This is a genomic window from Ochrobactrum sp. BTU2, assembly GCF_024539785.1.
Taxonomy (GTDB): domain Bacteria; phylum Pseudomonadota; class Alphaproteobacteria; order Rhizobiales; family Rhizobiaceae; genus Brucella; species Brucella anthropi.
Window position 1 is genome coordinate 57,298 of record NZ_JAHWRG010000005.1, and the last position, 56,702, is coordinate 113,999.

A 56,702-nucleotide genomic window follows, 5' to 3' on the forward strand; every position below is an offset into this window, starting at 1 on the left:
CGAGCGCGAAACCTACGACATGTACGGCGTTCTGTTCTCCGGCCATCCGGATTTGCGCCGCATCCTGACCGACTATGGTTTTGAAGGCCATCCGCTGCGCAAGGACTTCCCGCTCACCGGCTTCGTTGAAGTTCGTTATAACGACGAGCTGAAGCGTGTCGTGTACGAGCCTGTCCAGCTGCGTCAGGAATTCCGCAACTTCGACTTCCTCTCGCCTTGGGAAGGAACGGATTACGTTCTGCCGGGCGACGAGAAAGCCAAGGCGAACTGAGGGCATACTCATGGGCGCAGGCGAAAGATTGAACGGTCAATGTCTTTGCGGAGAGGTGAAATTCACTGCTTCTCCGGTGAAGATGGAAATGGATGTCTGCCATTGCAGCATGTGCCGGCGTTGGTCGGGAGGTGCTTTCATGGCCGTCAATTGCGGCACTTCGGTTGAAATCGAAAACGAAGCTGCCCTGGCGACTTATTCTTCTTCGGAATGGGGCGAACGCCGCTTCTGCTCGAAGTGCGGTTCGTCGCTGTTCTGGCGCGGTGTCCATGATGGAATGACGGTTGTTTCGATGCAGGCCTTTGCCGAGCCGGAACGTTTTCATTTCGCCGAAGAAATCTTCATCGATAACAAGCCTGCGAATTACGATTTTGCCAATGACACCCACCGGATGACCGGCGAGGAGTTCTTGGCGGCTCTTGCAGCCAAACAGGAAGCTGAACATGGCTGAGACTCAGGTCCGCAATTTCAATATCAACTTCGGTCCGCAGCACCCTGCCGCGCACGGCGTGCTGCGTCTGGTGCTTGAACTCGACGGTGAAGTCGTCGAGCGCGTCGATCCGCATATCGGTCTGCTGCATCGCGGCACCGAAAAGCTGATGGAAGCCAAGACCTATCTTCAGGCTCTGCCTTATCTCGACCGCCTCGATTACGTGGCGCCGATGAACCAGGAGCACGCCTATGCACTCGCCGTCGAACGCCTTCTGGGCATCGATGTGCCGAAGCGTGGCCAGCTGATCCGCGTTCTCTATTCGGAAATCGGCCGTATTCTGAACCATCTTCTGAACGTGACCACGCAGGCCATGGACGTCGGTGCGTTGACGCCGCCGCTCTGGGGCTTCGAAGAGCGCGAAAAGCTGATGGTGTTCTACGAACGCGCTTGTGGCGCACGTATGCACGCAGCCTATTTCCGTCCGGGTGGCGTCCATCAGGACCTGCCGGATCAGCTCGTTGAAGACATCGGCAAATGGATCGATCCGTTCTTCAATACGCTCAACAATCTTGATGATCTCATCACGCCGAACCGTATTTTCAAGCAGCGTAACGTCGATATCGGCGTCGTGAAGCTGGAAGATGCATGGGCATGGGGCTTCTCGGGCGTCATGGTGCGTGGTTCGGGCGCGGCATGGGATCTGCGCAAGTCGCAGCCTTACGAGTGCTACAACGAGATGGAATTCGACATTCCGATCGGCAAGAACGGCGACTGCTATGATCGCTACCTGATCCGTATGGAAGAAATGCGCCAGTCGGCACGCATCATGCGCCAGTGCGTTGATCTTCTGCTCGGCAAGGAGCGCGTCGGTCCGGTTTCCAATGCCGACAACAAGATCGTGCCGCCTAAGCGCGGCGAGATGAAGCGCTCGATGGAAGCGCTTATCCATCACTTCAAGCTTTACACGGAAGGCTATCACGTGCCTGCCGGTGAAGTTTACGCAGCAGTTGAAGCACCGAAGGGTGAATTTGGCGTCTTCCTCGTGTCGGACGGCTCCAACAAGCCTTATCGCTGCAAGCTGCGCGCTCCGGGCTTTGCCCATCTTCAAGCCATGGATTTCCTGTGCCGCGGCCATATGCTGGCTGACGTGTCGGCAATTCTTGGCTCGCTCGATATCGTGTTTGGTGAGGTTGACCGCTGATGTCCGTTCGCCGTCTCGCAGATGATGCCGTCCAGCCAGCCGCTTTCGCGTTCAACGCGGAAAATCAGGCATGGGCGCACAAGACGATCGCAAAATTCCCCGAAGGCCGTCAGCAGTCGGCTGTTATTCCGTTGCTCATGCGTGCGCAGGAGCAGGACGGCTGGGTCACGAAAGCCGCTATCGAACATGTTGCAGGCATGCTCGAAATGCCGCTGATCCGCGTTCTGGAAGTCGCGACTTTCTATACGCAGTTCCAGCTGAAGCCGGTTGGCACACGCGCTCACATTCAGGTTTGCGGCACCACGCCATGCATGCTGCGTGGTTCGGAAGCGCTGATGGATGTCTGCCGTCACAAGATCAACCACGACCCGTTCGAGCTCAATGCCGACGGAACGCTGTCGTGGGAAGAAGTGGAATGCCAGGGCGCCTGCGCCAACGCACCGATGGTCATGATCTTCAAGGACGCCTATGAAGATCTGACGCCGGAACGTCTTGCCGAAATCATCGATGCTTTTGAAGCTGGCAAGGGCGACACCGTGAAGCCGGGCCCGCAGGACGGACGTGTGACGTCCGAGCCGATCAACGGCCTGACCGCTCTGACCGAAGATCTCGACTACAAGAAGGTCGGTCTTGAGACCCGCAAGGCATCCGATGCCGCCGCAGCCAAGGCGAAGGCCGAAGCTGAAGAGAAGGCCAAGGCGGAAGCCGCTGCAAAAGCTGCCGACGAAGCGAAGAACGTCGCTCCGTCGAATGCTGCAAAGCCGGTAACCAATGCACCTGAAACCGATCCGGCGCTCAAGACGCCTTCGGATGTCAAGGTGTCGAAGGCTGCCGAAAAGGCCGCGTCGGTCGACAGCAAGCAGGCATTCAAGCTTGATGACAAGAACCGTCCGGTTGCCATGGAGCGTCCGGAAGCTGTTGACGATCTGAAGCTGATTTCCGGCGTCGGCCCGAAGATTGAGGAAACCCTGCATGAGCTGGGCATCTTCACCTTCAAGCAGGTCGCTTCCTGGAAGAAGGCCGAGCGCGAGTGGGTCGACGGCTATCTCAGCTTCCACGGTCGCATCGAGCGTGAAGACTGGGTAAAGCAGGCCAAGGCTTTGGCCAAGGGCGGCGTCGAGGAATACATCAAGGTATTCGGAAAGAAGCCGGTATGATGACTTCGATATTGGCAAACACGAACGGAAACAGGTGAGACATGCTGGCTGATAAAGATCGCATCTTCACCAATATTTACGGCTTCAAGGATCAGTCCCTGAAGGGTGCCATGGCGCGCGGCCATTGGGACAACACCAAGGGCTTGATCGAAAAGGGCCGTGACTGGATCATCGACGAGATGAAAGCGTCGGGCCTGCGTGGCCGTGGCGGCGCTGGCTTCCCGACAGGTCTCAAGTGGTCGTTCATGCCGAAGCAGAGCGACGGTCGCCCGCATTATCTGGTCGTCAATGCCGACGAATCCGAACCGGGCACCTGCAAGGACCGCGAAATTCTGCGCCACGATCCGCATACGCTGATCGAAGGCTGCGTAATCGCCGGTTGCGCCATGGGCGCACACACCGCCTATATTTATATTCGCGGCGAGTTCATGCGTGAGCGTGAAGCGCTGCAGGCCGCTATCGACGAGTGCTACGAAGCCGGTCTGCTCGGCAAGGGCAACAAGTGCGGCTGGGATATGGATGTTCTCGTATCCCACGGCGCCGGTGCTTACATCTGTGGCGAAGAAACGGCTCTGCTCGAAAGCCTTGAAGGCAAGAAGGGCCAGCCGCGTCTGAAGCCTCCATTCCCGGCAAATATGGGCCTTTATGGCTGCCCGACGACCGTGAACAACGTGGAATCGATTGCCGTTGCGCCGACGATCCTGCGTCGTGGCGCGGCCTGGTTCTCGTCCATCGGACGCCCGAACAACGTCGGCACCAAGCTGTTCCAGATTTCGGGTCACGTGAACACGCCTTGCGTCATCGAAGAAGGCCTCGGCATTCCGTTCCGTGATCTGATTGAAAAGCACGGCGGCGGCATTCGTGGCGGCTGGGACAATCTGCTGGCGGTTATTCCTGGCGGTGCATCGTGCCCGGTCATCAAGGGCGAAGACATGATGGATGCCATCATGGACTTTGACGGCATGCGCGACAAGAAATCGTCGTTCGGCACCGGCGGCCTGATCGTCATGGACAAGTCCACCGACATCATCAAGGCGATTGCTCGTCTGGCAGCGTTCTTCAAGCACGAGAGCTGTGGCCAGTGCACGCCTTGCCGCGAAGGCACCGGCTGGATGTGGCGCGTGATGGAACGCATGGTCAAGGGTAACGCGCAGAAGCGTGAAATCGACATGCTGTTCGATGTGACCAAGCAGATTGAAGGTCACACGATCTGCGCTCTCGGTGATGCTGCTGCATGGCCTATTCAGGGCCTGATCCGCAATTTCCGTCCGGAAATTGAAAAGCGCATTGACGATTATACCCGCAACGCCGTTCAGAGCCGCAATATCCGTCTGGAAGCAGCGGAATAAGGCTTAACGAGTTGCATGCGGTTTGAAGAAGACCGCTCGAAAGTTTGAGATCTGGAAGATGCGGCATAAGCCGCAGGTTTGGATAAGCGATGGCAAATATTAAGGTTGACGGCACAGAGATCGAAGTACCCGATCACTATACGCTCCTTCAGGCTGCCGAAGCCGCGGGGGCTGAAGTCCCGCGTTTTTGTTTCCACGAACGGCTTTCCATCGCCGGAAACTGCCGCATGTGCCTTGTTGAAGTAAAGGGCGGACCGCCGAAGCCGGCGGCATCCTGCGCCATGGGCGTGCGCGATCTGCGTCCCGGCCCGAATGGCGAAGCCCCAGAAATCTTCACCAACACGCCGATGGTCAAGAAGGCCCGCGAAGGCGTGATGGAATTCCTGCTTATCAACCACCCGCTGGATTGCCCGATCTGCGATCAGGGCGGCGAGTGCGATCTGCAGGATCAGGCAATGGCTTTCGGCACCGACGGTTCGCGCTATCGCGAGAACAAGCGCGCTGTCGAAAACAAATATATCGGTCCGCTCGTCAAGACGGTGATGACGCGCTGCATTCACTGCACGCGCTGCGTCCGCTTCACGACGGAAGTGGCTGGCATTTCGGAACTTGGCCTAATCGGTCGTGGCGAAGATGCCGAGATCACCACCTATCTCGAACGCGCCATGACGTCGGAATTGCAGGGCAATGTCATCGATCTTTGCCCGGTTGGCGCTCTGACCTCGCGTCCTTACGCGTTCCAGGCACGTCCGTGGGAACTGAACAAGACAGAAACCATCGACGTGATGGATGCGGTCGGTTCGAACATCCGCGTCGATACTCGTGGCCGCGAAGTGATGCGCGTCATGCCGCGCGTCAATGAAGCGGTGAACGAAGAGTGGATTTCCGACAAGACCCGCTTCATCTGGGATGGTCTGCGCACCCAGCGCCTCGACCGTCCTTATGTTCGCAGGGATGGCCGTCTGGCCGCCGCAAGCTGGCCGGAAGCTTTTGCCGCTATTGCTGCCAAGGTCTCCGCAACCTCCGCCGACAAGATTGGCGCAGTCGCTGGCGATCTGGCTTCGGTTGAAGAAATCTATGCGCTGAAGGGCCTGATGGCTTCGCTCGGCTCCGCCAATATCGATAGCCGTCAGGATGGCGCTGCTCTCGATCCGGCACTGGGTCGTGCAAGCTATCTCTTTAACGCAACAATCGAAGGCATTGAAAACGCTGATGCTTTGCTCATCATCGGTTCCAATCCCCGCATTGAGGCTGCTGTTCTGAACGCCCGCATCCGCAAGCGTCAGCGCATGGGGCATTTCCCGGTAGCTCTGATCGGCGAACAGGCTGAACTGCGTTACGATTACGAATATCTGGGTGCTGGTGCTGAAACGCTCGCAGCAGTCGCTTCCGGCAAAAACGCATTCCGCGACGTGCTGGCCAAGGCTGAGCGTCCGCTGATCATCATCGGTCAGGGCGCGCTCACCGGCGAAAACGGTTCTGCAGTTTTGTCGACCGCAGCCAAGCTTGCTCAGGACGTCGGCGCCATCAAGGACGAGTGGAACGGCTTCTCCGTTCTGCACACTGCCGCTTCGCGCGTTGGTGCTCTGGATCTCGGCTTCGTGCCGGGTGAGGGCGGCAAGGTGGCTGGCGACATGCTGGGTAATCTTGATGTCGTGTTCCTGCTCGGTGCAGACGAACTCGACATGACCAAAAAGGGTTCGAGCTTCGTCGTTTACATCGGCACGCACGGCGATGCCGGCGCACACGCTGCCGACGTTATCCTGCCGGGCGCAGCCTACACGGAAAAGTCGGGCACCTGGCTCAACACCGAAGGTCGCGTGCAGCTTGGCAGCCGCGCCGGTTTCGCACCGGGCGAGGCAAAGGAAGACTGGGCAATCCTGCGCGCTCTTTCCGACAGCCTTGGCAAGCGCCTGCCGTTCGATTCGATGCAGCAGCTTCGCGCCAAGCTCTATGCGGACTATCCGCATATGCTGGCCATCGACACCATCACGCCTGCTTCCGCCGACGATCTCGTGGCGCTGGCAGCGAAAGCATCCAATCCGGGCGGCGGCGCTGCGTTCGTTTCCCCGGTCAAGGACTTCTACCTGACGAACCCAATTGCGCGCGCTTCCGCCGTCATGGCCGAATGCTCGGCGCTCGCGGCTGGCGGCTTCCAGCAGGCTGCCGAGTAAGCGAGAGAGAGACGGAACAATGGAAGGTATTTTTGCAGCTTACGTCTTGCCCGCGCTTATCATAGCGCTGAAGTCGGTCGTTCTGCTCGTCGTATTGCTGATCGTCGTTGCTTACCTGCTTTATGCAGATCGCAAGATCTGGGCAGCGGTACAGCTTCGCCGCGGTCCGAACGTTGTCGGTCCCTGGGGTCTGTTCCAGGCTTTCGCCGACTTGTTGAAGTTCGTCTTCAAGGAACCAATCATTCCGTCTGGCGCAAACAAGGGTGTCTTCCTCCTTGCGCCTTTCGTTTCTGCTGTTCTTGCAATGGCAACCTGGGCGGTCATTCCGGTCAATGAAGGCTGGGCCATCGCCAATATCAATGTTGGCATTCTCTATATCTTCGCCATTTCTTCGCTCGAAGTTTACGGCGTGATCATGGGTGGCTGGGCATCGAACTCGAAGTATCCGTTCCTCGGTGCGCTTCGTTCTGCCGCGCAGATGGTTTCCTACGAAGTTTCCATCGGCTTCGTGATTGTCACGGTTCTGCTGACGGTTGGCTCGCTCAACCTCACCGATATCGTGCTTTCGCAGAATACGGGCCTTGGCACCATGCTTGGCCTTCCGGCTTCGTTCCTCGACTGGAACTGGCTGGCTCTGTTCCCGATGTTCGTGATCTTCTTCATTTCGGCACTTGCCGAAACGAACCGTCCGCCATTCGACCTTGTCGAAGCTGAATCCGAACTCGTAGCCGGTCACATGATCGAATATTCGTCCACGCCGTTCCTTCTGTTCTTCCTTGGCGAGTATGTGGCGATCACGCTGATGTGCGCCCTGATGACGACGCTCTTCCTTGGCGGCTGGCTGCCTCCGGTTGACGTTTGGTTCCTCAACTGGGTTCCGGGCATCATCTGGTTCATGCTGAAGCTCTGCTTCTGCTTCTTCCTCTTCGCAATGGTGAAGGCTTTCGTTCCGCGTTACCGCTACGACCAGCTGATGCGCCTTGGCTGGAAAGTGTTCCTGCCGATCTCGCTCTTCATGGTTGTCGCAACCGCGACCTTCCTCAAAGTCTTCGGTCTGGCGTAAGGAGTAATAACTATGGCTTCATTCGCTCAAGCAGCCAAATCGCTCCTGCTCAAGGAATTCGTTGGCGCGTTCTTTCTTTCCATGCGCCAGTTCTTCGCGCCCAAGGCGACGTTGAACTACCCGCATGAAAAGGGCCCGGTCTCTCCGCGATTCCGTGGAGAGCACGCGCTGCGCCGTTACCCGAACGGTGAAGAACGCTGCATCGCCTGCAAGCTTTGCGAAGCGATCTGCCCGGCGCAGGCCATCACCATCGAGGCCGGTCCGCGCCGCAACGACGGGACCCGCCGCACGGTGCGTTACGACATCGATATGGTGAAGTGCATCTATTGCGGTTTCTGCCAGGAAGCATGCCCGGTGGATGCCATAGTGGAAGGTCCGAACTTCGAATTCGCGACCGAAACCCGCGAAGAACTCTACTATGACAAGGACAAGCTCCTCGCCAATGGCGACCGTTGGGAACGCGAAATCGCGCGCAATATCGCGATGGATGCGCCATATCGCTGATTGGTTTTGCTGAAACCTCGTTTCGGCATCCGGTTTGAAAAGCGGCAACAGGAAGGGGCGGCCCATCTTGTTGCTGGAATTTAAGTTTCGCGAATATTCGCGGCAAACAAAGACTAAAGCGAGCGAGGCAATAAGGCTTTGCTCACGGAAAGGTGTTGGGGGATCCCCATGCTGACAGGTATTGCGGCAGCGTTTTTCTATCTGTTCGCTTTCATCATGATCGCAAGCGCGTTCATGGTGATTGCGGCACGCAACCCCGTGCATTCGGTGCTGTTTCTGATCCTCACGTTCTTCAATGCGGCAGCTCTGTTTCTGCTGACCGGGGCCGAGTTCCTCGCCATGATCCTGCTCGTCGTTTACGTCGGTGCAGTGGCGGTTCTCTTCCTCTTCGTCGTCATGATGCTGGATGTGGATTTCTCCGAACTGAAGCGCGGCGCATTGCAATATGCACCGGTCGGCGCTCTGGTCGGTCTGATCTTGCTCGGCGAACTGATCTTCGTGTTCGCAAGCAACATGTTTGCGCCGAAGCTGGGGCAGGGTTCCGTGCCGATCCCGAATATCGCCGAGCGGAGCAATACCGCTGCTCTGGGCGACATTCTCTACACCGACTTCGTCTTCTACTTCCAGGTTGCTGGTCTCGTCCTTCTGGTCGCGATGATCGGCGCCATTGTTCTGACGCTGCGGCACAAGCCGAATGTCAAGCGCCAGTCCATCCCGACCCAGGTAGCTCGCACGCCCGAAACGGCGATCGAGATCAAGAAGGTCGAAACGGGCAAAGGCATCTGAGGATAAGCATATGGAAATCGGTATCGCCCACTATCTCACCGTTTCGGCCATCCTGTTTACGCTTGGCGTCTTCGGCATCTTCCTGAACCGCAAGAACGTCATCGTCATCCTGATGTCGATCGAATTGATCCTTTTGTCGGTCAATCTCAATTTTGTGGCGTTCTCCAGCCAGCTCGGCGACATGGTCGGGCAGGTCTTCGCCCTTTTCGTTCTGACTGTTGCGGCTGCCGAAGCAGCCATCGGTCTGGCAATTCTCGTTGTTTTCTTCCGTAATCGCGGCTCCATCGCGGTGGAAGACGTCAATGTTATGAAAGGTTGACGGGCAAATGCTCTATTACGCGATCGTCTTCCTTCCGCTTCTCGGCTTCCTGATTGCCGGTCTTTTCGGCAATCAGATCGGAGCCAAGGCGAGCGAATACATCACTTCCGGTTTCATGGTCATCGTCGCGATCCTGTCCTGGGTCGTCTTTTTCCAGATTCCGCTCGGCCACGATGCAGAAACCGTCCGCATCCCGGTTCTTCACTGGGTGACATCGGGCGCGCTTTCCTTTGACTGGTCACTGCGCGTCGATACGCTCACCGGCGTCATGCTGGTCGTGGTGAACTCGGTGTCGGCTCTCGTGCATATCTATTCCATTGGATATATGCACCACGATCCGCATCGTCCGCGCTTCTTCGCCTATCTGTCGCTCTTCACTTTCGCCATGCTCATGCTGGTCACGTCGGACAATCTGGTCCAGATGTTCTTCGGCTGGGAAGGCGTGGGTCTGGCTTCCTACCTCCTGATCGGTTTCTGGTTCCAGAAGCCTTCGGCCAATGCCGCCGCCATGAAGGCGTTCGTCGTCAACCGCGTCGGCGACTTCGGCTTCCTGCTCGGCATCTTCGGCGTGTTCGCGCTGTTCCAGTCGGTCGACTACAACACGATCTTCGCTGCCGCAGCCAATTATCTGCCGGCTGAAGGCGCTGCCGATGCCAATCAGGTCGTTCTGAACTTCCTCGGCTATCAGCTCGACAAGCAGGGCGCGATCACGATCACCTGTCTGCTGCTCTTCATGGGCGCGATGGGCAAGTCGGCGCAGTTCCTGCTGCACACCTGGCTTCCGGACGCCATGGAAGGCCCGACCCCGGTTTCGGCTCTCATTCACGCCGCTACCATGGTTACCGCGGGCGTGTTCATGGTCGCCCGCATGTCGCCGATCTTTGAACTGTCGCAGACCGCACTTCTGGTCGTGACCATCATCGGCGCCACCACTGCCTTCTTTGCGGCAACGGTCGCTCTCGTGCAGAACGACATCAAGCGCGTGATCGCCTATTCGACCTGTTCGCAGCTCGGCTATATGTTCGCAGCGCTCGGTGTAGGTGCCTATGGCGCCGCCGTGTTCCACCTGTTCACGCACGCTTTCTTCAAGGCGCTTTTGTTCCTTTGCGCCGGTTCGGTTATCCATGCCGTTTCGGAAGAGCAGGACATGCGTCGCATGGGCGGCCTGCGCAAGCTGATCCCCATCACCTACTGGATGATGGTCATCGGTACGGTTGCCATTACGGGCCTCGGTATTCCGGGCACGATCATCGGCACCGCCGGTTTCTTCTCCAAGGATGCGATCATCGAATCCGTCTTCGCTTCGCACAGTGCTGCCAGCGGCTACGCTTCGACGCTTCTCATCGTTGCAGCGCTCTTCACGAGCTTCTATTCATGGCGTCTGATTTTCATGACCTTCCACGGCAAGCCGCGCGCTTCGGCGGAAGTCATGCATCACGTCCATGAATCGCCAGCCGTCATGTTCGTTCCGCTGCTGATCCTCGGCGTCGGTGCACTCTTTGCCGGTGTCGTGTTCAAGGAACTCTTCTTCGGCCACGAATATGCCGAATTCTGGAAGGGCGCGCTGTTCACTTCGGCTGCCAACCAGATCCTTGAGGAATACCACCATGTTCCTCTGTGGGTTAAGCTGTCGCCGTTCATCTCGATGGTTCTCGGCTTCATCGTCGCCTGGATCTTCTACATCCGCTCGCCGGAAACGCCGAAGGCGCTGGCTGCCCGTCATCGTGGCCTCTACCAGTTCCTTCTCAACAAGTGGTACTTCGACGAACTGTACGATTTCCTCTTCGTACGTCCGGCTCGCTGGCTTGGCCGCTTGTTCTGGAAGGGTGGCGATGGCTGGCTTATTGACGGCTTCGGCCCGGATGGCATCTCGGCTCGCGTGCTCGATGTCACCAACCGCGTCGTCAAGATGCAGTCCGGATACCTTTATCACTACGCATTCGCGATGCTGATCGGCGTCGCCGCGCTCGTCACTTGGATGATGCTCGGGAGCTCTTTCTGATGACCGACTGGCCAATTCTCTCAACGGTCACGTTTCTGCCGCTTGTCGGCGCGTTACTGATCCTTCTGATCAAGGACGACAGCGAGGCTTCGCGTCGAAATATCCGCAATGTCGCGCTGCTGACGACGATATTCGTCTTCATCCTGTCGCTCGTCATCTGGGCAGGGTTCGATAATTCGAACCCCGGCTTCCAGATGGTCGAACAGATCGACTGGATGGGTGGCGGCATCAGCTACCACATGGGCGTGGACGGTATCTCCGTCCTGTTCGTGGTGCTGTCGGCTTTCCTCATGCCCTTCTGCATTCTCGCAAGCTGGATATCGGTGGAAAAGCGCGTCAAGGAATACATGATCGCGTTCCTCATTCTGGAAACGCTGATGATCGGCGTGTTCTGCGCGCTCGACCTGTTCCTGTTCTACGTGTTCTTCGAAGCAAGCCTTATCCCGATGTTCATCATCATCGGCGTGTGGGGCGGCAAGCGTCGCGTCTATGCGAGCTTGAAGTTCTTCCTCTACACGCTTCTGGGCTCGGTTCTGATGCTCATCGCCATCATGGCCATGTACTGGCAGGCTGGCACGATGAACATCGTGGAACTGCAGAAGTACAGCTTCCCTGCTGGGATGCAGACATGGTTATGGCTCGCCTTCTTCGCGTCCTTTGCCGTGAAGATGCCGATGTGGCCGGTCCATACCTGGTTGCCGGATGCGCACGTTGAAGCGCCGACGGCAGGCTCGGTCATTCTGGCCGGTATCCTGCTGAAGCTCGGCGGCTACGGCTTCCTGCGCTTCTCGCTGCCGATGTTCCCGCTGGCGTCCGCCGATTTCGCTCCGCTGATCTTCACGCTGTCGGTCATAGCCATCATCTACACGTCCCTGGTCGCTCTGGTTCAGGAAGACATCAAGAAGCTGATCGCCTATTCGTCGGTTGCCCACATGGCCTATGTGACCATGGGTATCTTTGCCGCGAACGAGCAGGGCATTCAGGGCGCCATCTTCCAGATGCTGTCGCACGGTATCGTGTCGGGCGCGCTCTTCCTCTGCGTCGGCGTGATCTATGACCGCATGCATACCCGTGAAATTGCGGCGTTCGGCGGTCTGGTGAACAACATGCCGAAATATGCGGTGGCCTTCCTCATCTTCACGATGGCGAATGTGGGCCTGCCGGGTACTTCGGGCTTCATCGGTGAATTCCTGACGCTGTTCGGTGTGTTCCGGGTCAATACCTGGGTGGCACTGTTCGCAACTACGGGTGTCATCCTCTCGGCGGCTTATGCGCTCTGGCTCTACCGTCAGGTAGTCTTCGGTGCATTGACGAAGGAAAGCCTGAAGGCGCTCCTCGACTTGAGCCCGCGTGAGAAGATCATTCTCTACCCGCTTGTGGCGCTCACCATCTTCTTCGGTGTGTATCCGACCCCGGTCTTCGACGTGACCGCCGGTGCCGTGAACGCCCTGGTCCAACATTACGACGCAGCACTCGCGGGCACCGCGAGCGCCGTGCTGGCACAGTAAGAAATAAAGGCGTAGGTCATGCAGACTGATCTGATAGCTCATCTGACCCTTGCAGCACCGGAGGTTCTCCTTGCTGTAGGCGCCTTGGCACTGCTCATGATTGGCGTGTTCTCCGGCGAACGGGCGACCACGCTCGTCAACGGATTATCTGTCGCGGTGCTTATTGCAGCGCTGGCTCTGGTGGTCCTTTTCCCAACGAACGGCGCCGCATTCGGCGGTGCCATCGTCAATGACAGCTTCAGCCGCTTCATGAAGGTGCTGACGCTGATCGGCTCCATCGTGACACTGATCATGTCGGTCGGCTTCGCCAAGGCGGAGAAGTTCGACAAGTTCGAGTTCCCGGTCCTGATCGTGATTTCCACGCTCGGCATGTTGCTGATGGTTTCAGCATCCAACATGCTGTCGCTCTATCTCGGTCTCGAACTGCAATCGCTGGCGCTCTACGTTCTGGCAGCATTCAACCGCGATAGCGTCCGTTCGACGGAAGCTGGTCTGAAATACTTCGTTCTCGGTTCGCTTTCCTCGGGCATGCTGCTTTACGGCATTTCGCTCGTCTACGGTTACACCGGCCACATCGGCTTTACCGAAATCGCCCAGGCTGTCTCCGGCGGTCAGCGTGAACTCGGTCTGGTGTTCGGTCTCGTCTTCATTCTGGCCGGTCTGGCATTCAAGATTTCTGCCGTTCCGTTCCACATGTGGACGCCGGACGTCTATGAAGGCGCGCCGACCCCGGTAACGGCATTCTTTGCCGCCGCCCCGAAGATGGCTGCCATGGCGCTCATCATCCGCGTCGTCTCGGAAGCCTTTGCTCCGGTCACCCATGACTGGCAGCAGGTCGTGATTTTCATCGCGCTTGCCTCGATGGTCCTTGGTGCGTTTGCCGCCATCGGCCAGCGTAACATCAAGCGCCTGATGGCTTATTCCTCGATCAGCCATATGGGCTATGCGCTCGTTGGTCTGGCCGCCGGAACGGTGATCGGCGTGAAGGGCGTGATGATCTACATGGCAATCTACCTTGCCATGACGCTCGGCACCTTCGCGTTCATTCTCGCAATGCGCACCAAGGACGGCAATGTGGAGAGCATTGAGGATCTGGCCGGTCTGTCCCGCACCAATCCGGTGCTGGCAACGATCATGACCATCTTCCTGTTCTCGCTCGCTGGCATCCCGCCGCTCGCCGGTTTCTTCGGAAAGTGGTACACCTTCCTTGCCGCCGTTGAAGCAGGCCTCTATCCGCTTGCCATCATCGGTATCGTGGCTTCGGTCGTGGGCGCGTTCTATTACCTGCGCATGATCAAGATCATGTGGTTCGATGAGCCGACGGGTGGTTTCGTTCCGGTCGCAGGCGAGCTTCGTCTCGTTCTCGGCGTAACGGGTGCCTTCGTGCTCTTCTACGTCTTCCTTGCTGGTCCGATCGGCGGATTTGCCGAAGCCGCAGCCAAGACGTTTTTCTGATTAATGCAAAAGGCGGAAGCATAAATGAGTTTTGCGCTTTCGCCTGTTGCGGCAAATGAGGGCTACCGTCTCGAAACTTTCGAGACGGTAGGTTCCACCAATGCGGTTGCTCTGGAACGGGCAGCCAGCGGTGATCCGGGCAAGCTCTGGCTTGTTACGAAGAAACAGGAAAGCGGTCGCGGAAGACGGGGCCGTGCCTGGTCTACGCCGGAAGGCAATCTTGCCTCCACGCTGCTTCTTGTTGAATCCTATGAAATGAAGACGGCTGCGACGCTTGGTTTTGTTGCCGGCTTGTCGCTTGCCGATGCACTTGATGCGGTATTCGCTGCGACGGGGCCTGCCGTGCCGCTGACAATCGGCCTGAAATGGCCGAATGACGTGCTGGTCAATGGCGCGAAACTCACCGGTATCCTGCTTGAATCGTCCATTCTGGCGAAGAATTTGTTCGCCGTTGCCATCGGTATCGGGACCAATGTGGTCGCCTTTCCGGATGACCTGCCTTATGCAGCAACGTCGTTGCAGGCTCTCGGCAGCAAATGCGATGCCGAGACTTTGTTTGCAGCCCTGTCGGATGCCTGGTCGGTCAACTATCGCGTCTGGAATGAAGGGCGCGGTCTCGACGATATTCGCAAGCGCTGGCTGCAGCGCGCGCATGGCCTTGGCCAGAATGTAACCATGCAGGTTGAAGGCCGTATCATCGAAGGTCGTTTTGAGACAATCGATGAGGCATGCCGTTTTGTTATTCGCGAGGACGAAGGTTCGCGAGTTGCGGTAACGGCTGGCGATGTCTATTTCGGAACTGCTGCAACAATACGCAAATAATTGCTTTATCGCATCTTACTAGGGTTGCAACGGGACAACTTTAGGTCCAGTTGATGCCGCAAGGCGGGATTAATCACAGAGGAAATTTCATGGCCCGATCCAATACTACTGAACTCGTCTTTCTGCCGCTTGGCGGCGTAGGCGAAATCGGCATGAATTTGGCCATGTATGGCTTCGGTCCTGCGGATAACCGTGAATGGCTTGTCGTGGATATGGGGGTGAGCTTTGCGGGGCCTGAACAGCCGGGCGCTGATCTCATCCTGCCGGATATCCGCTATCTCGAGGCTGAAAAGCACAATCTGCGCGGCATCGTTATCACCCATGCGCATGAAGACCATTTCGGTGCTTTGCTCGATCTGTGGCCGCGCCTGAAGGTTCCGGTTTATGCGACGCCATTCACCGCGGGTCTGCTTGAAGCCAAGCGACAGTCGGAACACGGTGCGCCCGAAATTCCAATCACGATCTACAAGGCAGGCGAGAAATTCGAAGTCGGGCCTTTCAAGCTTGAAGCTGTCGCAGTAACCCACTCCATTCCCGAGCCGGTTTCGCTGGCTATTACGACACCGCTCGGCACGGTCGTGCATACGGGTGACTGGAAGATGGACCCGGAACCATCGCTCGGACCGGTTATCGATGAGGCGCGTTTCCGCGCTATCGGTGATGCAGGCGTTCTGGCGCTGATCTGCGACTCCACCAATGCTTTGCGCGAAGGCGAGTCTCCTTCGGAACGTCAGGTGGGCGAGAGCCTGCGCGAGTTGATTGAAAATGCGCGCGGTCGTGTGGCCATCACCACTTTCTCTTCCAATGTCGGTCGTATCCGGTCGATTACCGAAGCAGCACGCGATGCGGGCCGTCAGGTGCTGGTGGTTGGGCGTTCGATGAAGCGCGCCATCTCCGTCGCCACAGAACTTGGCTATATGGAAGGCTTGCCGGAATATCTCAGCGAAGAGGATTACGGCTATATTCCACGCGAAAACGTGGTGATGATCCTTACCGGCAGTCAGGGCGAACCGCGCGCGGCACTCGCCAAACTGGCGCGTGACGAAATGCGCAGCCTCGCGCTGGCGGCGGGCGATACGGTCATCTATTCATCGCGCGCCATTCCGGGCAATGAAAAATCCATTCTCGACATCAAGAACCGCCTGATTGATCGCGGTATTAAGATCATCGGTGATGAGGATGCATTGGTCCATGTGTCGGGCCATCCACGGCGCAGCGAATTGCGTCGCATGTATTCCTGGGTTCGTCCGCAAATTCTGGTGCCGGTGCATGGCGAAGCCGCTCATCTGGTCGCGCAAGGTTCTCTTGGCGCGATGGAGGGCATCGAGCAGGTCGCGCAGGTGCGTGACGGCGACATGCTGCGTCTGGCACCCGGCAAGGCCGAAATTATCGATGAAGCGCCGGTTGGCCGGATTTACAAGGACGGCAAGCTGATCGGTGACGAGGAAGAAATCGGCATGGTCGAGCGTCGCAAGCTCGCTTATGTCGGTCATGTCGCCGTTTCGGTGCTGCTGGACCGTGAACACAAGATCATCGATGAGCCCGACCTTGTGACTTTCGGGGTGCCGGAGGAAAACGCACAGGGCGATCTGTTGGAAGACATCCTGCTGGATGCAGCCATCGAGGCCATCGACAGCATTCCGCGCGTTCGCCGCAAGGATATCGAGCTTGTCCGGGAGTCCGTGCGCCGTGCCGTTCGCGCTGCGGCAAATGAAGCATGGGGCAAAAAGCCGGTAGTGACCGTATTCGTGAATAGGATACGGTAGTCATACGGATTGCAAAATGACCGGCATGGGAGGTGCTGATGCTCGAACGCTTGAACCACGTGGCGATTGCCGTTCCGGATATCGATGCCGCGGCAGCGCTTTATCGCGGCAAGCTCGGTGCGAAAGTCACCGAGCCGCAGGCACTGCCTGAACATGGCGTAACCGTGGTTTTCATCGACGTCGGCAACACCAAGATCGAATTGCTGGAACCGTTGGGTGAGGGGTCGCCGATTGCGGCGTTTCTGGAAAAGAATCCTTCCGGTGGGATGCACCATCTGTGCTATGAGGTTGCGGACATAATTGCCGCTCGCGACCGCCTCAAGGCGGAGGGTGCGCGTATCCTTGGAGATGGCGAACCGAAGACCGGCGCCCATGGCAAGCCAGTTCTGTTCCTGCATCCCAAGGATTTCAACGGCACACTGATCGAACTGGAAGAGGTGTAATCATGTCTCTGGTTTCAGGAATCGCGATTTACTTCATCATCTGGTGGACGACGCTGTTCGCGCTGCTGCCGGTTGGCTTGCGCACGCAGGCTGAAGAAAACGAAGTGACTTTGGGCACTGTGGCCAGCGCTCCGGCAAAACCACGCATCGGTCGTGCCTTTCTGCGGACGACCATCGTCGCAACGCTCATCTTCCTGCTCTATTATTATGTGACGCAGATCAGCGGTTTCGGCCTCGATGATATCCCACATTTCTTCCCGGATCTGACCTGACCATTCGTTCGCGTTCCACCATGAATTTTTGAGGCTGCCTAAATTATAGGCAGCCTTTCTTTTGTATAAAGAAAAGTGGACGCGCCTACCATGGGTTGCGTCAGATATCGAGCTTATTGGCGTAACGTATTGAATTTACGACACAGCACAACCCGGCGTCATTTGTGACAGCGATAGCGCTCCCTGAGCAATGTTCTTCATATAAATCGATTTATACTTAAGTGAAATTTAATACTTGATTGCACGGAGGGCGCTGCGATAAATCCCACAAAATCAATGTGTTATTGCAAGCTATAAAATAGGGAAACTGCGGAAAGCGTGGAGGTGCTGCAAGTTCAAAAAAAAAGCAAGGCTTTCGCCTTGCTAATCAAATACGCGTTCGATCCGTTTCCATTTGACTGGCGGCTGCGAAAGTCGCGCCTGGATCCATCCTCCCAAGACTTTGACCGCGTGAAACCAACGGTTTTATTCCGTTGTTGCTCTTATGCTGAAAAAAATAGCGAACTGCACAGCTTTTGTCACGAAAAATCTTCTATGGCGTCATATTTCTTTCGCAAATTTTCCCGAATGAGAGTGATATATCTGTAATATATTGAATTTGAATGTGAATCCGGAGGCCGCATTTCGCGTCTCTGGTTCTTTCGACAGGCGATCATGGTTGTGGATGGGGAAATCCGCTATCGCGAAAGCTTTTTCAAGCGGGTTTCCAACCGGTGTATAACCCGGTAAGAAACCGACAAATATGCTTAATTTTTGCCTGATTCTTGAAGCACTCAGGCTGTCCCTCTTGATTGGTGGTTACGATGCGTCTGTCGCGGTATTTTTTGCCTATTCTGAAGGAAAACCCCAAGGAGGCGGAAATCGTCTCCCACAGGCTGATGCTGCGCTCAGGCATGATCCGTCAACAGTCGGCCGGCATCTATTCCTGGCTGCCGATCGGTCTGAAGGTTCTCAACAAGGTCTGCGATATCATTCGTGAAGAGCAGAACCGCGCGGGCGCCAATGAAATCCTGATGCCGACCATCCAGTCCGCAGACCTGTGGCGCGAAAGCGGTCGCTACGATGCCTATGGCAAGGAAATGCTGCGCATTCAGGACCGTCAGGAGCGCGATATGCTCTTCGGTCCGACCAATGAGGAAATGGTCACCGACATTTTCCGCTCCTATGTGCGCTCCTACAAGGATCTGCCGCTCAATCTCTACCACATCCAGTGGAAGTTCCGCGACGAAGTGCGCCCGCGTTTCGGCGTCATGCGTTCGCGCGAATTTCTAATGAAGGACGCCTATTCGTTCGACCTCGATTATGAGGGCGCGAAAATGGCTTACTACCGTATGTTCGTGTCCTATCTGCGCACTTTTGCACGTGTTGGCCTGCAGGCCATCCCGATGCGCGCCGATACGGGGCCGATTGGCGGCGACCTCAGCCACGAATTCATTATTCTGGCCGAAACCGGCGAAAGCCAGGTTTTCTGCGACAAGGCCTATCTCGATCTGGCCGTGCCGGGCGCGGACACCGATTTCCGCAACGATGCGCAGCTGACCGATATCGTCAATCGCTGGACGACGCCTTATGCGGCAACCGACGAAATGCACGACGAGGCCGACTGGTCCAAGGTGAAGCCGGAAGATCAGGTCTCTGCACGTGGCATCGAAGTGGGGCACATCTTCCATTTCGGCACGAAATATTCTGAACCGATGGGCGCGAAAGTGCAGGGCCCGGATGGCAAGGAACATCTGGTTTCCATGGGTTCCTACGGCATCGGTCCGTCGCGCCTCGTCGCGGCTGCCATTGAAGCCTTCCACGACGATGCGGGCATCATCTGGCCGAAAGCCATCGCGCCGTTCGGTGCCGGTATCGTCAATATGAAGCCGGGCGACGAAGGCTGCGACGCTGTAAGCGAGAAGATCTACGAAGCGCTGACCAATGCAGGCGTCGATCCTCTGCTGGACGACACGGATGACCGTCCGGGTGCAAAGTTCGCCACGATGGACCTGATCGGCCTGCCGACGCAGGTGATCGTTGGCCCGCGTGGCGTTGCCGCCGGTGAAGTCGAGATCAAGGATCGCAAGACCGGTGAACGCCAGAGCCTGAGCGTTGAAGCTGCGATCAATCTGTTGACGGCAGAAGCATGAGCAGCGCGGCGGCAGCAAAATCCGGGGATCAGGCAAAGGCAGCTCAAAAGGCTCCAAAGTCAGGTCCATTCTCGGCTTTCGAACGGATGATCGCTTGGCGATATCTGCGCGCGCGCCGCCGCGAGACTTTTATCTCGGTCATTGCCGGTTTTTCGTTCACCGGCATAATGCTGGGCGTGGCGACCCTCATCATCGTCATGGCGGTGATGAACGGTTTCCGTGCCGAGCTTCTTTCGCGAATTCTCGGCATCAATGGCCATCTCATCATGCAGCCAATTGATCGTCCGCTGGATGATTATGCCGATCTCATCAAGCGGATCGACGGTATTTCCGGCATCAGGTTCGCCATTCCCGTGGTGGAAGGGCAGGCGCTCGTCCAGGGGAATATCGGCGCAGGAACGGGTGCACTGGTGCGCGGTCTTCGCGAAGAGGATCTCGACAAGCTCAAGCTCGTCTCCGGCAATATTCGCCAGGGCACGCTTCAGGGCTTCGATCAGGGCGGCGGCGTCGCCATCGGAACCCGCATGGCCGAAAATCTCGGCCTTTCAATCGGCGATACGCTACGGGTGATTTCGCCGGATGGCGATGTGACCCCGTTCGGCGTCAATCCGCGCGTGAAGGCCTATCCGATTGTCGCGATCTTCGAGATCGGCATGTCGGAATACGACTCGTCGATTGTCATGATGCCGCTGTCCGAGGCGCAGCTTTTCTTCAATCAGGAAGGCAAGGTGCAATCGCTGGAAATCTTTGTCGATAATCCCGACAAGGTGGATGCGATGCGCGCGCCCGTAGAAGAGGCAGCGGGACGTCAGCTCTCGCTCGTCGACTGGCGCCAGCGCAACCAGACTTTCTTCTCGGCGCTGGAAGTCGAGCGCAATGTCATGTTCATGATCCTGACGCTGATCGTGCTCGTGGCGGCGCTGAACATCATTTCCGGCCTCATCATGCTGGTGAAGGACAAGGGGCACGATATCGCGATCCTGCGAACCATGGGCGCAACCCGTGGCGCGGTGATGCGCATATTCCTGATGACGGGCGCCGCCATCGGCGTCACCGGCACGATAGCCGGTGTCGTTCTGGGCGTTGTCGTCTGCCTCAATGTCGAGCGCCTGCGGGAGTTCTTCTCGTGGCTCTCGGGAACCACGCTCTTCAACCCGGAACTTTACTTCCTGAGCCAGTTGCCTGCGAAGATGGACCCCGGCGAAACGATTTCCGTTATCGTCATGGCTCTGGTGCTTTCATTCATTGCCACCATTTTCCCGGCCTGGCGCGCTGCCAAGCTCGATCCGGTCGAAGCATTGAGGTACGAATAAATGGCGGCTGAAATCATCATGCGGCTGGAGCGTGTCGGCCGCGCCTATAAGGAAGCCGACCGCGAACTGGTCATTCTGAAGGATGCCGATTTCACACTTCGTCGTGGGGAAATGGTTGCGCTTGTCGCGCCATCGGGAGCGGGCAAGTCGACATTGCTGCACACGGCAGGCCTGCTGGAGCGTCCCGACAACGGAGACGTTTTCTTGGACGGGCGTTCTTGCAGCAAATTGTCCGATGATGAGCGCACGGCTGTGCGCCGCAACGACGTCGGTTTCGTTTATCAGTTCCACCATCTCCTGCCGGAATTTTCCGCGCTGGAGAATGTGATGATGCCGCAGATGATCCGCGGTCTGTCCAGGAAAGCCGCAGCAGAGCGTGCGCAGCAGCTTCTTGAATATATGAAGATCGGCAAGCGCGCTTCGCATCGCCCGTCGGAACTTTCCGGCGGCGAGCAACAGCGCGTCGCTATTGCCCGCGCCGTTGTCAACGCGCCGCTTGTTCTTCTGGCGGATGAACCGACCGGCAACCTCGACCCGACGACATCATCCTACGTCTTCGGAGCTCTTGAGGCCCTCGTGCGTCAGTCGGGGCTTGCGGCCCTGATCGCGACCCATAATCACGAACTTGCCCGCCGCATGGACCGGCGCGTCACGCTGAAGGACGGCAAGGTCGTCGATCTATAAGCCTTCCAGATCATAGTAGCACCTCATCCTGAAGAGCCGTCACAGGTGGCGTCTCGAAGGGCGAGGTGCGTCTCCGCCTGAATATGGCGCTTTCGTTCCCCGCTCACGCAGCCAGCGTCTGCGGTTGTATATTCACTATTCGTAAACCCTAAAATGAATGGCGGGCTAGAACGGGTGTTGACTTCGGAACAAAAATAGAACAAAAAATAAACATACGTGAACACAGAGGAGTTTCCAACATGACCGATCTCGTCCACGACGTTCTGTCTTTCATTTCGGTAAGCCTGTTCATTGCAACTTTCGCCATCTGGGTGAGTGCGATCTGAAGGAAATAGAGCATGTCTCCCAAAAGTGGGAACCGGTTTTGGGATATAGACATGCGTGAAAACGATAGGGCATTTCCGATGACCCCGGAAAAATTGGAGATGCTCTGGCTGGTTCTTGTGAACCCGCTGCAAGGTGGCGATAGTCTTACTGGACATCGCCATATCATTCCCCGAAACTGATGCTATCAGGCGACAGAGTCGCCAGCCGCGATGGGCCATGCGTGTGGCCCATCTTGCAAGCAATGTGCTATCAGGCGGCTACTGCATCGGCCCGAAAATCGGAATCGGTTTTCGGAAAGCGTGATGCTTGGATTTAGAGCGCCGGATGTATGTCCATCCGGGCGGCTCAGCAGATGATCGGGGTCGATGGAATGAGTGACGTAGCAGCAGGCAATGCAGCAAAAGACGGTGCTTTGACGCCACGTTTTGTGCACCTGCGGGTACACTCGGCCTATTCCTTGCTGGAAGGCGCATTGCCGCTCGGCAAGATCATCAAACAGGCGATTGCCGACGAGGCGCCGGCTATCGCAGTCACCGACACCAACAATCTGTTCGGTGCGCTTGAATTTGCGCAGAAGGCATCGAAAGATGGTCTGCAACCCATCATCGGTTGTCAGGTCGATATAGCCTTCGGCGATCACAATGATAATGGCCGCAGCGTCAATCGCCGTGTCGCGCTGGACCTCGCTCCAGTTGTGCTGCTGGCGGCAACGGAAGAGGGCTATGCGAATATCGTGCGGCTCGTCAGTCGCGCGTTTCTGGAAACACCGGCAGGTGATCCGGTGCATGTCGAAGCAAGCTGGCTGCCGTCATTATCGAAAGATGTCATTGTTCTTTCCGGTGGCGCATTGGGACCAATCGGTCGCGCTTTTGCCGCCGACCGTCCCGACAGGGCAGAGGCGCGGCTTGCTTTCCTGCGTGAAGCCTTTGGCGATCGGCTTTATGTCGAGTTGCAGCGCCAGGCAGGTTACGACCGCGCGCTGGAAGCAAAGACCGTCGCGCTTGCCTATGAGATGGATCTGCCTCTGGTGGCCACCAATGAGGCATTCTTTCTCAAGGCAGAAGACTTCGAGGCCCACGATGCGCTTCTTGCCATCGCGGAAGGCCAGATTCTTTCAAACGATGACCGCCGCCGTCTGACGCCGGACCATCACATGAAAAGCCGTGCGGAAATGGCTGCACTTTTTGCCGATCTGCCGGAAGCACTCGACAACACCGTCGAAATTGCAGAGCGTTGCAGCTGGTACACGCAGACCCGTGCACCGATCCTGCCGCGGTTTACCGGCGAATCCGATGACGCGGAGGCCGCCGTTCAGGAGGAAGCCGACGAGCTGGCGCGGCAGGCCCGCGAAGGCCTGAAGATGCGCCTGGAGACCGTCGGTCTCGCAGAAGGCTATACGACAGAGCAATATGCCGAACGTCTCGAATACGAGATCGGCATCATCACCCGCATGAAGTTCCCGGGCTACTTCCTGATCGTTGCGGACTTTATCAAATGGGCGAAAGCCCATGGCATTCCGGTCGGGCCGGGCCGTGGCTCGGGTGCCGGTTCGCTCGTCGCCTATGCGCTGACGATTACCGACGTCGATCCTTTGCGGTTCTCGCTGCTTTTCGAACGCTTCCTCAACCCGGATCGCGTTTCGATGCCCGACTTCGATATCGACTTCTGTCAGGACCGCCGTGAAGAGGTGATCCGCTATGTGCAGGGAAAGTACGGGCGCGATCAGGTAGCCCAGATCATCACATTCGGAACCCTGCAGGCACGCGCTGTGCTGCGCGATGTCGGTCGCGTTCTGGAAATGCCTTACGGTCAGGTCGATCGTCTCTGCAAGCTGGTGCCGCAAAACCCGGCCAATCCAGTGTCACTGGCACAAGCCATCGACACAGAACCGAAGATCAATGAGGAACGTGAGAAAGAGCCGGTGGTCGGACGGCTGCTGGATATGGCGCTCAAGCTTGAAGGGCTTTACCGCCACGCCTCGACCCACGCCGCCGGTATCGTGATCGGTGACCGTCCGCTGTCGGAACTGGTCCCCATGTATCGCGATCCGCGTTCCGACATGCCCGTCACCCAGTTCAACATGAAATGGGTCGAGCAGGCGGGACTGGTCAAGTTCGACTTTCTTGGTCTCAAGACGCTGACCGTCCTTGAAACGGCGGTCAAACTGGTGGCGCGCAAGGGCGTTGAGATTGACCTATCCCATGTGCCGCTCGACGACGAACTGACCTATGAGATGTTGTCGCGCGGCGAAACCGTCGGCGTGTTCCAGGTGGAAAGTGCGGGTATGCGCAAGGCGCTGCTCGGTATGCGCCCGGACCGGATCGAAGATATCATCGCGCTTGTGGCGCTTTATCGTCCTGGTCCGATGGAGAACATCCCGACTTATAATGCGCGCAAGAACGGTGAGGAGGAGATTGCCTCCATTCACCCGAAGATCGATCACCTGATCAAGGAAACGCAGGGCGTTATCGTCTATCAGGAACAGGTGATGCAGATCGCACAGGTGCTTTCCGGCTATTCGCTCGGGGAAGCTGACCTTTTGCGTCGCGCCATGGGCAAGAAAATCCGCGAGGAAATGGACAAGCAGCGCGTCCGTTTCGTGGATGGCGCGATTGAGGGCGGTGTCGACAAGGCGCAGGCCAACATGATCTTCGATCTGCTGGCCAAGTTCGCTGACTACGGCTTCAACAAGTCGCACGCCGCCGCTTATGCCATCGTGTCCTACCAGACGGCCTATATGAAGGCCCACTATCCAGTCGAGTTCATCGCGGCGTCGATGACCTACGATATGTCGAACACCGACAAGCTCAACGATTTCCGCCGCGAGGCGAACCGTTTGGGCATTGAGGTCGTGCCGCCTTCGGTGATGACGTCCTTTCGTCCGTTTGAAGTCGGCGAAAAGCAGATTTTTTATTCGCTTGCCGCCATCAAGGGCGTCGGCGAGGCCGCCGTAGATCATATTGTCGATGTGCGCGCAGAGAAACGTTTTGAAAGCCTTGAGGATTTCTGCGAGCGGGTCGATCCGCGCATCGTCAACCGGCGCGTGCTGGAAAGCCTCATCAATGCCGGTGCGATGGATTGTTTCGGTCGTGAGCGCCCGGCCATGAGTGCGGGCATGGACCGCATCATGGGCTTTGCCCAGCGCACGCAGGAAAATGCCGCAAGCGGTCAGTCCGATATTTTTGGTCTGTCAGGCGCTCCGAAGGAAACGCTTATCCTGCCGCAGGCGGCTCCCTGGCTGCCATCGGAAATGCTGCATCGGGAGTTCCAGGCGGTCGGCTTCTATCTGTCGGCCCATCCGCTTGATGAATATCGCGATGTGCTGAACCGCATGCGTGTTCAAAGCTGGGCGGATTTTTCCGCAGCCGTGAAACGGGGCGCCAATGCCGGTCGTCTGGCTGGCACTGTGACGGCCCGTCAGGAACGCAAGACCCGCACCGGCAACAAGATGGGTATCGTGCAATTGTCCGATGCCAGCGGCCAGTTCGAAGCGGTGCTGTTTTCCGAAGGGCTTGCGCTATATCGCGATCTTCTGGAGAGCGGCAAGTCGGTGGTAATCACGGTTCAGGCGGAAAATCGCCCCGAAGGTATAGGCTTGCGCATCCAGACGGTGCAGTCGTTGGAAGACGAAGCCTGCCGTATGCAGAAGGCGTTGCGGCTTTACCTGCGCTCGGCCGATGCGGTTCGTCATATCGCTCCGCATTTCAACACGCGTGGCGACGGGCAGGTGAGCCTCATCGTCATCAAGGATAACGGTCAGCGTGAAGTCGAGATCGAGCTGCCGCATCGCTATCGCGTCAGTCCGCAGATCGCCAGCGCCATGAAAGCCATTCAGGGCGTCGTGGATGTGGAACTGGTGTGAGTGAGAGCGCCGATCTGATTGAAGCAAAACGAGGGCAAACCCGTTTTGCGGTCTTTTTGCGCGAAAAACCGGTGGTGATGTGCGTATTTTACCACCGATTTTGCGGCGAACAACTGTCAAAAACATGGCGTTTTTGTGATTGGCATCAGTAAGCGGCTGTGAAACGCTTGCGAATATGCTGGCCTTTTTCTGCTTCATCCAGAATTGCGACTGCCAGATCAGCAACTGAAATCTTGCTTTCACCCTTGTCGTCGAAAACCGGTTCGTCGCCGCCAAGACGATATTTTCCGGTGCGCTCGCCGGGCTGAAGAATGATCGCCGGTGATACGAATGACCATTCCAGTTCTTTCTCACCACGTAGGTCTTCGAGCGCCTGACGGGCACCGAGCGCGCCTTCCTTCCATTCGGCAGGGAATTCCGGCGAGTCGACCAACTGGTTACCATTGATCGAAAGGCTACCTGCGCCGCCGACTGCTATAAGACGCTTGATGCCTGCTTTTTTGGTGGCTTCCGTGATGGAACGGCTGCCGTTGATGTGCTTTTCGCGGATGTCCTTGTCGCCCCAGCCCGGATTGTAGGCGGAAATCACGATGTCATGCCCTGCAAGCTGCTTTGCAAGCGCGTCGGTATCGAACACGTCGGCCTTTACCGCCGTCACATCGGGCAGTTTTTCGACTTTCTCCGGATGACGAACGAGTGCGGTAACCTCGCCGCCGCGTGCAGCAGCTTCCTTGAGGATTGCAGCGCCTACGAAACCCGTTGCGCCGATCAGTGCGATCTTGGTCATGGCATTCTCCTTTTCTCGACCTTCTCGTATCAAACGAATTAAGGTATGTTTCATAATCAGGTTATTTCTGATAACTACATATGTGATGCCATCATGTTTGTGAAGAACGCACTTTTACATGAGCAGGATACATGGAAGTAACCGCCACAAAGGCAAGTATTCAGAGATGCTCCGGTCGAAACGGAACGATGAAGCTGCTATAACTAATTGTTTTTACGCATGTTATGACGCGTGGCTGACGCGTATTTCAGCGAAAACTCTCTAACTTAACCGATGGAGAAAACGCCGGTCTGCCAACCGGTTTTTGTGGAGAAAAAGATGACAATACCGACACGCCCTGACGGGAAAACACCTTTGCTTTCGTCGACACCTGCCTTCGAAAACGATGGTGACGGTTCTTGCCCGATCCGTGAAGTGCTGGATCGGGTTGGCGACACGTGGAGCATTCTCGTCATTTTCAATCTTCAGGAAGGCTCGATGCGTTTCAATGCGTTGCGACGGACCATTGAGGGTATTTCACAGCGCATGCTGACCGTTACGCTACGATCGCTGGAGCGGGACGGTCTTGTGTCCCGGCATGTTCGCCCGACTTCTCCGCCCGAAGTGGAGTATTCGCTGACTGAACTTGGACATTCTCTTGCTGTGCCTATCGACGTGCTGGGGCAATGGGCCGTCAGGAACCGCGATCTTCTTCGCGACGCCCGCTCACGTTTTGATGGAAGCATTGAATAAAAAGGAACCGGCCTTGGTCCGTTTGCGTTTGTCTTTCAAACAGGAGAAGTCTGATGCCCGCGAAATCCCAGGCCCAACAGAAAGCCGCTGGCGCCGCGCTTGCTGCCAAACGCGGTGAAATCAAGAAAAGCGAACTCTTCGGTGCGTCAAAGGAAATGTATGAATCGATGACCGAGAAGGAACTGGAGGAATTTGCCGAAACAAAGCGCAAAGGCTTGCCGGAACACGTAGATGACAAGAAAAAACACTGAATAGGATTGGCGTGCGCCGTCGGGCACTCGCCGCATTGGCCAGATGGTTACTTGCCAGATTTGTTCGGAGCCAGCTCGATTGCTTTCAGCTTGCCATCGGTAATGCCGCAGCGCAGCGTGACGCTATCCCATTTTGTTGATGCGCCTTTGGTGCGTGCTTCACCGGGAACCGAGATGACAGCCGAAACCTTGCGTGGGTCGCTGGTGCTAAATTTCGCAGACTTATCATTGGTTTCTGCCGAAGAGATGTCATCTTTGGTGAAGCCGAGACGATCATATTTTTTACTTTTCTTGACGTAATCATAAGCGCTGGCAACGCAATCCGCGACCTGTGGAGCCGCTTGCTGATCCTTCACGAGGGTCTGATAGTTGCCCGTAAAATCCTTCGATCTTTTCGGGACGGAATCTGCATTCGCGGCGGTGGTGAAGCCCAGTGCTAAAATTGCAGAAATTATAAATTTGGTCGATTTCATGCCCATGTCCTTCTGGAAACCCGTCGCTCGGTGGCGGGCGGCGGAATTGAATCGATAATGAAATAGAGATTACAGACGCGATTCTGATTTTTTTATGAATTTCCAACGGTTACGACGATATCTTATTGGCAGATGCGCGCAAGACAGGATTTGCCGTGGCAGCCTTGGTCGAGATGCATGTTGGTGCGATGTGCGGCATCACCGTCCGGGCCGATTACCGTCATGAAAAGCTTGCAGCTCGCGCTATGCACGGCGCGCCAGAAAGCCTTCTCCTTGTCGGTGCCGTTCCAGCCGCTTTCCAGTTCCGTCTTGCTGCCATCCGAAAACTTGAACGACATGATGTCGAGCGCGTTGGCAAAGGCGTGTTCGGAAACGCGTCCTGTGGATGCGCCGTTGACCTTCCGGCACTGGTAATCCGAGCCGGTGCCGATTTCAGCGATTTTCGAATCCGGTCCATAAACATCTTTGGCTGCCTTGGTCACCTCGCTGCTCCACTGCGCCAGCGTGACTGCCATTGCGCAATTTGTGGTGACGGCATTGGCAAATTTCAAAGGGTCGTCCTTGCCAATGGCGGTCAGGGACAACGGAGAGTGGGCGCCGCATTGCTCGCCATCCTTGATCGGAGGCAGCAGCTTGCCCTCTACTTCTCCGGCTATCAGCGCCGGGCAGGATACCTGATAGATGCGCTCGTCCTTTTCCGCCTTTGGCTGTTGATTGGGACCGGGTTTCGCTTCTTGCGGTTTTTCGTCCACCGGCTTCGGATTATCAGCTGGTTTTGGCGGGTCTGCCTGGGTCGGGGTTGTAGGGGCAGGCTTGGCCAACGGTTGATTGTCGGGTTCTGCCTCCGGCTTTTCCGTTGGAATGGGTGGAGTTTCCGGTTCTGCCTCCTTGGTTGCTGTATTTTCCGGGCGAGGGGCAGGCGTCGGAACGGGTATCATGGGAGCAGGTTTGGTTTCGGCTTTTGCCGGAGCGCTTTCCGATTGCGTTGCTGTTTGCTGTTTCGAAGCCGGTTTCTTTTGGCTGCGCTTTACCGCCGGGCGTTTGCGATGCTGTTTTGCCTTTTGGGCGTCCTGTTTCAGGATGCGTTCGATGAAAGTTTGCGCCTGTGCCTGATCGGAATCGAAGCCGGAAAAACACGGCATCGCAACAAGGCCCAAGGCAATCAGAGCGGTGAATGCACCCTTGCCGGGCAGGAAAAAAGACAAAGCCATTGATGCCTCATGAATTGCGGATCCGTCATGACTAATGATGAAACAGGCGATGGCGTTCCTTCACGCTTGATGGCAGGTCGTAGCAAATGGTAGGAAACACCCTCAGTGGTCCGGTTTTTCAGGCTTTTTCGACTGCTTGAGCTTGACAAGATAACAGCTGCATGACTAAAAGCCGCCCATCGCTGGCGCGTTCTCGCACCGGCGTTTCATTTGACGTGTCCCGTGGATGAAGATTGCGCTCGCGCGCTTCATCCTGTCAGTCCTCTCAAACGGAGGGCAGAGGAGGGCGCGTTTCCTCCAGCGCCTCCGGGCGCTATAACCTTTTGAAGGAAATGCGATGAGCAAGCGCGAATCCGCTAAGTACAAAATTGATCGCCGTCTTGGCGAAAACATCTGGGGCCGTCCGAAGTCCCCTGTAAACCGCCGTGAATATGGCCCGGGCCAGCACGGCCAGCGCCGCAAGGGCAAGCTGTCGGACTTCGGTGTTCAGCTCCGCGCAAAGCAGAAGCTCAAGGGCTTCTATGGCGATATCTCCGAAAAGCAGTTCCGCAAGACCTACGAAGAAGCCGCTCGCCGCAAGGGCGACACCGGTGAAAACCTGATCGGTCTGCTGGAATCGCGTCTTGACGCAGTTGTGTATCGCGCCAAGTTCGTTCCGACGATCTTTGCTGCCCGCCAGTTCATCAATCACGGCCACGTGAATGTGAATGGTCGCCGCGTCAACGTTCAGTCCTACCGCCTGAAGACCGGTGACGTTGTTGAAGTTCGCGAAAAGTCGAAGCAGCTGGTTATCGTTCTCGAAGCTGTTCAGCTCGCAGAACGTGATGTTCCGGATTACATCGAAGTAGACCACAACAAGCTGGTTGCGACGTACTCCCGCGTTCCGACCCTGACGGATGTGCCTTACGCTGTCCAGATGGAACCGAACCTGGTCGTCGAATTCTATTCGCGTTAATTCCAGGCGCGCTCTGGCGCGCTGGATATATGCCGAAATCGAAAAGCCGCGCTGTACTGCAGCGCGGCTTTTTCTTTGCTTTTATCCCGGCACTTTGGCGATGGGGCCGGGAGGGCCGAGCGTATCGTCAATCTGCCGGTCGGAATGATATGTGGCGCAGGCCGACAACAATGCTCCAATGAATAACAGTAAGGACAGTTTTCGGAGCGCGATGATGCGCGGCTTTCGCCGAAGAACACTTATAGAACCAACATACTGAGCCATAGATATCTCATCCGTGAATGCCTGCATGAGTTCTAGAGCAAAAGGCAGCTGCAAACACTCATACATTTTTGCTGGCAAACGGTGGTCGACGTGTGCTGATGCACGCAATCATAAAGAAATCTTGTTTGACGGTTTTCCCGACAGCCAGTTTTCGCTATTAAGCCTTCAACATCTTCAATCGTTTTTCCGGGAAGCACCATGAACGCTTTCGATCCAGATATTGCAGAAGACGCGGGCAGCGATGGCTGTCACCCGCTATTCCGCGATGTGCCGACCACGGTCGAGTTCAACAAGCTGCGTAAACGTCTTTTGCGTCTGACGCGGCAGGCTATCAAGGATTTCTCGATGGTGAAGCCCGGCGAGCGCTGGATGGTCTGCCTTTCGGGTGGCAAGGATTCCTATGGCCTGCTTGCGCTGCTGCTCGATCTTAAATGGCGCGGCCTGCTGCCGGTTGAGCTGCTGGCGGTCAATCTGGATCAGGGGCAGCCGAACTTTCCCAAGCACATCCTGCCGGATTTCCTCAATCGTTATGAAATCGAACACCGTATCGAATATCAGGATACCTATTCGATTGTGACCGACAAGCTGCCTGAAACCAGCACCTATTGCTCGCTCTGCTCGCGTTTGCGCCGGGGGAATCTCTATCGCATTGCGCGTGAAGAGGGCTGTTCGGCGATCGTTCTTGGCCATCACCGGGAAGATATTCTCGAAACCTTCTTCATGAACCTGTTCCACGGCGGGCGTCTGGCTGCGATGCCGCCGAAGCTGTTGAACGACGAAGGAGACCTGATGGTGTTCCGCCCGCTGGCTTATGCTGCGGAGGACGATCTGGAAAAATTTGCGACCGCAATGCAGTTTCCGATCATTCCATGCGACCTGTGCGGCAGTCAGGAAGGGCTGCAGCGCAATGCGATGAAAGCCATGCTGACCGACATCGAAAAGCGTATGCCGGGGCGCAAGGACACGATGATCCGCGCCATGACGAATGTGCGTCCGAGCCATTTGCTGGATCGCAAACTGTTCGATTTTGCAGGACTGATGCTGAATGGCGAGGGAGAGGGTGACCATGCGGTTTGACGAAGGACAGATGGACTGGCTGGCCGATTTGCTGGCAGATGCGGCGCGTCAGGAAATCATGCCCCGGTTTCGCAGGCTGGACGTCGGTGATATCCGGCAGAAGACGTCACCCGCCGATCTGGTGACGGAAGCGGACGTGAATGCTGAACGGTTCATCACTGCCAAGCTCAAGGAACGCTTTGCCGATGCGGTGATCGTCGGTGAGGAAGCCTGCTCAGACAATCCGGCTTTGCTGACCGGCCTCGATGATGCGGAGCTTGCCTTCACAATCGATCCGGTCGATGGCACTTTCAACTTTGCATCTGGTGTTCCGCTCTTTGGTGTCATGCTTGCGGTGGTGTCGAAAGGCGAAACCGTTGCCGGTATCATTCACGACCCCGTCGGTAATGACTGGATCATGGCTTCAAAAGGCGGCGGAAGCTACATCCGTCACGCCAATGGAGATGTGAGCAAGGTCAGTGTTGCCGAACCGACCTCGATCAGCCAGATGACCGGTGCGATTTCGTGGCAGTACACGGCTGAGCCGACACGGTCGCGTCTGGCACGTAATCATACGAAATTTCTGTCCCAGATCGGCTATCGCTGTGCAGCGCACGAATATCGCATCCTCGCCACCGGCAGCGCGCATTTCGTGGTCTACAACAAGCTGATGCCGTGGGATCATCTGCCCGGTGCGCTGATCCATCAGGAAGCTGGCGGTTATCTCGCCCGATGGGATGGAAGCGATTATCTGCCGTCACATACCGGCGGCGGCATTCTGGCCGCGCCCAGCAAGGACAGCTGGCAGTCCATTCAGGCGGCGCTCTGGGAAGAATAAAACCGTTAGAGTATTATCCAATACGAAAGGCCCGCTACATCGGCGGGCCTTTATTGTTTTGGCATCGCGAAATCGATCAGATCACATGTTCGACAGGCGGGTTCTGCACCCTGAACAACCGTCCGCGTTCGGCTATCAAAACGCAGCCGAGGGCGACAAATCCGAGCACGCAATAGCCGGTTGCAACCGGCGTTGTCGTACCATCAAAGGCCTGACCGATAATCGCGCCCAATGCCGCACCGATCACCGTTTGAGCAAAGCCCAGAACGGAGGAGGCCGTTCCGGCAACTTCGCCGAGCGGCTCCATCGCCAGTGCGTTGAAATTGGCGGTCACGAGGCTGAACGAGAACATGATGGTCATGTAGATCGCCATCAGGATCGGGAAGGGAACAGGGCCTTCCATCGTGACCGAAAGTACCATCCACAAAAGGCTGAAGCTGGTGAAGACCAGCAACATGGTCTGGGAAATTCGCCGCATACCGTAACGACCGACCAGGCGCGAGTTCATGAACGAGGCGAGCGCCAGCGTCATGGCGACGGCAGCGAAAGCCAATGGGAACAAGGCACCGAGCTTGTAAATGTCGACGAAAATCTGCTGAGCCGAGTTGATATAGCCGAACAGCGCGCCGAGAATGAACGAGGTGCCGAGCATATAAAACAGGGCGACGCGGTTCGAAAGAACGATGCCGAATCCGCCAATCACGCTCTTGACCGTCAGCGGGCGCCGGTTGGTAGCAGGCAGGGTTTCGGGCAGACGAAGAAACGCCCAGATACCGATGACAAATGCCATGAAGGCCATCGACAGAAAGATCAGGTGCCATTCGCCGAAAAGCATGATGAGCTGGCCGGTTGCGGGCGCAACAACGGGCAGGATCATGAAAACCATCATGACGAGTGACATGACCTCGGCCATCTGACGCCCGGCGAACTTGTCGCGAACGACGGATACGGCGATCACGCGCGTGGCAGCAGCGCCAAGCCCCTGCAAGACACGCAGGATGATAAGCGTCGTGAAATCGGTGACGATGGCCGCTCCCAGAGCTGCCAGAATGTAAATGACGAGCCCGGCGAACAGCGGCAGCCTGCGGCCGAAGCGGTCGCTCAAGGGGCCGTAGAAGAGCTGAGAAACGCCAAACCCGAGCAGATAGGCAGTGATGACAAACTGGACGTGGTTTTCCGACTGAACGCCGAGGCTTGCACCGATCTGCGGCAGGCCGGGCAGCATTATGTCGACCGCCAGCGCATTGATGGCCATGATCGCCGCGATGAGCGCGATGAATTCGCCGCGTCCACGCATGGAAGTCTTCTGGTCCGACGAACCGTTCTTGATGTCGAGCGGCATGACTGGCATTCCTTGGCAAAGTGGCGCATCGCGTCGCGAGACACGATACGAAAGACAAAATTTAGAAAGCAGAAGCAGACAGATGAAAATCTGTCGTTGCAGCATCTAGAGCATTTCCAGCAAAAGTGCGAAGCGGTTTTGCGTAGGATAATGCGACGGAAAAATACTTAGAGCGGTTCCAGCGACTCCGTTTTAACTGGAACCGCTCTAGCAAATGCAAAAGGCGCCGTAGAACGGCGCCTTTGGAAAAAGGTGAGGCTGAAGCCGTATAACCGGCAATTAATCCTCAAGCTGCCTTTGTGGCAATACCCTTATCGGTAAAAAGTGCCTGCAACTCGCTCGATTGGAACATTTCGCGTATGATATCGCAGCCGCCGACGAATTCGCCCTTTACATAAAGCTGCGGAATGGTTGGCCAGCTCGAATATTCCTTGATGCCCTGACGCAGTTCATCCGAAGACAGAACGTTGACGCCCTTATACTCCACACCGAGATAGTCGAGGATCTGAACGACCTGACCGGAGAAACCGCACTGCGGGAAACCCGGCGTGCCCTTCATGAAAAGCACGACGTCGTTGGTCTTCACTTCATTCGCGATGAAATCGTTGATGCCGGTCATTTGCGGTCCTTTCCAAGCATAACCCCGAAAAGTCGCCTGACTTTTCGGACAGGATTATGCGCTAAACAAATACGTCGAGGCAAATTTCGACGCAAACAGGGAGGTCTTTCCCAATATAGTCATTTGAATGCTGGTAACCACCCCGTTGGGGCGAATGCAAGTCAAATGCTCAAGAAATCCGTATCAAGGGGAGCGCATCTTGCCGCAGCAGGATTTGCTCCTCGAAATGGGGCTCCCCCAGAACGGCCTTCCGTTATTCCGGTACGCTGGTCTGCAGGGCGAGTGCGTGCAGCACGCCGCCCATATTACCCTTCAGCGCATCATAGACCATCTGGTGCTGCTGCACGCGGGACTTGCCGCGGAAACTTTCCGCGACAACCTCGGCGGCATAATGGTCTCCGTCTCCGGCAAGGTCGCGGATCGTCACCTTTGCGTCGGGAATCCCCTCGCGTATCAGTTTTTCGATCTCATGTGCGTCCATAGCCATGCAAAATCTCCCGCCGTTTCCGGCTTCTTCTTCTCATTTTATCGAATCGTAACGCACCATCGTGGAACGTCAACTAACATCTGTCTAACGCTTAAACAGCCGACAAGCAAACCGCCCGGACAGGCTTTCCATCCGGGCGGTAAAAGAAATCAACGATGTGAAACCAGGTCAGTTATCGCTGACCGGTTCGCCACTCATGAAGCCCGGGAACCAGCCTTCAAAGGCGTCAGTCAGATCGGCAACACTGACATCGACGACGTTGCCAATCTTCAGGCTGTCGCCGCCAACCGTGCCGAGCACGCGGAACGGAACGCCTGCGCCTTCAGCATTGAGGGCAATGAGCTTTGCCATTTCCGCCGTAGCCGCGACGACATAGCGCGCCTGATCTTCACCGAAAAGAACTGCGTGCGGCAGACCATCACCGGCATCGAGCTCTGCACCCTTGCCGGACTTGATCGCCATTTCCGCGACGGCAATCGCCAGGCCGCCATCGGAGAGGTCATGACATGCCGTGACCTGACCGTTGCGGATGGCCGAGCGGACGAACTCGCCGTTACGCTTTTCAAGCGCAAGATCGACGGTCGGGGCAGGACCATCGGCACGATCAAACAGATCGCGCAGGTAAATGGACTGGCCGAGATGTGTGCCATCGCCACCAAGCAGAACCAGCGTGTCACCATCCTGCATGCCGCCGATCTTGGCGGTTTGTGTCCAGTCAGGGATGAGGCCTACGCCGGCAATGGTCGGCGTCGGCAGAATGGCCTGACCGTTGGTTTCGTTATAGAGCGAGACATTGCCCGAAACGATCGGGAAATCCAGCGCACGGCAGGCTTCACCGATGCCTTCGATGGCCTTGACGAGCTGGCCCATGATTTCCGGCTTTTCAGGATTGCCGAAGTTCAGGTTGTCGGTCGATGCCAGCGGCTCAGCGCCAGTCGCTGTGATGTTGCGCCAGCATTCGGCCACGGCCTGCTTGCCACCCTCGAATGGATCGGCTTCGCAATAGCGCGGGGTCACGTCGGATGAGAAGGCGAGAGCCTTGGTGTCATGGCCCTCAACGCGGATCACACCGGCATCGCCGCCCGGAACCTGCAACGAGTTGCCCTGAATGAGTGTATCGTACTGTTCATAGACCCAGCGACGGGATGAAAGATCAGGCGAGCCAATCAGCTTGAGAAGGGCAGTGGAGTAATCTTCCACTTGCGGCACATTGCTCGCGGGAAGCGGCGCGTGCTTGCCTGGCTCCATCCACGGACGATCATATTCCGGCGCTTCGTCGCCCAGATCCTTGATCGGCAGGTTGGCGACTTCTTCGCCCTGATGAATGACGCGGAAACGAAGATCGTCAGTCGTCTTGCCAACGATGGCGAAGTCGAGACCCCATTTGCGGAAGATCGCCTGCGCTTCCGCTTCCTTTTCCGGCTTCAGAACCATGAGCATGCGCTCCTGGCTTTCCGACAGCATCATTTCATAGGCGGTCATGTTCTCTTCGCGCACCGGAACATGATCGAGAATGAGTTCGATACCGAGGTCACCCTTGGCGCCCATTTCGACAGCCGAACAGGTGAGGCCAGCCGCACCCATATCCTGAATGGCGATAACCGCGCCGGAGGCCATCAGCTCAAGGCAGGCTTCGAGCAGGCACTTTTCGGTAAATGGATCGCCGACCTGAACGGTAGGGCGCTTTTCTTCAATCGACTCGTCGAATTCAGCCGATGCCATGGTCGCGCCGCCGACACCGTCGCGGCCCGTCTTTGCGCCGAGATAGACGACCGGCAGGCCGACGCCCTTGGCTTCCGACAGGAAGATGCCGTCATGCTTGGCAAGACCGGCAGCAAATGCGTTGACGAGGATATTGCCGTTGTAGCGCTTGTCGAAGTTCACTTCGCCGCCAACGGTCGGCACGCCGAAGGCATTGCCATAGCCGCCGACGCCCGACACGACGCCAGATACCAGATGGCGGGTCTTCGGATGATCGGGTTCGCCAAAGCGGAGCGCATTCATTGCCGCAACGGGACGCGCGCCCATGGTGAACACGTCGCGCAAAATGCCGCCAACGCCGGTCGCTGCACCCTGATAGGGCTCGATGTAGGACGGATGGTTGTGGCTTTCCATCTTGAAGACGACGCAATCGCCATCGCCGATGTCCACCACGCCTGCGTTTTCGCCAGGGCCCTGAATAACGCGCGGTCCGGTTGTCGGAAGCGTGCGAAGCCATTTCTTGGAGGACTTGTAGGAGCAATGCTCGTTCCACATCGCCGAGAAAATCCCGAGCTCTGTGAAGGTGGGCTCACGTCCGATCAGATCAAGAATGCGCTGATACTCGTCCGGCTTAAGACCATGCGCTTCGATCAATTCCGGCGTGATGTCTCGCGTATTGGAAATAGTCATGGAAATGGGGAACCCCGTCGCAGGCTGCGGCGTCCGACGCCCTGTGCCTAAGGGACGGTCGCCTAAGGTTTCAAGGCGCCTCTTTAACCTATGTTTTCACGAAGTGCGACAGGAAAATACCGCTTTTCCAGCCCTTCATCGAATATCCATAATAATCGCACGCAAGCGCACGCGGTCAGACACTCCCTTCATATCCCGCCTGTTCGTTTTCGAGCAGGCGACGGAGTGTCAGAAAACTGTTTTCGACGACACTGCGATCAGCCGGAGACGAGAAGGCAACGCGGACCCGGTGATAGATCTGATCGACACGTCCGGCCTTGAACTCATCTTCGTCGTCGATCAGGATTCCGCTTTCATAGGCGGCGGCCTTGAACGTGCCCGAAAGCCACGGTTCGGGCAGCCCCATCCACAGAAATGGAACTGTCGGACGGGATACGAAATCGAAACCGTCGAAGATTTCTCGCGCCATCTTTTCGCGAATGCCCGTTTCTTCGCGGCATTTGCTGTGAATGGCGTCTGCCTCGCCGGACAACACCAGCTGAGCGCCGGTTTCAGCGAGCAGGAATGCTGCGCCGCCTGTGACCATCTTGTGCGTTACCTTCACGCGTTGGGCGCAATGCGCAGGGCAGGCGACCCATCCGCTGCGTATGCCTGCGGCAACGGCCTTTGACAGACCGGAGACGACGAATGTTCGTTCAGGCGCAAAGCTTGCCAAGGGTGGAATCTGGCTGTCGCACATGATGCCATAGATATCGTCTTCGATAAGCCAGACATTGTAACGCCTTGCGATGTCGGCGATTGCACGACGGCGTTCTTCCGGCATGACGGACAGGGTAGGATTGTGCAGCGTCGGCATCAAAAAGGCGAGGGTCGGATGCTGCTGGCGGCAGGCTCGTTCGAATTCTTCCGGGATCAGACCGTATTCATCCAGACCGGCCTGAATGGTACGGCGCCCGAGAAGGCGCACGGAGCGGCTGATCTGCGCATAGGTCAGATTTTCGAACAGGATGCGATCGCCCGGATTCGTGAAGGCCGTGATAATGGCGATGCTCGCAGCCTGCGCCCCATTGGTAACGACAATGCTGTCAAGATCTGGTCGCCAGTCGGCTCGCGAAAGCCATTTTTGTCCGGCTTCCAGCCAGTGCTGCGGAAAATAGCGCGAATAGCTCGCAATATCCTGCGGAAAATCCCGATGAATGTCGGCATTGATTTTGGCCAGAACTTCATGCTGGCCGACATCCGGCGCCGCAGTCGTGTCGAAACGTATTTTCCCGGAAGGGACATCGGCAGGCTTTGTACCGGCAATGCCAGAGGCGGTCAGCGCGTTGTCTGCCGGTTCTTCGCCCAGAACGTAAGTTCCTCGACCGACTTCGCCCGTCACGAGACCGCGTTCATGGGCCAGCGCATAGGCACGACCGATTGTGCCGATTGTCACCTTCAAGTCGAATGCGAGATTGCGCTGTGGCGGAAGTTTGATACCCGCTGGCAATCCACCATTCCCGATGGCTTCTTCGATGGCATCGGCAAGCTGCAGGTAAAATGGACCGGATTTACCGGCAAGGTCTGGAATCCAATTTGTCATGGTGACAACTTATAAATTGTACCTATTGCCAAGTCAATTGTAGAGTCAATTCGTCGCTACTTGGTGACAATGCAGACATCGAGCTAAACACAAGGTTTGTCTCGACTGCTTCCCAGCTCCCAACTGGCCCAACTGGCAATGAAATGGACCGAGCCAATGTTTTACTTTAGACCGCAGACCGAGACAATAGATACAATTCTTCCTGTGCCCGTGGCTGATGGCATTACGGATTTGCCAAAAGCTTTGCAGGTCAATCTGATGGCGGCGTCCCAACCGCAGATCGGATATGTACGGCGCGTTGTCTCTTTTTGTTCTTACGCATTGTCCGACGCATCGAAGCTGGAAAAGAAATCAGTCCAGCGGACTGATTTCCCTGCGCAGACGCTTCGCACTTTTGCTGGAAGGGCTCTGAATTGGATGTCTTATCGAATGATGCTGCGGCGCAGTCGGATCGCCCTCGGCGAACTGACCGACGATCAGTTGCGCGATATCGGACTACAGCGCGACGAAGCAGAGCGCGAAGCGCGTAAGGTGCGTTTTCACTTGCGTTGAAGTATGTCGCGGAAAGCAGCTTTCCGCGACAGCTTGATTACTGGCAACCGCTCTGGCCTGAAGCCCAGCGGTTGACGTCGGCGGCGATCCTGCCGCCATGGCTTTCCTGCATCATGGGACCGAAAGCCTCGACGCGTGCAGGATTGCCTTGCGCCTGCACGACGAGCAGCGGACGTAATGCCGGATTACGGGCGGGCACGACCAGAATGCGCGGACGTCCGGTGAAGGAATTCAGTTCCGGCGCGAGTGAGTAACCGCGGAAATCCTTGTCCTTGGATTTGAACCAGCAGCTATTTGCTGCCAGCGCGATGCGCTCCATGGTTGGCAGTGCCGCCTTGCTGGCGTCGACGGCGATGGGCCCCGTGGGCTTGCTGGAAGTGCAGGCTGCAAGCAATGCAATGGCCGGGAGGGCCAGAAGAGCGAAAGTCTTGGTCTTCAAGGAGGGGCTCCGATAGTGCGTGCCTTCAAAAAGGCACGCATGAGAGGTGGGGGTAAACAGTGTCAGGCTAGTGGTCTGATTCCGACATTTGCGTCCCTCTGATACAGGCGCCGAGCAAATGTCGGAATCGCAAAGACCACTAGCAACTTTATGTATCTAGTGGATTTTTCGAATTTGACGTTTGAAACAGCATCTCATTCAGTCGGCATTCAAACGTCAAATTCAATCCACTAGTTGCGGCATGAAAGCTTTCAGTCCGTCATCCATCTCGTTCCAGATGCGCTCAAAAACCGGATGCTGTTTTGCCTTGGCGGCATATGCATCAAACTTCGGGAACTCGTCCAGCAAATCCGCTCTGCCCGAGAGTTTCTTCAATGGTTCCATCAGAAAACGCACCGGCAACAGCCAGCAATCTGCAAGGGTCGGTTCGTCTCCGGTGGCATAGGCTTTGTCCGAGAGACGGCTTTCGACCACTTTCAGGCCGGTATGCATCTTTTCGAACAGGCGTTCGATGCTTGCATTGTCGCGCTCGGGCTTGCTCAAAAGGATGAAAAGCTTCATCGCGGGTCCAAGCACGTCCAGTTCCGTCACGCGGGCAAGGAGGCGAATAAGTGCGCGCTCGCGCGGCGTTCCGGGCAGCACGGATATTTCGGGAAAATGATCTTCGAGATATTCGGCGATCACCGTCCCTTCGTACAGCGTTTCTCCGGAGCTGGTAATCAGCACGGGAACGCGGCGGAGCGGTGTGATATTGCCGAAATCGGCCGGGAACGGGTAGGGCATGTTCATCGGCTTGAACGACAGGTCCTTCAGATAAAGAACCCCGCGGACAAAGGCCGAGTAAGGGGAAAGAGGTCTGGAATAAAGCTGCATGAATGAAGTTCCCCTGATTCGTTATCGCTAAAATGTGCGAGGCATTTCCAGCAAAAGTGTGAACGCTCTTGCCTGGATAGCGCATGAAACAAATATGGGGCGATCCCGACGATTCCTCCGGATCAGGACCCTCCCGAAGTCAAGCTGCCACGAAAATAGACGCTTTGCCAGTGCAGTTTTGCAGCTGAGGCGTCAGAGCAGGCGCAATAAAAAAGGCGGCTTCAATCGAGCCGCCTTTTCCGTTTATCTGTGTGCCAGCTTATGCAGCGAGGCCCAGCGCGCCAGCGAAGAGCGCCCGACCGTCATCACCGCCATGCGCGGATTCGATCAGGTTTTCCGGATGCGGCATCATGCCGAGCACATTGCCGCGTACGTTGACGATACCGGCAATGTCGTTGACCGATCCGTTCGGATTGGTGCCTTCGGCATAGCGGAACACAACCTGGCCTTCGCCTTCGAGACGCTTCAGCGTTTCGGCATCGGCGAAATAATTGCCGTCATGATGCGCGACCGGGCAGCGGATGATCTGGCCCGGCTTGTAGCCGCGCGTGAACGACGTGTTGGCGTTGGTTACTTCGAGTTTCACTTCGCGGCAGACGAACTTCAGCGAAGCATTGCGCATCAATGCGCCCGGCAGAAGCCCGGCTTCGACGAGGATCTGGAAACCGTTGCAGACACCCATGACCATGACGCCCTTATCGGCCTTCTCGCGAACGGCCTGCATCACCGGCATACGGGCTGCAATCGCACCGCAGCGCAGATAGTCACCGTAGGAAAAGCCGCCCGGAATCAGGATCAGGTCCACATCGTCGGAAATGCTCGTATCGGTCTGCCAGACGGTCACCGGTGCCTGTCCGGTGATCTTGGTGAGTGCTGCGATCATGTCGCGATCGCGATTGAGACCGGGAAGGAGAATGACTGCGGATTTCATGAGCGTCTCTGTCCTTTGCCTGGTCAGCCGATGGCGATGGAATAGTCTTCGATCACCGTGTTGGCGAGCAGCTTTTCGCACATGGCCTTCAGGTCGGCTTCGGCCTTGCTCTTGTCGGAGCCATTCAGTTCGAGGTCGAAAACCTTGCCCTGACGGGCCGAGTTGACGCCGTCAAAACCGAGGCTGCCGAGCGCGCCGACGATTGCCTTGCCCTGCGGGTCGAGAACGCCGTTTTTCAGTGTAACGGTGACGCGTGCCTTGATCACTCTGTAGTTCCTGCAATTTTAGAACGAATGAAACAGCCCGGAAGGCTTAATCTGGCATGATCCCGAAAACCGTGTCGACTTTCCGGGATCGTGCCCTTCCGGGCTGGGCGGATCATTTTACTTCACAAGCGTAGGGCCAGCCGGGCGCGGCGTGTCGTTCTCGTTCATGATGCCGAGACGGCGAGCCACTTCCTGATAGGCCTCAACCAGTCCGCCCATGTCGCGGCGGAAACGGTCCTTGTCGAGCTTGTCATTGGTGGTGATATCCCAAAGACGCGCAGAGTCCGGAGAAATTTCGTCGGCGACGACGATGCGCATCATGTCGCCTTCCCACAAGCGACCGCATTCCATCTTGAAATCGACAAGCTGGATGCCGATGCCGAGGAACAGGCCGGTCAGGAAGTCGTTGACGCGAATGGCGAGCGCCATGATGTCGTCGATTTCCGGCGGGCTTGCCCAGCCGAAAGCCGTGATATGCTCTTCGGTGACCATCGGGTCGTCGAGTGCGTCAGCCTTGTAATAGAACTCGATGATCGAGCGCGGCAGCACGGTGCCTTCTTCAAGGCCAAGGCGCTTTGCCAGAGAACCGGCGGCGACATTGCGCACAACCACTTCAAGCGGAATGATTTCCACTTCCTTGATCAGCTGCTCACGCATGTTGAGGCGGCGGATGAAGTGCGTTGGAATGCCAATGCGGTTAAGCTGGGTGAAAATATGCTCGGAAATGCGGTTGTTCAGCACGCCTTTTCCGTCGATGACTTCATGCTTCTTTGCATTGAAAGCGGTTGCATCATCTTTGAAAAATTGGACGAGCGTACCGGGTTCAGGGCCTTCATAAAGAATCTTGGCCTTGCCCTCGTAAATACGGCGGCGACGGTTCATGGCTTTTCTCGGATTTCCATATTTATGGTGATCGGCTCTAAGCCGCTATTCTCGCGGGCTACCTATAGCAATTGTGGGCTTTTAACAATCCTGCTTTGTGCCCGTTCCCCCGTTTTCGCTGTTTCTGATGCAAGTTTATGCATGAGTCGCAAGAAAGTAGTCTTTAGCTCTTGTATAATCTTGCTCCCCTTGCCAGCTTTAGGCAAGAGAACGGATGACGATCTCTTCTAACTTGTAAGTCTGGGAGCTTTATGAATGACCACTGGCATGGATGATCGCCGCGACGCTTTTGAAAAGAAATTCGCGCTTGATGCGGAACTGCGCTTCAAGGCGGAGGCACGCCGCAACAAGCTTCTGGGACTCTGGGCCGCAGACCAGCTTGGCAAGAAGGATGCGGATGCCGAAGCCTATGCCAAGGAAGTCGTTGCCGCCGACTTTGAAGAATCTGGTGATGAGGATGTTTTCCGCAAGGTGCGCGCCGACTTCGATGCCGCAAGTGTAAGCGTTGCAGACGAAGTTATTCGTGAGAAGATGTTTGCTTTCCTTGAAGAGGCAATCCGCCAGGTAAAGCAGGATTGATGGATGGTTCGGGGCGGAAGGGTAGATAGCGCTTCCGCCCTGATCCTTTTGAAATGAAGGAAATTCGAATGTCGTTGTCTTCGCGCCTCCGCGCCGGGGAAACAGTGCTTTCTGCATGGTCCTCCCTTCCCGAACCCCTGACGGTCGAAATTCTCGCCCATAGCGCCTTCGATGCCGTAACGCTGGACATGCAGCATGGCGGCCACGACGAGGCGAGTGTTCTTCGCTCTCTCGGCCTTATCCTGAACGCTGGCAAGCCGCCGGTCGTGCGCGTTCCTGTCGGACGCTTCGACATGGCAAGCCGTGCGCTGGATTTTGGTGCGCAGGCGGTCATCGCTCCGATGATCAATTCCGTCGAGGATGCCCGCAGGTTTGCAGCCGCCATGAAATATCCCCCGGTGGGCGAACGCTCATGGGGCGTGTTCCGGGCCAATGCGGATTACGGCGCACCGGGTTCCAACGATTATCTGACTACCGCAAATCACGATACGCTTGCCTTCGCGATGATAGAAACGCGCGATGCCTACGATGCGCTGGATGCCATTCTGGATGTTCGCGGCATCGACGGCGTTTTCGTCGGCCCTGCGGATTTCTCCATTGCGTGGAGCAACGGGCGTGAGGCAAATCCGAATTCGGATGCGATTGTGGAACCTATCGGCAATATTGCCCGCAAGGCCGCTGCGGCAGGAAAGATTGCCGGTATTTATTCACCGTCACCGGAGTTTGCGCGTCGCTACATTCCGCTTGGTTTCCGCTTCCTGACACTCAGCAATGATGGCGGTTATATCCGGCTCGCAGCAGAAACGCTGACCAAAGCGGTTCGCGACTAATTCCATTGCAAGATATTCAACAAGAAAAGGCGGGCTAATGACCCGCCTTTTTCATGCTGTATGAATAAACATCAGTGATGCTTGGGCGCCTGTAGTTGCGTCATGAACTCGGCGAACACCATCGAGCCTTCCGGCCACGGTCCATGACCGGATTCCGAGTTGATATGCCCGGATTCGCCAGCATCGATCAGCATTGCACCCCAGTCCTTCACGACATCTTCGGCAGCTTCAAAGCTGGAGAAGGGATCGTTGCGGCTGACCACGGTGATCGTGGGGAATGGCAGACGTTCACGCGGGTAGGGGCCAAACGTCATCAGATGCTTGGGGCGGATCTTGTCGTTGGAAACATCCGGAGGCGCCACGAAAAAGGCTCCAGCCACCTTGTGCTGAAAATGCGGCAAGGCATGAACCGCAGTTGCCACGCCGAGCGAATGCGCGACGAGAACGATCGGCCTGGTCGCCGCATTGGCGGCCTTTACCACTTCACCAATCCAGTCTTCGCGAACAGGTTTGGTCCACTCGGCCTGCTCGACGCGCCGCGCCGTCGAGAGTTTGCTCTCCCAACGGGTCTGCCAGTGGTCGGGGCCGGAATTGGTATAGCCGGGGATGATGAGGATATCTGCGTCTTTGACTTTCATGGCTTCCCATTTAGAGAGGCTTTGTAACTTCTTCAAGCCGTGCTTGTTGTATGCTTGGTATAGAAGGCATGCGAATGATGAACAGCCTGTTCGCTGATCGTGATCTTGTGAAACATGTCCCAAATGGTGATGTTTAGGCAAGATTTGAAACACGACGGAGAGACTGGCATGACAATCAGCAGACGTAATATCCTCGGCGCTGCCGGGACTGCTGTCATGGCCAACATTCTTCCTGTTCGCGCAGAAATGCCGTCGAAGGAGGGCGACATGACACAGCATTTGAGAGCAACCGCAGTCGAAACCGAACGTACGGTTGCTCCGCTTCCATTCGCAATGACCACGCCAATGCGTGTGGCTCGCGTTGGCCTGAAGGCGCGCGATGCCGAAACATTGGCTGAATATTATCGCGATGTCGTCGGCTTGCGTGAGATGACGCGTCGCGGCGCGTCGATTGTACTCGGCGCCGGCGACCGCGAACTGATGGAAATTGAACAGTTTTCGGCGGCCAGGCCGGACGACCCGCGCAGCGCCGGTCTGTATCACACCGCATTCCTGCTGCCGACACGTGGCGACCTTGCGCGCTGGTCGCGCCGCGCCATCGACAAGCAATTGCCGGTCAGCGGTGCATCGGATCACAAGGTAAGCGAAGCCATCTATCTGACCGATCCCGAGGGCAACGGTATCGAAATCTATTCAGATCGTCCGAATAATGAGTGGCAGTGGAATGGCGACCGTGTTGCCATGAGCACCGATCCGCTCGATGTCAGCAATCTGCTCGATGTCATCAAGCGCGAGGGCGGAGAATGGGACGGCGCACCGCAAAACACCGTGGTTGGTCACGTTCATCTGCGCGTCGGCAATGCCCATGAAGCCGAAACCTTCTGGCACAATGAACTCGGCCTCGAAACCGTTCAAACCTATGGTGACCGGGCTGTGTTCATGTCCACCGGGCGCTACCATCACCATATCGCTGCCAATGCCTGGCAGAGTGCCGGTGCGGGCAAGCGTGACGAAGATCGGACCGGCCTCGGCTGGGTTGAGCTGGAAGACACGCGTGGCGGTAACAACAGCACCTTCGTGGATCCATGGGGCAACGTGGTCAATACGATCAAGACCAAGGCGTAACCAGCCCATCTCCTGAATGTAAAAAAGCCCCATGTTTTCATGAACATGGGGCTTATTCCTGTCTCCGTGCTTCCTCCCTCATCCTGAGGTGCGGAGCGAAGCAAAGCCTCGAAGGATGAGGGCAGGCGGAGTGTTTCCCTCAGCCCTTCGAGACGCCGTTTTCAACGGCTCCTCAGGGTGAGGGAGGGGTGGGCAGCGCCACTTCAACCGAAGACGCGCTTGAAAATCGTATCTACATGCTTGGTGTGGTAGCCGAGATCGAACTTTTCGCGGATCTGTTCTTCGGAAAGAGCCGCGCGTACTTCCGTGTCGGCCAGCAGTTCCTCAAGGAAGTCGGCACCCTGTTCCCAGACCTTCATGGCGTTGCGCTGCACAAGACGATAAGCATCTTCACGCGACACACCTGCCTGAGTGAGCGCCAGAAGCACGCGCTGCGAATGCACCAGACCGCGGAACTTGTTCATGTTTTTCAGCATGTTGTCCGGGTAGATGACCAGTTTTTCGATCACGCCAGCCAGACGGTTGAGCGCGAAGTCGAGCGTGATGGTGGTGTCCGGGCCAATCGCACGTTCGACGCTCGAATGCGAAATATCGCGTTCGTGCCAGAGAGCCACGTTTTCCATCGCAGGCGTTACCGACATGCGAACCAGACGGGCGAGGCCGGTCAGGTTTTCGGTCAGAACCGGGTTGCGCTTGTGCGGCATGGCCGACGAACCCTTCTGGCCCGGTGAGAAGAATTCTTCCGCTTCCAGAACTTCCGTGCGCTGCATATGGCGGATTTCGATGGCGATGTTTTCCATCGAAGAGGCGATGACGCCGAGCGTTGCAAAGAACATTGCATGGCGGTCACGCGGGATCACCTGCGTCGAAACCGGCTCTGCCTCGAGGCCGAGCTTGGCGCAGACATATTCTTCCACACGCGGGTCGATATTGGCGAATGTGCCGACGGCACCGGAAATAGCGCCGGTCGCGATTTCCTCGCGCGCCGCAACGAGGCGGGCGCGGCCACGTGCCATCTCGGCATAGAAGCGCGCAAAGGTGAGGCCCATGGTCGTCGGTTCGGCATGGATGCCGTGGCTGCGGCCGATGCGGACCGTGTCCTTGTGTTCAAAAGCACGCTTCTTCAGAGCTTCCAGAACGCGGTCCATGTCGGCAAGCAGCAGATCGGCAGCGCGTACGAGCTGGACGTTGAGCGTGGTGTCGAGCACGTCCGAAGAAGTCATGCCCTGATGCACGAAGCGGCTGTCCGGGCCGATGAATTCCGCCAGATGCGTCAGGAAGGCGATGACGTCATGCTTGGTGACGGCTTCGATTTCGTCGATACGGGCGACGTCGAACTTCGCCACGCTACCCTTTTCCCAGATGGTCTTGGCCGCTTCCTTCGGGATGACGCCGAGTTGCGCCAGCGCCTCGCAGGCATAGGCTTCGATCTCGAACCAGATGCGGAACTTCGTTTCGGGCGACCAGATGGCGACCATTTCAGGCCGGGAATAGCGCGGGATCATGGGTGCATCCTATAGAATGGAATAGACGGACGGAGTTTAGTGATTACGTGCGGCCTGGGCAGCGGTGCGGATCGCCTGGATATTGGCGCGGTAGCTCTCGACGGAGTTGCCCTTGTAAACGGCAGAACCGGCCACGAGAATGTTGGCGCCTGCTGCAACGACCGAGCCTGCGGTTTCCGGTGTAATACCGCCGTCAACTTCGATATCGATAGGGCGGTCGCCAACCATTTCGCGGACGCGCTTGATCTTGTCGAGCATCGGCGTGATGAACTTCTGGCCGCCAAAACCGGGATTGACGGTCATGACGAGGACGAGATCGACATCATCGATGACGTTCGTCAGCGCTTCGGCGGGCGTTGCCGGGTTAAGCGCCAGACCGGCTTTCTTGCCCAGAGCGCGGATCGACTGCAGCGAACGGTGCGTGTGCGGACCGGCTTCGGCGTGAATTGTGATGAGATCGCAACCAGCATCGGCAAACGGGGCCAGATAGGGATCGCAAGGCGCAATCATCAGATGCGCATCGAAGAATGCCTTGGTGCGCGGGCGGATCGCCTTCACCACCTGCGGGCCGAAAGTAATGTTCGGCACAAAATGGCCATCCATGACGTCGATATGCACCCAGTCGGCACCGGCTTCCAGCACGGCATCGACTTCTTCGCCAAGACGGGCGAAATCGGCGGAAAGAATGGACGGGGCGATGGCGATGGGGCGCATATGTGATCTCCGTAACTTTGGCCAGCCCCTAGCACATGAGGGGCAAGAATCCTATCCCCAGCGCTTGTGGAACCACATCCACTGGCCGGGATATTCGCGCACCCATGTCTCAACGGTATCGTTCAGCAGTTGAGCTGTTGCTGCAACATCGATCTCGCCCTTGTCGTCGCGCGGCAATTCCATGCGCTCATAGAGTTCGAGACGATAACGCCCGCCGGGAAGGCGGATACAGCGTGCCGGATAGACGTCGCAATCATATTGCCGCGCAAGCTTGGCCAACAGTGGATTGGTCTTCACCGGGCGATTGAAGAAGGTGGAAGGCACACCGCGGCGGAATTTCTGGTCCACGAGCATGCCGACATTGCCGCCTTCATCGAGGATGTGCGCAAGCGACCATGCAGCCCCAGCTTTCGACGGCACCAGATGGCCCATATTGGTGCGACGGGCCTTCAGAACTTTGTTGGCGATATAGGGATTGTTGGGCGGGCGGAAGAGCGCCGTAACGTTCAGGCCGAAGGTGGCGGCGCAGATCGGCAGAAGCTCGAAATTACCGGTATGAGCGGTGAAGAAGATATGCGGCTTCTTCTCGTCGCGCAGGCGTTCGAAAATCGGAATGCCTTCCACTTCGACCAGGCCCGGCGTTGTGGCATTGGGGTCGAAGTCGAAAACGGCGTCGAGGAAGATATATTCCGCGAAAAGGCGCGCCATCGAATCCCACATTTCGCGGGCGATTTCCTCGATTTCCGCGTCGCTTTTCTCAGGATAAGCCTGACGCAGATTATCGGTGGCAACCTTGTGGCGCGGCGTCAGCGGCCCGACCAGACGGGCCACCTTGGCTGAAAAGCTGATTGCAGCCTTCGCCGGAAAAAGGCGCAGCAAGCCAAGCAGCAGAAAGACGGCCTGCGCCCAGAGCCAGTAGTTGAACTGCTTCAGCTTGCGGGTCCAGCGGAAGAGCAGAAGTTTCAGCTTGAACATCATGGACGTGGGCGACTCAGTCGATCTCGAGAATGATCTTGCCGAAGACGTCGCGGCCTTCCATGCGCTTCAGCGCCGTGTCGATATCGTTGAAGCCGACCACGGTGTCGATGACCGGATGCACGATGCCGCGCGCCATTTTCTGCATGGCGTCGGCCATGTTTTCCATACGGCAGCCAAACGAACCCAGAATCTTGAGCTGCTGCTGGAAGAGCTGCATCAGGTTCATATTGGTCGAGACGCCGGAGGTCGAGCCGCAGGTGACGAGACGCGCGCCGCGCTTCATGCAAAGCATCGAACCGGCCCAGGTATCCGCGCCGACATGCTCGAACACCACATCCACACCCTTCTTCTTGGTGAGCTTGCGCACCACGCCCTCGAAGCGGTCTTCCCGGTAGTTGATGACGTGATCGGCGCCGAGTGCCTTGGCCTTCTCGATCTTGTCGTCGGAACCGACTGTCGTGATGACCGTGCAGCCCATCTTCTTGGCAAGCTGGATCGCGGCTGAACCGATGCCGGAACCGCCAGCCTGAACGAGAACGGTTTCGCCGGGCTCAAGCTTGGCATTGTCGAACAGCATGTGCTCGACCGTACCGAAGGTTACAGGGGCGACGGCGGCGCCGATGGCATCCACACCGGGAGGTGCCGGAACGAGAAGACGGGCAGGCAGGTTCACTGCCTCGCAGGCAAAGCCGTCGAGATGGAAACCATGCACGCCGCCGACATGTTCGCACAGATTGTCACGGCCTTCGCGGCAGGCGCGGCAAAGACCACAGGTGCGCGCACCATAGATCGAGACGAGCTGACCGGGCAGGAGATTGGAAACGCCGGAGCCGACAGCATCCACAACGCCTGAAGCTTCCGCACCGATAACCAGCGGCATCTTGCGCTTGGCAAACGCCATGCCGCGCCAGCCCCACACGTCGATGTGGTTGAGCGCAACGGCCTTGATCTTCACGGTTACCTCGCCAATGCCGGGGGCAGGCGGCGGTGCGATATCGGTGATTTCAAGGCGGCGATCGTCGAGAAGCTGCAAGGCGCGCATGAAGTAATCCTTTTCAAGACATAATCCCGGAAACGGCGAACCGTCCGGGATCATGGGAAAATTCGTATTTGTCGGACCGATTAATTCGGATTTGCCGCCAAAACAAGGCTCGTATTCTGTCCGCCGAAACCGAACGAGTTGGAAAGCACGGCAGAAACTTCTGCCTGACGCTTCACATTCGGCACGACATCAAGCGGAATAGCCGGGTCCGGATTGTCATAATTGATGGTCGGGGGCAGGGTGCCCGTCTGGATCGTCAGCAGCGAGAAGACTGCCTCGATAGCACCTGCAGCGGTCAGCGTGTGGCCGATCATCGACTTGTTGGAGGAAACCGGGATGGAGGCAAGCTTGTCGCCGAATACGGTCGAAAGCGCCAGATATTCCATCTTGTCGTTTTCGGGCGTCGAGGTGCCGTGGGCGTTGATGTAAGAAATCTGCTCTTCGGTCAGACCGGCATCGGCCAATGCGGCGCGCACCGTGCCAATGGCAGGTGAAGCGTCCGGCTTGGAACGGGTGCGGTGGAAATCATCGGCCTTTTCGCCGCAACCGGCCAGAATGCCCAGAACCTTGGCGCCGCGTGCAACAGCGCTTTCGAGTGATTCCATCACCAGCGCGCCGGAACCTTCCGACATGGCAAAGCCGTCGCGGTCCTTGGAGAAGGGCTTGGAAGCCTTTTCCGGCTTGTCGTTCTGGGTGGAAAGGGCCGAAAGCAGCGAAAAGCGGATCAGGGCTTCGGCAGAGACGGAGCCGTCAGTTCCGATGGAAAGAACCCGATCACTTTCGCCACGACGGATGGCTTCGACACCAAGCTGGATCGCAGTCGCACCCGAGGCACATGCGGTCGAAAGCGTGATCGGCAGGCCGCGCGTGCCAAAAGCTTCCGACAGGCGTTCAGCGATATAGCCGAACTGGGTCGTATTGAAGAGGTCATTCTGACGGGCGCGGCGGCATGCTTCCAGCAGGAGCTGATAGCTTGCCGGACCTTCATTCTTCACGGTCGCATCAAGTGCGAACCGGCTTTTCCAGTCCAGTTCGACCGGAGGAGCCGCCAGAAAAAGCGGACCGCCGAAATCGGTAGACGAAAGACCGGACTGGGCAAGGGCTTCCTCACCTGCGAGCCGGGCCAGCGCTTCGGAGAGCGCCGATGCGCCCACATCGCTTTCGGCCAGGAAATCGACAGTTCCGGAGAAGCGTGTATTGAGGTTGTCGGTTGGAAAGCGGGTGATGGCATGGATACCCGATTTTCCGCCGGTCAATGCAGCCCAATTGTCTTCCTTGCCCTGACCGAGCGAGGAAACCACACCTGCGCCGGTGATGGCGACAATGGGACGGCCGAGATGGTCTGTATATTTCGTCATCTTATACTCTCACCAGCTTTGCTGCGCCTTCGGCACGAGTCGCTCCGACTGCGGTGACAATTGCTTCGCTGATTGGGCCACTGGCATCCTTTTCGGATGCATCCAGCGGTGCAAAAGCCTCGCCTTTCCAGACGGATATGGCCGCAAGTGCCAGCGCCAGCGGGAACTGCGCTTCGCGCAAATGACCGGTCAGGCCGGATATGCCGCGATAAGTGGCTGACAGAGCGTCCAATGCGGTTTTCTCCGCGCCGGTCGCTTCATGGGCGCCGGAAGCAGCGGAAACAACATAGGAGGGGTCCTTGCCGTCATTGGCTGCGAGGATGAGTTCACGGATGGTGTTCGTAAGATCGGCATTGTCGCGCCGGATCTGTGCACTTTCGATGCCGGCAACTTCCGCATAGGCGCGTGCGCCGCGCTTGGCTGCGTGGTCAGCGCTTTCCAGAACAAGGAACACGCCGCCGGAACCGGAAATCATGCCGCCGCCAGCCGAACCGTCACGCTGCCAGAGCGGCGCCCAACCATCATGCTTGAGCAGTCCGCCAAGCTCGTGACCGAGAATCATGTCGAAATGTTCGGCATTGTAGGAACCGCCAACCAGCGCATGAGTGCTCTGACCCGTGCGAATGCGCGCCGCTGCGGTTTCGATAGCCGAAAGGCCGGAACCTTCTTCGCCCATGAAGGTACGCGAAGAACCGGTCACCTTGTGGACGATCGAAATATTGCCTGCGAGCAGGTTGGAAAGCTGCGCCAGAAACAGGGTCGGGCGAAGTTCAGTCGAGAGTTTCTCATTCAGCATGACGCCGCGATCGTTGCGGGTGCGGCCTTCATCCAGAATCTGCATATCGACGGTGATGTCGCGTTCGCCACCACCGGCACCCACGACCATATCCATGGTCGCGCAAAGCGCCTCGTCGTCCTTCATGCCAGCATCCTGCAGAGCAAGCCCTGCGGCATAGGTGCCAAGGCGCTGCCAGGTTTCCATCTGGCGCTGATCGCCACGCTTTGGAATCTGCAGGCTCCAGTCCACTTCACCCAATGGATGAACAGTGTAAGGCGCAAAGGCTTCCTTTTCGAGGCGCGGCTCAGTGCCAGCCTTCGAGAAAGCGTTCCAATGCACATCGACCCCTTCGCCGAGCGAGGAGATGATGCCGATACCTGTGATGACGACTTTATTGTTCTGCATGGGTCCCGTTTGTCCGTCGATGCTGAGACTGCTCTGACACGCGAAAAATTCGCGCTACCAGAAACGGAATCAGGGCGAACATTTCTGTTCACCCCTCAATACCGCCATATTATGTGCCGGATCAGCCTTTTTTGGCTGCAACCAGCTCATCGATTTTTGCGCAGAGGTTCTTGAGAACAAAATATTCTTCGGTCGGAACCTTGCCTTCGTTCACTTCCTGGGTCCACTGCTCAAGCGGAATCTTGATGCCGAAAGCCTTGTCGATGGCGAAGACGATGTCGAGGAAGTCGAGGCTGTCGATGCCCAGATCGTCGATGGTGTGGCTATCTGGCGTGATGGTGTCACGGTCGATTTCACTGGTTTCGGCGATGATGTCGGCGACTTTGTCAAAAGTAGAGGACAAGTTTCGATTCCTTTATTCATGGCGGTGCCACAGTTGGCACGCATCTGACTGTTTGCGCGTGTCTAGCGTTTTTCCGGTGACAGGGAAAGTCATATTACTTTCATAGTCACCGAGCTTTCAAAACCGCATATAAGGCGCGCAACATACGAAGCGCAACATAAAGACAAACTCTAATTTTGGAAATATTCTCAAAACTGAGTTATTACAACTGGGCTAGGGTTCGTTTCTGACGCGCCGCACAAAATACCAAAGACCAACCGCAGCACAGGCGATCATCACAATTGCCAGTGCGTATTGCACCGGGCCATTCCCCGATGCAATTGCCACGAGGCCTGATGCCACGCTCCCCATTGTCCCCAAAGCTTCCGGGTGCTTCAAAACAGATGTGACGGCCATATCGCCCTGACGGGCCTTGGGTGAGATATCATTCGTCGGTCCTGCGGCATGGATGATGGGCGCGTTGGCAGCGAGCGCCAGCGCGCGAGAACGTACCCGTTCGACACGGGCGAGCCAGCCTTTGCCGAAGGTTGAGGCTGTAGACAATCCTTCCAGCCAGGATGCGCGTGCATCGCACAAAGCATTGATGACCTCGTCGGTAGATCGCATATTGGCGGCCGCAACCGTCTGGGCTCCAATTATTCCATCTTCGGGCAAGCCCAGAATACCTTGCAGCATCCTTGCCGCGCGTGCGGGACCTGAATTGACCGAAAAGTCGAACAGGGCGTAGTCGAGACCCGAAGGCAGGTTGTCTCCGTCGATCTTGTTCCAGAATTGCACCTGATAGATTTGCGTGGCAGTTGCTGGCATCATTTCCTTTACGTCTTCGGGCGATGCCTGATGTCCGTCCCATGCGGACAGGGTTGCGATGGTGATACCCATATTGGTTGCGCCGCCGGGATCAGCGGGATTGTCTGCATATCCGCCTTCTTCACTAAAAATATAAGGCATGACTTTCTGGAAATTCGATTTCATTGAAAAAGCCTCTAATTTAGTATTTATCGATAAAAAACAGTAATTTATAGCTCAGGATATCATTGGTTCTTCAGAAGAAAATAGTGTGAAAACTACTTGTTCATGCATTCAATCAAGATTGGTTCAAAATCATTATTTGATCACGATGTGTCTTGCGTACTGCACGATGATGCGGCTTCATGAGCATCTCATCGCTGCATCATTGACAGGCGGGCAAAAGTGAATTCGGAAATCTTTGGATATGCACCGGACGGGCAGGCGGTTCACCGGCTCACGATCTCCAATGGCCCGCTGACGGCCAGGATCATCAATTGGGGCGCAGCCATTCAGGATCTGCGCATGGAGGGCCATGCGGCTCCGCTGGTGATCGGCTATCGCGACTTTGCCGATTATCCGGCCCATTCACCGCATCTGGGTGCGATTGCGGGTCGTTCGGCCAATCGTATCCGCAATGCCCGGTTTGATCTGGACGGAACGACTTGCGAGGTAGAGCCGAATTTTCAGGGCCGCCACAACCTGCACGGCGGCAGCAAGGGGCTCGGCAATCGCGTCTGGAAGATAACCGGAAACGGTCCGGATTTCGTGACGCTTGCGACGGTGGCAACCGATGGCGAGATGGGGTTTCCCGGCAACCTGAATGTCAGCTGCACCTATATGCTCACCGGGGATGGGACGCTCATCGTGCGGCTGGAAGCGGTGACCGACAAGCCGACCGTCTGCAACCTGCTGCATCACAGCTACTTCAATCTCGATGATGGCGGCGAGGGCGATATCCTCGATCATCAGCTCAAGATCGGAGCCGACGCCTATATGCCGGTCGATGATGCTCTCATTCCGGACGGACGCGTTCTGCCGGTCAAAGGAACGCCTTTCGATTTCCGGGAGTTCCGTCCGATTCGCTTTGAGGAGAATGGCAGTCAGGTCCAGTACGACAGCAATTTCTGCCTGACCGCAGCGCGGGGTCCATTGCGCCCATGCGCGTCGGTCAAGGGCGCTCGTTCCGGTATTCGTCTCGATATCTCAACGACAGAACCGGGCGTTCAGTTCTATGCAGGCAACACCATGGCCAATGATTGCATCGGCCTGATGGGCAAGCCTTACGGAAAACACGCGGGTTTCTGTCTTGAGCCGCAGATATGGCCGGGATCGCTGGAATATCCGTATTTCCCGCAGGCAATATTGCGTCCGGGCGAGATTTACGCCCAGACCAGCCATTTCAGCTTTTCACGCGAAAAGTAATCAATCAGCAAAAGCGGCGCGTGCGGTTTCCATCGGAGCGAGCGCGCCGCGTATCTCGACGACACGCGCTGCAACCAGATGCGCCTTGCGGGCTGCATCCACCGGCGCGAGCCCGTTTAATCGCGCAGCAAGATAAGCACCGTTGAAGCTGTCGCCAGCGCCGGTGGTGTCCACGGCTTGCGCCATAACGGATGGTACCGACACTCTTTCATCGCCGGAGACGACCAGAGCCGGTTCGGTGCCGTCCTTGACGACGATCTCTTTCACGCCGAGTGCGGCAAGGCGATCTGCACAGGCGCTGGCATCCTTGTCGCCAAAGAGCGCTTGTTCATCGGGAAATGTGGGTAGGGCAATATCCGCAATGCGCATCGCTTCGCTGATGATCTCCTGCGCAACTTTCCGGTCAGGCCAGAGCTGGTGGCGGAAATTCGGATCGAATGCGATTCGTGAGCCGGCGGCGCGGCACTTCCGCAAGACATCGAAAAACGTGTCGCGATGCTCGGGCAGGATGATGGCGATTGAAATGCCCGAAAAATAGATGATGTCGCGGCCGGTCAGGCTTTTTTCAAGGGCTTCGGGGTTGCTGGCGAGACGCCGTGCCGCGGCGTCGCTCCGCCAATAGGTGAAGGAGCGCTCGGCACCGTTGAGCGTGATTGCGTAAAGGCCGGGATGAAGCCCGTCAATAATGGGGCTATGGGCGATTCCGATTCCATTTGATGTCAGGAATACGCGCTGCTTCTGGGAGAAGCTGTCTTCGCCGAAAGCGGTCACATATTCGACAGGGTAGGATTTCTCCATCAGTGCCCGCATGTACCAGGCGGTGTTCAGCGTATCACCCGCAAAACCCATGCGCCATTGATCGCCTTCATTGCCTGAAAGCTCGATCATGCATTCGCCGATAGACGCAAATCCGCCCATGTCAGTCTCCTCACTTCCAATGGGGCTAACGCCTATACTAATTTGCCGCTATGTAAAATTGGTTTGTCGGTAGTCATCCAGCCTTTATCGACTTGCCACATTCATTGTGTAAGCATCCCCCGACTGCATCGCCCTCAAAATCGGGATAGCTTTTCAAAAGCACGATGCATTACCTGATATTTTGGAGTTCCGCTGACGTCGTGTAGCGAACCTCAGCCAAGGATTTGACATGCGTTATGCGATTTATTTCACGCCGCCATCCAATGATGCGCTTTTGAAGGTTGCCGCAAACTGGCTCGGGCGCAATGCGTTCAGCGGGGAGCCGGTCAAAATGCCTGCGATTCGCTCGCTCGCGACCGCTGAAATCGCCCAGCTGACCGAAGAGCCGCGCCGTTATGGTTTTCATGCGACCATGAAAGCGCCGTTCCGTCTGGATGAAGAGCA

General features: G+C 56.9%; 55 protein-coding genes and 1 pseudogene (2 of these 56 only partly in view). 33 read left to right on the forward strand and 23 right to left on the reverse strand.

What is annotated here, in order from left to right:
• The 22 genes and pseudogenes from KWJ32_RS16135 to dnaE all read left to right on the forward strand — a co-directional run.
• A protein-coding gene (locus KWJ32_RS16135; RefSeq protein WP_040129363.1) for an NADH-quinone oxidoreductase subunit C crosses the window boundary here: on the forward strand, positions 1–271 show its 3' end. The gene continues 338 nt to the left of window position 1, outside the view; 271 of the gene's 609 nt are visible here — the last part of the coding sequence; its start codon lies beyond the left edge, outside the window; the stop codon is at positions 269–271.
• An 88-nt stretch (positions 272–359) separates the two neighbouring features.
• Positions 360–722, forward strand: coding sequence for a GFA family protein (locus tag KWJ32_RS16140; protein WP_226622304.1), 363 nt, complete (start codon positions 360–362; stop codon positions 720–722).
• Entirely contained in the window at positions 715–1,905 is a 1,191-nt protein-coding gene (locus tag KWJ32_RS16145) for an NADH-quinone oxidoreductase subunit D (protein ID WP_010661175.1), read from the forward strand. Before KWJ32_RS16140 ends, KWJ32_RS16145 begins: the two co-directional genes overlap by 8 nt.
• Positions 1,905–3,062: an NADH-quinone oxidoreductase subunit E gene (locus KWJ32_RS16150; protein WP_010661176.1), complete on the forward strand. Its 1,158-nt coding sequence runs from the start codon at positions 1,905–1,907 to the stop codon at positions 3,060–3,062. Before KWJ32_RS16145 ends, KWJ32_RS16150 begins: the two co-directional genes overlap by 1 nt.
• Before the next feature lie 41 nt (positions 3,063–3,103).
• On the forward strand, positions 3,104–4,411 hold the full coding sequence (gene nuoF / locus KWJ32_RS16155) for an NADH-quinone oxidoreductase subunit NuoF (RefSeq protein WP_010661177.1): 1,308 nt from the start codon (positions 3,104–3,106) through the stop codon (positions 4,409–4,411).
• Between the two features lie 89 nt (positions 4,412–4,500).
• A complete protein-coding gene (gene nuoG / locus KWJ32_RS16160; RefSeq protein WP_010661178.1) occupies positions 4,501–6,585 on the forward strand; it encodes an NADH-quinone oxidoreductase subunit NuoG in 2,085 nt (694 codons plus the stop codon).
• A gap of 19 nt (positions 6,586–6,604) precedes the next feature.
• Entirely contained in the window at positions 6,605–7,648 is a 1,044-nt protein-coding gene (gene nuoH / locus KWJ32_RS16165; protein WP_010661179.1) for an NADH-quinone oxidoreductase subunit NuoH, read from the forward strand.
• Positions 7,649–7,660: 12 nt separating this feature from the next.
• A complete protein-coding gene (gene nuoI, locus KWJ32_RS16170; RefSeq protein ID WP_007874549.1) occupies positions 7,661–8,152 on the forward strand; it encodes an NADH-quinone oxidoreductase subunit NuoI in 492 nt (163 codons plus the stop codon).
• Between the two features lie 168 nt (positions 8,153–8,320).
• Positions 8,321–8,938, forward strand: coding sequence for an NADH-quinone oxidoreductase subunit J (locus KWJ32_RS16175; RefSeq protein ID WP_010661180.1), 618 nt, complete (start codon positions 8,321–8,323; stop codon positions 8,936–8,938).
• Between the two features lie 10 nt (positions 8,939–8,948).
• Positions 8,949–9,257, forward strand: coding sequence for an NADH-quinone oxidoreductase subunit NuoK (nuoK, locus tag KWJ32_RS16180; protein ID WP_006466598.1), 309 nt, complete (start codon positions 8,949–8,951; stop codon positions 9,255–9,257).
• A 7-nt stretch (positions 9,258–9,264) separates the two neighbouring features.
• The gene (gene nuoL, locus KWJ32_RS16185) at positions 9,265–11,259 is read left to right on the forward strand and encodes an NADH-quinone oxidoreductase subunit L (protein ID WP_012092258.1); all 1,995 of its coding nucleotides are present in this window, start codon (positions 9,265–9,267) and stop codon (positions 11,257–11,259) included.
• Positions 11,259–12,767, forward strand: coding sequence for an NADH-quinone oxidoreductase subunit M (locus tag KWJ32_RS16190; protein ID WP_010661182.1), 1,509 nt, complete (start codon positions 11,259–11,261; stop codon positions 12,765–12,767). Before nuoL ends, KWJ32_RS16190 begins: the two co-directional genes overlap by 1 nt.
• Before the next feature lie 18 nt (positions 12,768–12,785).
• On the forward strand, positions 12,786–14,222 hold the full coding sequence (gene nuoN / locus KWJ32_RS16195; protein ID WP_010661183.1) for an NADH-quinone oxidoreductase subunit NuoN: 1,437 nt from the start codon (positions 12,786–12,788) through the stop codon (positions 14,220–14,222).
• Positions 14,223–14,246: 24 nt separating this feature from the next.
• Entirely contained in the window at positions 14,247–15,044 is a 798-nt protein-coding gene (locus KWJ32_RS16200; RefSeq protein ID WP_151609800.1) for a biotin--[acetyl-CoA-carboxylase] ligase, read from the forward strand.
• 89 nt (positions 15,045–15,133) lie between these two features.
• Positions 15,134–16,810, forward strand: coding sequence for a ribonuclease J (locus KWJ32_RS16205; RefSeq protein ID WP_151609802.1), 1,677 nt, complete (start codon positions 15,134–15,136; stop codon positions 16,808–16,810).
• A gap of 38 nt (positions 16,811–16,848) precedes the next feature.
• Positions 16,849–17,253 (forward strand): methylmalonyl-CoA epimerase, encoded by a 405-nt coding sequence (gene mce, locus KWJ32_RS16210; RefSeq protein ID WP_006471802.1) that lies wholly within the window; start codon positions 16,849–16,851, stop codon positions 17,251–17,253.
• Between the two features lie 2 nt (positions 17,254–17,255).
• Entirely contained in the window at positions 17,256–17,525 is a 270-nt protein-coding gene (locus KWJ32_RS16215; protein ID WP_012092254.1) for a DUF1467 family protein, read from the forward strand.
• Positions 17,526–18,328: 803 nt separating this feature from the next.
• Positions 18,329–19,657, forward strand: coding sequence for a proline--tRNA ligase (gene proS, locus KWJ32_RS16220; protein ID WP_012092253.1), 1,329 nt, complete (start codon positions 18,329–18,331; stop codon positions 19,655–19,657).
• Positions 19,654–20,970: a lipoprotein-releasing ABC transporter permease subunit gene (locus KWJ32_RS16225; protein WP_010661188.1), complete on the forward strand. Its 1,317-nt coding sequence runs from the start codon at positions 19,654–19,656 to the stop codon at positions 20,968–20,970. Before proS ends, KWJ32_RS16225 begins: the two co-directional genes overlap by 4 nt.
• Positions 20,971–21,654, forward strand: a pseudogene (locus KWJ32_RS16230) (ABC transporter ATP-binding protein); the annotation flags it as partial.
• A gap of 377 nt (positions 21,655–22,031) precedes the next feature.
• Positions 22,032–22,160 carry a hypothetical protein gene (locus tag KWJ32_RS16235; RefSeq protein ID WP_255411949.1) on the forward strand — a complete coding sequence of 43 codons (129 nt, stop codon included), beginning with the start codon at positions 22,032–22,034 and terminating at the stop codon, positions 22,158–22,160.
• A 191-nt stretch (positions 22,161–22,351) separates the two neighbouring features.
• Positions 22,352–25,843 carry a DNA polymerase III subunit alpha gene (gene dnaE, locus KWJ32_RS16240; RefSeq protein ID WP_256886155.1) on the forward strand — a complete coding sequence of 1,164 codons (3,492 nt, stop codon included), beginning with the start codon at positions 22,352–22,354 and terminating at the stop codon, positions 25,841–25,843.
• A gap of 145 nt (positions 25,844–25,988) precedes the next feature.
• Here dnaE and KWJ32_RS16245 read toward each other — a convergent pair whose 3' ends face one another.
• Positions 25,989–26,630 (reverse strand): NAD(P)-dependent oxidoreductase, encoded by a 642-nt coding sequence (locus KWJ32_RS16245; protein ID WP_151662645.1) that lies wholly within the window; start codon positions 26,628–26,630, stop codon positions 25,989–25,991.
• Positions 26,631–26,948: 318 nt separating this feature from the next.
• On the opposite strand from KWJ32_RS16245, the gene KWJ32_RS16250 reads away from it, so the two are divergent.
• Together KWJ32_RS16250 and KWJ32_RS16255 are read left to right on the forward strand one after the other, a co-directional pair.
• Positions 26,949–27,362, forward strand: a complete 414-nt coding sequence (locus KWJ32_RS16250; protein ID WP_040129348.1) for a helix-turn-helix domain-containing protein — start codon at positions 26,949–26,951, stop codon at positions 27,360–27,362.
• Positions 27,363–27,415: 53 nt separating this feature from the next.
• The gene (locus KWJ32_RS16255) at positions 27,416–27,613 is read left to right on the forward strand and encodes a DUF3008 family protein (RefSeq protein WP_029925012.1); all 198 of its coding nucleotides are present in this window, start codon (positions 27,416–27,418) and stop codon (positions 27,611–27,613) included.
• A 47-nt stretch (positions 27,614–27,660) separates the two neighbouring features.
• Here the strand turns inward: KWJ32_RS16255 and KWJ32_RS16260 are convergent, their stop codons facing one another.
• Both KWJ32_RS16260 and KWJ32_RS16265 read right to left on the reverse strand, forming a co-directional pair.
• On the reverse strand, positions 27,661–28,086 hold the full coding sequence (locus KWJ32_RS16260) for a hypothetical protein (RefSeq protein ID WP_010661194.1): 426 nt from the start codon (positions 28,084–28,086) through the stop codon (positions 27,661–27,663).
• 122 nt (positions 28,087–28,208) lie between these two features.
• Entirely contained in the window at positions 28,209–29,228 is a 1,020-nt protein-coding gene (locus KWJ32_RS16265; RefSeq protein WP_256886166.1) for an extensin family protein, read from the reverse strand.
• Between the two features lie 406 nt (positions 29,229–29,634).
• Between KWJ32_RS16265 and rpsD the strand changes: the two genes are divergently transcribed.
• From rpsD to KWJ32_RS16280, 3 genes are all read left to right on the forward strand, one after another.
• Positions 29,635–30,252, forward strand: a complete 618-nt coding sequence (gene rpsD, locus KWJ32_RS16270; RefSeq protein ID WP_010661196.1) for a 30S ribosomal protein S4 — start codon at positions 29,635–29,637, stop codon at positions 30,250–30,252.
• A gap of 462 nt (positions 30,253–30,714) precedes the next feature.
• A complete protein-coding gene (ttcA, locus tag KWJ32_RS16275; RefSeq protein WP_151609807.1) occupies positions 30,715–31,593 on the forward strand; it encodes a tRNA 2-thiocytidine(32) synthetase TtcA in 879 nt (292 codons plus the stop codon).
• The gene (locus KWJ32_RS16280; protein ID WP_012092243.1) at positions 31,583–32,410 is read left to right on the forward strand and encodes an inositol monophosphatase family protein; all 828 of its coding nucleotides are present in this window, start codon (positions 31,583–31,585) and stop codon (positions 32,408–32,410) included. Before ttcA ends, KWJ32_RS16280 begins: the two co-directional genes overlap by 11 nt.
• Positions 32,411–32,486: 76 nt before the next feature.
• Here KWJ32_RS16280 and KWJ32_RS16285 read toward each other — a convergent pair whose 3' ends face one another.
• The 5 genes from KWJ32_RS16285 to KWJ32_RS16305 form a co-directional block, all read right to left on the reverse strand.
• Positions 32,487–33,752: a multidrug effflux MFS transporter gene (locus KWJ32_RS16285; RefSeq protein ID WP_012092242.1), complete on the reverse strand. Its 1,266-nt coding sequence runs from the start codon at positions 33,750–33,752 to the stop codon at positions 32,487–32,489.
• A 286-nt stretch (positions 33,753–34,038) separates the two neighbouring features.
• Positions 34,039–34,371: a Grx4 family monothiol glutaredoxin gene (grxD, locus tag KWJ32_RS16290; protein ID WP_010661201.1), complete on the reverse strand. Its 333-nt coding sequence runs from the start codon at positions 34,369–34,371 to the stop codon at positions 34,039–34,041.
• A gap of 253 nt (positions 34,372–34,624) precedes the next feature.
• Positions 34,625–34,858 carry a BolA family transcriptional regulator gene (locus tag KWJ32_RS16295; RefSeq protein WP_006466620.1) on the reverse strand — a complete coding sequence of 78 codons (234 nt, stop codon included), beginning with the start codon at positions 34,856–34,858 and terminating at the stop codon, positions 34,625–34,627.
• A gap of 168 nt (positions 34,859–35,026) precedes the next feature.
• Positions 35,027–37,249: a phosphoribosylformylglycinamidine synthase subunit PurL gene (gene purL / locus KWJ32_RS16300; RefSeq protein WP_010661202.1), complete on the reverse strand. Its 2,223-nt coding sequence runs from the start codon at positions 37,247–37,249 to the stop codon at positions 35,027–35,029.
• Between the two features lie 175 nt (positions 37,250–37,424).
• Positions 37,425–38,831: a PLP-dependent aminotransferase family protein gene (locus KWJ32_RS16305; RefSeq protein ID WP_010661203.1), complete on the reverse strand. Its 1,407-nt coding sequence runs from the start codon at positions 38,829–38,831 to the stop codon at positions 37,425–37,427.
• Positions 38,832–38,969: 138 nt separating this feature from the next.
• Between KWJ32_RS16305 and KWJ32_RS16310 the strand changes: the two genes are divergently transcribed.
• A complete protein-coding gene (locus tag KWJ32_RS16310; RefSeq protein WP_012092241.1) occupies positions 38,970–39,383 on the forward strand; it encodes a DUF1127 domain-containing protein in 414 nt (137 codons plus the stop codon).
• Positions 39,384–39,420: 37 nt separating this feature from the next.
• Here the strand turns inward: KWJ32_RS16310 and KWJ32_RS16315 are convergent, their stop codons facing one another.
• The 5 genes from KWJ32_RS16315 to purC all read right to left on the reverse strand — a co-directional run bounded on the left by KWJ32_RS16315 (position 39,421) and on the right by purC (position 42,774).
• Positions 39,421–39,822: a hypothetical protein gene (locus KWJ32_RS16315; protein ID WP_012092240.1), complete on the reverse strand. Its 402-nt coding sequence runs from the start codon at positions 39,820–39,822 to the stop codon at positions 39,421–39,423.
• 222 nt (positions 39,823–40,044) lie between these two features.
• Positions 40,045–40,695, reverse strand: coding sequence for a glutathione S-transferase family protein (locus KWJ32_RS16320; protein WP_012092239.1), 651 nt, complete (start codon positions 40,693–40,695; stop codon positions 40,045–40,047).
• Positions 40,696–40,954: 259 nt separating this feature from the next.
• Positions 40,955–41,626 carry a phosphoribosylformylglycinamidine synthase subunit PurQ gene (gene purQ / locus KWJ32_RS16325; RefSeq protein ID WP_151609809.1) on the reverse strand — a complete coding sequence of 224 codons (672 nt, stop codon included), beginning with the start codon at positions 41,624–41,626 and terminating at the stop codon, positions 40,955–40,957.
• A gap of 23 nt (positions 41,627–41,649) precedes the next feature.
• Positions 41,650–41,892, reverse strand: coding sequence for a phosphoribosylformylglycinamidine synthase subunit PurS (purS, locus tag KWJ32_RS16330; RefSeq protein ID WP_010661208.1), 243 nt, complete (start codon positions 41,890–41,892; stop codon positions 41,650–41,652).
• Between the two features lie 117 nt (positions 41,893–42,009).
• Entirely contained in the window at positions 42,010–42,774 is a 765-nt protein-coding gene (gene purC, locus KWJ32_RS16335) for a phosphoribosylaminoimidazolesuccinocarboxamide synthase (RefSeq protein WP_010661209.1), read from the reverse strand.
• 255 nt (positions 42,775–43,029) lie between these two features.
• Between purC and KWJ32_RS16340 the strand changes: the two genes are divergently transcribed.
• Both KWJ32_RS16340 and KWJ32_RS16345 read left to right on the forward strand, forming a co-directional pair.
• Positions 43,030–43,353: a DUF1476 domain-containing protein gene (locus KWJ32_RS16340; protein ID WP_012092237.1), complete on the forward strand. Its 324-nt coding sequence runs from the start codon at positions 43,030–43,032 to the stop codon at positions 43,351–43,353.
• Positions 43,354–43,415: 62 nt separating this feature from the next.
• Complete coding sequence (locus KWJ32_RS16345) at positions 43,416–44,183, forward strand: HpcH/HpaI aldolase/citrate lyase family protein (RefSeq protein WP_029376246.1); 768 nt, start codon at positions 43,416–43,418, stop codon at positions 44,181–44,183.
• Between the two features lie 71 nt (positions 44,184–44,254).
• Here the strand turns inward: KWJ32_RS16345 and KWJ32_RS16350 are convergent, their stop codons facing one another.
• The gene (locus KWJ32_RS16350) at positions 44,255–44,821 is read right to left on the reverse strand and encodes an alpha/beta hydrolase (RefSeq protein ID WP_010661212.1); all 567 of its coding nucleotides are present in this window, start codon (positions 44,819–44,821) and stop codon (positions 44,255–44,257) included.
• 267 nt (positions 44,822–45,088) lie between these two features.
• Here KWJ32_RS16350 and KWJ32_RS16355 point away from each other — a divergent pair, with 267 nt between their 5' ends.
• Positions 45,089–45,946 (forward strand): VOC family protein, encoded by an 858-nt coding sequence (locus tag KWJ32_RS16355; RefSeq protein ID WP_049768425.1) that lies wholly within the window; start codon positions 45,089–45,091, stop codon positions 45,944–45,946.
• Positions 45,947–46,149: 203 nt separating this feature from the next.
• Here the strand turns inward: KWJ32_RS16355 and purB are convergent, their stop codons facing one another.
• The 8 genes from purB to KWJ32_RS16395 all read right to left on the reverse strand — a co-directional run bounded on the left by purB (position 46,150) and on the right by KWJ32_RS16395 (position 54,101).
• Complete coding sequence (gene purB, locus KWJ32_RS16360; protein ID WP_012092235.1) at positions 46,150–47,451, reverse strand: adenylosuccinate lyase; 1,302 nt, start codon at positions 47,449–47,451, stop codon at positions 46,150–46,152.
• Between the two features lie 36 nt (positions 47,452–47,487).
• The gene (gene rpe, locus KWJ32_RS16365) at positions 47,488–48,165 is read right to left on the reverse strand and encodes a ribulose-phosphate 3-epimerase (RefSeq protein WP_012092234.1); all 678 of its coding nucleotides are present in this window, start codon (positions 48,163–48,165) and stop codon (positions 47,488–47,490) included.
• A gap of 51 nt (positions 48,166–48,216) precedes the next feature.
• On the reverse strand, positions 48,217–49,143 hold the full coding sequence (locus KWJ32_RS16370) for a lipid A biosynthesis lauroyl acyltransferase (protein ID WP_012092233.1): 927 nt from the start codon (positions 49,141–49,143) through the stop codon (positions 48,217–48,219).
• 13 nt (positions 49,144–49,156) lie between these two features.
• The gene (locus KWJ32_RS16375) at positions 49,157–50,185 is read right to left on the reverse strand and encodes a zinc-binding dehydrogenase (protein ID WP_125334290.1); all 1,029 of its coding nucleotides are present in this window, start codon (positions 50,183–50,185) and stop codon (positions 49,157–49,159) included.
• A gap of 80 nt (positions 50,186–50,265) precedes the next feature.
• Positions 50,266–51,543 (reverse strand): beta-ketoacyl-ACP synthase, encoded by a 1,278-nt coding sequence (locus KWJ32_RS16380; protein ID WP_010661218.1) that lies wholly within the window; start codon positions 51,541–51,543, stop codon positions 50,266–50,268.
• Position 51,544: 1 nt separating this feature from the next.
• The gene (locus KWJ32_RS16385) at positions 51,545–52,726 is read right to left on the reverse strand and encodes a beta-ketoacyl-ACP synthase (RefSeq protein ID WP_012092231.1); all 1,182 of its coding nucleotides are present in this window, start codon (positions 52,724–52,726) and stop codon (positions 51,545–51,547) included.
• A 121-nt stretch (positions 52,727–52,847) separates the two neighbouring features.
• Complete coding sequence (locus KWJ32_RS16390) at positions 52,848–53,129, reverse strand: acyl carrier protein (RefSeq protein WP_006466638.1); 282 nt, start codon at positions 53,127–53,129, stop codon at positions 52,848–52,850.
• 213 nt (positions 53,130–53,342) lie between these two features.
• Positions 53,343–54,101 carry a glycoside hydrolase family 108 protein gene (locus tag KWJ32_RS16395; protein WP_012092230.1) on the reverse strand — a complete coding sequence of 253 codons (759 nt, stop codon included), beginning with the start codon at positions 54,099–54,101 and terminating at the stop codon, positions 53,343–53,345.
• 219 nt (positions 54,102–54,320) lie between these two features.
• Between KWJ32_RS16395 and KWJ32_RS16400 the strand changes: the two genes are divergently transcribed.
• Positions 54,321–55,340 (forward strand): aldose epimerase family protein, encoded by a 1,020-nt coding sequence (locus KWJ32_RS16400; protein ID WP_151609811.1) that lies wholly within the window; start codon positions 54,321–54,323, stop codon positions 55,338–55,340.
• Here KWJ32_RS16400 and KWJ32_RS16405 read toward each other — a convergent pair whose 3' ends face one another.
• The gene (locus tag KWJ32_RS16405; protein ID WP_125334287.1) at positions 55,341–56,258 is read right to left on the reverse strand and encodes a sugar kinase; all 918 of its coding nucleotides are present in this window, start codon (positions 56,256–56,258) and stop codon (positions 55,341–55,343) included.
• Positions 56,259–56,487: 229 nt separating this feature from the next.
• Here KWJ32_RS16405 and KWJ32_RS16410 point away from each other — a divergent pair, with 229 nt between their 5' ends.
• Positions 56,488–56,702, forward strand: partial view of a DUF1045 domain-containing protein gene (locus tag KWJ32_RS16410; protein ID WP_010661223.1) — the beginning only. Its footprint extends 517 nt past the window's final position; 215 of the gene's 732 nt are visible here — the first part of the coding sequence; the start codon lies at positions 56,488–56,490; its stop codon lies beyond the right edge, outside the window.

Excerpts from the sequence above, each read along its gene's own strand:
- KWJ32_RS16140 (WP_226622304.1), top strand. The coding sequence starts at position 360 with ATGGATGTCTGCCATTGCAGCATGTGCCGGCGTTGGTCGGGAGGTGCT.
- KWJ32_RS16145 (WP_010661175.1), top strand. The coding sequence starts at position 715 with ATGGCTGAGACTCAGGTCCGCAATTTCAATATCAACTTCGGTCCGCAG.
- KWJ32_RS16150 (WP_010661176.1), top strand. The coding sequence starts at position 1,905 with ATGTCCGTTCGCCGTCTCGCAGATGATGCCGTCCAGCCAGCCGCTTTC.
- nuoF (WP_010661177.1), top strand. The coding sequence starts at position 3,104 with ATGCTGGCTGATAAAGATCGCATCTTCACCAATATTTACGGCTTCAAG.
- nuoG (WP_010661178.1), top strand. The coding sequence starts at position 4,501 with ATGGCAAATATTAAGGTTGACGGCACAGAGATCGAAGTACCCGATCAC.
- nuoH (WP_010661179.1), top strand. The coding sequence starts at position 6,605 with ATGGAAGGTATTTTTGCAGCTTACGTCTTGCCCGCGCTTATCATAGCG.
- nuoI (WP_007874549.1), top strand. The coding sequence starts at position 7,661 with ATGGCTTCATTCGCTCAAGCAGCCAAATCGCTCCTGCTCAAGGAATTC.
- KWJ32_RS16175 (WP_010661180.1), top strand. The coding sequence starts at position 8,321 with ATGCTGACAGGTATTGCGGCAGCGTTTTTCTATCTGTTCGCTTTCATC.
- nuoK (WP_006466598.1), top strand. The coding sequence starts at position 8,949 with ATGGAAATCGGTATCGCCCACTATCTCACCGTTTCGGCCATCCTGTTT.
- nuoL (WP_012092258.1), top strand. The coding sequence starts at position 9,265 with ATGCTCTATTACGCGATCGTCTTCCTTCCGCTTCTCGGCTTCCTGATT.
- KWJ32_RS16190 (WP_010661182.1), top strand. The coding sequence starts at position 11,259 with ATGACCGACTGGCCAATTCTCTCAACGGTCACGTTTCTGCCGCTTGTC.
- nuoN (WP_010661183.1), top strand. The coding sequence starts at position 12,786 with ATGCAGACTGATCTGATAGCTCATCTGACCCTTGCAGCACCGGAGGTT.
- KWJ32_RS16200 (WP_151609800.1), top strand. The coding sequence starts at position 14,247 with ATGAGTTTTGCGCTTTCGCCTGTTGCGGCAAATGAGGGCTACCGTCTC.
- KWJ32_RS16205 (WP_151609802.1), top strand. The coding sequence starts at position 15,134 with ATGGCCCGATCCAATACTACTGAACTCGTCTTTCTGCCGCTTGGCGGC.
- mce (WP_006471802.1), top strand. The coding sequence starts at position 16,849 with ATGCTCGAACGCTTGAACCACGTGGCGATTGCCGTTCCGGATATCGAT.
- KWJ32_RS16215 (WP_012092254.1), top strand. The coding sequence starts at position 17,256 with ATGTCTCTGGTTTCAGGAATCGCGATTTACTTCATCATCTGGTGGACG.
- proS (WP_012092253.1), top strand. The coding sequence starts at position 18,329 with ATGCGTCTGTCGCGGTATTTTTTGCCTATTCTGAAGGAAAACCCCAAG.
- KWJ32_RS16225 (WP_010661188.1), top strand. The coding sequence starts at position 19,654 with ATGAGCAGCGCGGCGGCAGCAAAATCCGGGGATCAGGCAAAGGCAGCT.
- KWJ32_RS16235 (WP_255411949.1), top strand. The coding sequence starts at position 22,032 with ATGCGTGAAAACGATAGGGCATTTCCGATGACCCCGGAAAAATTGGAG.
- dnaE (WP_256886155.1), top strand. The coding sequence starts at position 22,352 with ATGAGTGACGTAGCAGCAGGCAATGCAGCAAAAGACGGTGCTTTGACG.
- KWJ32_RS16245 (WP_151662645.1), bottom strand. The coding sequence starts at position 26,630 with ATGACCAAGATCGCACTGATCGGCGCAACGGGTTTCGTAGGCGCTGCA.
- KWJ32_RS16250 (WP_040129348.1), top strand. The coding sequence starts at position 26,949 with ATGACAATACCGACACGCCCTGACGGGAAAACACCTTTGCTTTCGTCG.
- KWJ32_RS16255 (WP_029925012.1), top strand. The coding sequence starts at position 27,416 with ATGCCCGCGAAATCCCAGGCCCAACAGAAAGCCGCTGGCGCCGCGCTT.
- KWJ32_RS16260 (WP_010661194.1), bottom strand. The coding sequence starts at position 28,086 with ATGAAATCGACCAAATTTATAATTTCTGCAATTTTAGCACTGGGCTTC.
- KWJ32_RS16265 (WP_256886166.1), bottom strand. The coding sequence starts at position 29,228 with ATGCCGTGTTTTTCCGGCTTCGATTCCGATCAGGCACAGGCGCAAACT.
- rpsD (WP_010661196.1), top strand. The coding sequence starts at position 29,635 with ATGAGCAAGCGCGAATCCGCTAAGTACAAAATTGATCGCCGTCTTGGC.
- ttcA (WP_151609807.1), top strand. The coding sequence starts at position 30,715 with ATGAACGCTTTCGATCCAGATATTGCAGAAGACGCGGGCAGCGATGGC.
- KWJ32_RS16280 (WP_012092243.1), top strand. The coding sequence starts at position 31,583 with ATGCGGTTTGACGAAGGACAGATGGACTGGCTGGCCGATTTGCTGGCA.
- KWJ32_RS16285 (WP_012092242.1), bottom strand. The coding sequence starts at position 33,752 with ATGCCGCTCGACATCAAGAACGGTTCGTCGGACCAGAAGACTTCCATG.
- grxD (WP_010661201.1), bottom strand. The coding sequence starts at position 34,371 with ATGACCGGCATCAACGATTTCATCGCGAATGAAGTGAAGACCAACGAC.
- KWJ32_RS16295 (WP_006466620.1), bottom strand. The coding sequence starts at position 34,858 with ATGGCTATGGACGCACATGAGATCGAAAAACTGATACGCGAGGGGATT.
- purL (WP_010661202.1), bottom strand. The coding sequence starts at position 37,249 with ATGACTATTTCCAATACGCGAGACATCACGCCGGAATTGATCGAAGCG.
- KWJ32_RS16305 (WP_010661203.1), bottom strand. The coding sequence starts at position 38,831 with ATGACAAATTGGATTCCAGACCTTGCCGGTAAATCCGGTCCATTTTAC.
- KWJ32_RS16310 (WP_012092241.1), top strand. The coding sequence starts at position 38,970 with ATGAAATGGACCGAGCCAATGTTTTACTTTAGACCGCAGACCGAGACA.
- KWJ32_RS16320 (WP_012092239.1), bottom strand. The coding sequence starts at position 40,695 with ATGCAGCTTTATTCCAGACCTCTTTCCCCTTACTCGGCCTTTGTCCGC.
- purQ (WP_151609809.1), bottom strand. The coding sequence starts at position 41,626 with ATGAAATCCGCAGTCATTCTCCTTCCCGGTCTCAATCGCGATCGCGAC.
- purC (WP_010661209.1), bottom strand. The coding sequence starts at position 42,774 with ATGAACCGTCGCCGCCGTATTTACGAGGGCAAGGCCAAGATTCTTTAT.
- KWJ32_RS16340 (WP_012092237.1), top strand. The coding sequence starts at position 43,030 with ATGACCACTGGCATGGATGATCGCCGCGACGCTTTTGAAAAGAAATTC.
- KWJ32_RS16350 (WP_010661212.1), bottom strand. The coding sequence starts at position 44,821 with ATGAAAGTCAAAGACGCAGATATCCTCATCATCCCCGGCTATACCAAT.
- KWJ32_RS16355 (WP_049768425.1), top strand. The coding sequence starts at position 45,089 with ATGACACAGCATTTGAGAGCAACCGCAGTCGAAACCGAACGTACGGTT.
- purB (WP_012092235.1), bottom strand. The coding sequence starts at position 47,451 with ATGATCCCGCGCTATTCCCGGCCTGAAATGGTCGCCATCTGGTCGCCC.
- rpe (WP_012092234.1), bottom strand. The coding sequence starts at position 48,165 with ATGCGCCCCATCGCCATCGCCCCGTCCATTCTTTCCGCCGATTTCGCC.
- KWJ32_RS16370 (WP_012092233.1), bottom strand. The coding sequence starts at position 49,143 with ATGATGTTCAAGCTGAAACTTCTGCTCTTCCGCTGGACCCGCAAGCTG.
- KWJ32_RS16375 (WP_125334290.1), bottom strand. The coding sequence starts at position 50,185 with ATGCGCGCCTTGCAGCTTCTCGACGATCGCCGCCTTGAAATCACCGAT.
- KWJ32_RS16380 (WP_010661218.1), bottom strand. The coding sequence starts at position 51,543 with ATGACGAAATATACAGACCATCTCGGCCGTCCCATTGTCGCCATCACC.
- KWJ32_RS16385 (WP_012092231.1), bottom strand. The coding sequence starts at position 52,726 with ATGCAGAACAATAAAGTCGTCATCACAGGTATCGGCATCATCTCCTCG.
- KWJ32_RS16395 (WP_012092230.1), bottom strand. The coding sequence starts at position 54,101 with ATGAAATCGAATTTCCAGAAAGTCATGCCTTATATTTTTAGTGAAGAA.
- KWJ32_RS16405 (WP_125334287.1), bottom strand. The coding sequence starts at position 56,258 with ATGGGCGGATTTGCGTCTATCGGCGAATGCATGATCGAGCTTTCAGGC.